The organism is Streptomyces sp. SAI-135 (genome assembly GCF_029893805.1).
Lineage (GTDB): Bacteria > Actinomycetota > Actinomycetes > Streptomycetales > Streptomycetaceae > Streptomyces.
In genome coordinates this window covers 2,174,608-2,231,713 of record NZ_JARXYP010000002.1, presented here as the reverse complement: position 1 = coordinate 2,231,713, position 57,106 = coordinate 2,174,608, and the positions used below count along the sequence as shown (strand labels likewise).

The 57,106-nt window shown below is 71.2% G+C and carries 56 protein-coding genes (1 of these 56 cut by a window edge); 39 read left to right on the top strand and 17 right to left on the bottom strand.

The features are described from left to right. A protein-coding gene (locus tag M2163_RS14545) for a glycoside hydrolase family 15 protein (protein ID WP_053851662.1) crosses the window boundary here: on the bottom strand, positions 1-462 show its start. Its footprint begins 1,341 nt before the window's first position; only the first 462 of its 1,803 coding nucleotides appear in the window; the start codon lies at positions 460-462; its stop codon lies off the left edge, out of view. Between the two features lie 470 nt (positions 463-932). On the opposite strand from M2163_RS14545, the gene M2163_RS14540 reads away from it, so the two are divergent. The 12 genes from M2163_RS14540 (at position 933) to M2163_RS14485 (ending at position 14,921) form a co-directional block, all read left to right on the top strand. After that, positions 933-2,597 (top strand): CTP synthase, encoded by a 1,665-nt coding sequence (locus M2163_RS14540; RefSeq protein WP_280852367.1) that lies wholly within the window; start codon positions 933-935, stop codon positions 2,595-2,597. Between the two features lie 85 nt (positions 2,598-2,682). After that, positions 2,683-3,309, top strand: a complete 627-nt coding sequence (locus M2163_RS14535) for an NUDIX hydrolase (RefSeq protein WP_280852368.1) — start codon at positions 2,683-2,685, stop codon at positions 3,307-3,309. A 289-nt stretch (positions 3,310-3,598) separates the two neighbouring features. Continuing rightward, the gene (locus tag M2163_RS14530) at positions 3,599-5,662 is read left to right on the top strand and encodes a tetratricopeptide repeat protein (RefSeq protein WP_280852369.1); all 2,064 of its coding nucleotides are present in this window, start codon (positions 3,599-3,601) and stop codon (positions 5,660-5,662) included. A gap of 144 nt (positions 5,663-5,806) precedes the next feature. After that, a complete protein-coding gene (gene ald / locus M2163_RS14525) occupies positions 5,807-6,922 on the top strand; it encodes an alanine dehydrogenase (protein ID WP_280852370.1) in 1,116 nt (371 codons plus the stop codon). A 412-nt stretch (positions 6,923-7,334) separates the two neighbouring features. Beyond that, positions 7,335-8,465 (top strand): ParA family protein, encoded by a 1,131-nt coding sequence (locus M2163_RS14520; protein WP_020117888.1) that lies wholly within the window; start codon positions 7,335-7,337, stop codon positions 8,463-8,465. Continuing rightward, on the top strand, positions 8,450-9,025 hold the full coding sequence (locus M2163_RS14515; protein WP_280852371.1) for a hypothetical protein: 576 nt from the start codon (positions 8,450-8,452) through the stop codon (positions 9,023-9,025). Before M2163_RS14520 ends, M2163_RS14515 begins: the two co-directional genes overlap by 16 nt. A gap of 615 nt (positions 9,026-9,640) precedes the next feature. Further along, positions 9,641-10,498 (top strand): segregation/condensation protein A, encoded by an 858-nt coding sequence (locus tag M2163_RS46620; protein ID WP_348540983.1) that lies wholly within the window; start codon positions 9,641-9,643, stop codon positions 10,496-10,498. Next, the gene (gene scpB, locus M2163_RS14505) at positions 10,495-11,148 is read left to right on the top strand and encodes an SMC-Scp complex subunit ScpB (protein WP_280852373.1); all 654 of its coding nucleotides are present in this window, start codon (positions 10,495-10,497) and stop codon (positions 11,146-11,148) included. Before M2163_RS46620 ends, scpB begins: the two co-directional genes overlap by 4 nt. After that, positions 11,148-12,290, top strand: coding sequence for a pseudouridine synthase (locus M2163_RS14500; RefSeq protein ID WP_280852374.1), 1,143 nt, complete (start codon positions 11,148-11,150; stop codon positions 12,288-12,290). The genes scpB and M2163_RS14500 overlap by 1 nt, the downstream gene beginning before the upstream one ends. Positions 12,291-12,543: 253 nt before the next feature. Beyond that, positions 12,544-13,101 carry a TIGR03086 family metal-binding protein gene (locus tag M2163_RS14495; RefSeq protein WP_280894143.1) on the top strand — a complete coding sequence of 186 codons (558 nt, stop codon included), beginning with the start codon at positions 12,544-12,546 and terminating at the stop codon, positions 13,099-13,101. Between the two features lie 78 nt (positions 13,102-13,179). Then, complete coding sequence (locus M2163_RS14490; RefSeq protein ID WP_280852376.1) at positions 13,180-13,908, top strand: NUDIX domain-containing protein; 729 nt, start codon at positions 13,180-13,182, stop codon at positions 13,906-13,908. After that, on the top strand, positions 13,905-14,921 hold the full coding sequence (locus M2163_RS14485; RefSeq protein ID WP_280852377.1) for an ADP-ribosylglycohydrolase family protein: 1,017 nt from the start codon (positions 13,905-13,907) through the stop codon (positions 14,919-14,921). Before M2163_RS14490 ends, M2163_RS14485 begins: the two co-directional genes overlap by 4 nt. Positions 14,922-14,956: 35 nt before the next feature. Here M2163_RS14485 and M2163_RS14480 read toward each other — a convergent pair whose 3' ends face one another. The 4 genes from M2163_RS14480 to M2163_RS14465 are packed head-to-tail and all read right to left on the bottom strand — an operon-like array spanning position 14,957 to position 17,174. Then, positions 14,957-15,457, bottom strand: coding sequence for a GNAT family N-acetyltransferase (locus tag M2163_RS14480; RefSeq protein WP_280852378.1), 501 nt, complete (start codon positions 15,455-15,457; stop codon positions 14,957-14,959). A gap of 29 nt (positions 15,458-15,486) precedes the next feature. Next, entirely contained in the window at positions 15,487-15,894 is a 408-nt protein-coding gene (locus M2163_RS14475; RefSeq protein ID WP_280852379.1) for a Rieske (2Fe-2S) protein, read from the bottom strand. After that, entirely contained in the window at positions 15,891-16,472 is a 582-nt protein-coding gene (locus M2163_RS14470) for a DUF6529 family protein (RefSeq protein ID WP_280852380.1), read from the bottom strand. The genes M2163_RS14475 and M2163_RS14470 overlap by 4 nt, the downstream gene beginning before the upstream one ends. A gap of 21 nt (positions 16,473-16,493) precedes the next feature. Then, positions 16,494-17,174 (bottom strand): hypothetical protein, encoded by a 681-nt coding sequence (locus tag M2163_RS14465; protein WP_280852381.1) that lies wholly within the window; start codon positions 17,172-17,174, stop codon positions 16,494-16,496. 231 nt (positions 17,175-17,405) lie between these two features. Between M2163_RS14465 and aroH the strand changes: the two genes are divergently transcribed. From aroH to der, 5 genes are all read left to right on the top strand, one after another. Then, positions 17,406-17,768 carry a chorismate mutase gene (aroH, locus tag M2163_RS14460; protein ID WP_007381029.1) on the top strand — a complete coding sequence of 121 codons (363 nt, stop codon included), beginning with the start codon at positions 17,406-17,408 and terminating at the stop codon, positions 17,766-17,768. Next, entirely contained in the window at positions 17,765-18,850 is a 1,086-nt protein-coding gene (locus M2163_RS14455) for a prephenate dehydrogenase (RefSeq protein ID WP_280852382.1), read from the top strand. Before aroH ends, M2163_RS14455 begins: the two co-directional genes overlap by 4 nt. Before the next feature lie 558 nt (positions 18,851-19,408). Next, positions 19,409-20,092, top strand: coding sequence for a (d)CMP kinase (gene cmk / locus M2163_RS14450; RefSeq protein ID WP_280894142.1), 684 nt, complete (start codon positions 19,409-19,411; stop codon positions 20,090-20,092). Positions 20,093-20,145: 53 nt separating this feature from the next. Beyond that, complete coding sequence (locus tag M2163_RS14445) at positions 20,146-20,733, top strand: lysophospholipid acyltransferase family protein (protein ID WP_280897256.1); 588 nt, start codon at positions 20,146-20,148, stop codon at positions 20,731-20,733. Between the two features lie 77 nt (positions 20,734-20,810). Continuing rightward, positions 20,811-22,292 carry a ribosome biogenesis GTPase Der gene (der, locus tag M2163_RS14440; RefSeq protein ID WP_280852384.1) on the top strand — a complete coding sequence of 494 codons (1,482 nt, stop codon included), beginning with the start codon at positions 20,811-20,813 and terminating at the stop codon, positions 22,290-22,292. A 50-nt stretch (positions 22,293-22,342) separates the two neighbouring features. Here der and M2163_RS14435 read toward each other — a convergent pair whose 3' ends face one another. Together M2163_RS14435 and M2163_RS14430 are read right to left on the bottom strand one after the other, a co-directional pair. After that, entirely contained in the window at positions 22,343-22,666 is a 324-nt protein-coding gene (locus M2163_RS14435) for a hypothetical protein (protein ID WP_280852385.1), read from the bottom strand. 61 nt (positions 22,667-22,727) lie between these two features. After that, positions 22,728-23,510 (bottom strand): hypothetical protein, encoded by a 783-nt coding sequence (locus M2163_RS14430; RefSeq protein ID WP_280852386.1) that lies wholly within the window; start codon positions 23,508-23,510, stop codon positions 22,728-22,730. A 538-nt stretch (positions 23,511-24,048) separates the two neighbouring features. On the opposite strand from M2163_RS14430, the gene M2163_RS14425 reads away from it, so the two are divergent. Beyond that, complete coding sequence (locus M2163_RS14425; protein WP_280894141.1) at positions 24,049-24,690, top strand: transglycosylase family protein; 642 nt, start codon at positions 24,049-24,051, stop codon at positions 24,688-24,690. Positions 24,691-24,765: 75 nt separating this feature from the next. Here the strand turns inward: M2163_RS14425 and M2163_RS14420 are convergent, their stop codons facing one another. Genes M2163_RS14420 through M2163_RS14410 form a run of 3 tightly spaced genes read right to left on the bottom strand, consistent with a single transcriptional unit; the run spans position 24,766 to position 28,576 of the window. Continuing rightward, entirely contained in the window at positions 24,766-25,425 is a 660-nt protein-coding gene (locus M2163_RS14420) for an ATP-binding cassette domain-containing protein (protein ID WP_280894140.1), read from the bottom strand. Next, a complete protein-coding gene (locus M2163_RS14415) occupies positions 25,422-28,100 on the bottom strand; it encodes an ATP-binding cassette domain-containing protein (RefSeq protein ID WP_280894139.1) in 2,679 nt (892 codons plus the stop codon). Before M2163_RS14415 ends, M2163_RS14420 begins: the two co-directional genes overlap by 4 nt. Beyond that, positions 28,100-28,576: a hypothetical protein gene (locus tag M2163_RS14410; protein ID WP_280852390.1), complete on the bottom strand. Its 477-nt coding sequence runs from the start codon at positions 28,574-28,576 to the stop codon at positions 28,100-28,102. Before M2163_RS14410 ends, M2163_RS14415 begins: the two co-directional genes overlap by 1 nt. A 111-nt stretch (positions 28,577-28,687) precedes the next feature. Here M2163_RS14410 and M2163_RS14405 point away from each other — a divergent pair, with 111 nt between their 5' ends. Beyond that, positions 28,688-29,248, top strand: coding sequence for a hypothetical protein (locus M2163_RS14405; RefSeq protein WP_280897255.1), 561 nt, complete (start codon positions 28,688-28,690; stop codon positions 29,246-29,248). Next, positions 29,217-30,509 carry an ABC transporter substrate-binding protein gene (locus M2163_RS14400; RefSeq protein ID WP_280852391.1) on the top strand — a complete coding sequence of 431 codons (1,293 nt, stop codon included), beginning with the start codon at positions 29,217-29,219 and terminating at the stop codon, positions 30,507-30,509. The genes M2163_RS14405 and M2163_RS14400 overlap by 32 nt, the downstream gene beginning before the upstream one ends. 11 nt (positions 30,510-30,520) lie before the next feature. Here M2163_RS14400 and M2163_RS14395 read toward each other — a convergent pair whose 3' ends face one another. Next, positions 30,521-31,675, bottom strand: coding sequence for an epoxide hydrolase family protein (locus M2163_RS14395; RefSeq protein WP_280894138.1), 1,155 nt, complete (start codon positions 31,673-31,675; stop codon positions 30,521-30,523). 62 nt (positions 31,676-31,737) lie between these two features. Between M2163_RS14395 and M2163_RS14390 the strand changes: the two genes are divergently transcribed. Further along, the gene (locus M2163_RS14390) at positions 31,738-32,790 is read left to right on the top strand and encodes a YafY family protein (protein ID WP_280894137.1); all 1,053 of its coding nucleotides are present in this window, start codon (positions 31,738-31,740) and stop codon (positions 32,788-32,790) included. On the opposite strand, the gene ctaD is transcribed toward M2163_RS14390, so the two are convergent. Continuing rightward, the gene (gene ctaD, locus M2163_RS14385) at positions 32,678-34,360 is read right to left on the bottom strand and encodes a cytochrome c oxidase subunit I (RefSeq protein ID WP_280852394.1); all 1,683 of its coding nucleotides are present in this window, start codon (positions 34,358-34,360) and stop codon (positions 32,678-32,680) included. The two genes, M2163_RS14390 and ctaD, sit on opposite strands and share 113 nt — an antisense overlap. 365 nt (positions 34,361-34,725) lie before the next feature. Between ctaD and M2163_RS14380 the strand changes: the two genes are divergently transcribed. Next, positions 34,726-34,941 carry an I78 family peptidase inhibitor gene (locus M2163_RS14380; protein WP_057614479.1) on the top strand — a complete coding sequence of 72 codons (216 nt, stop codon included), beginning with the start codon at positions 34,726-34,728 and terminating at the stop codon, positions 34,939-34,941. Positions 34,942-35,038: 97 nt separating this feature from the next. Here the strand turns inward: M2163_RS14380 and M2163_RS14375 are convergent, their stop codons facing one another. Then, entirely contained in the window at positions 35,039-36,070 is a 1,032-nt protein-coding gene (locus tag M2163_RS14375) for a phosphatase PAP2 family protein (RefSeq protein WP_280852395.1), read from the bottom strand. Between the two features lie 248 nt (positions 36,071-36,318). Further along, positions 36,319-37,461, bottom strand: coding sequence for a mannosyltransferase family protein (locus M2163_RS14370; RefSeq protein WP_280894136.1), 1,143 nt, complete (start codon positions 37,459-37,461; stop codon positions 36,319-36,321). A gap of 262 nt (positions 37,462-37,723) precedes the next feature. Between M2163_RS14370 and M2163_RS14365 the strand changes: the two genes are divergently transcribed. Both M2163_RS14365 and M2163_RS14360 read left to right on the top strand, forming a co-directional pair. Beyond that, the gene (locus M2163_RS14365; protein WP_280852397.1) at positions 37,724-39,325 is read left to right on the top strand and encodes an MFS transporter; all 1,602 of its coding nucleotides are present in this window, start codon (positions 37,724-37,726) and stop codon (positions 39,323-39,325) included. A gap of 97 nt (positions 39,326-39,422) precedes the next feature. Next, on the top strand, positions 39,423-40,595 hold the full coding sequence (locus tag M2163_RS14360) for an acyl-CoA dehydrogenase family protein (protein WP_280852398.1): 1,173 nt from the start codon (positions 39,423-39,425) through the stop codon (positions 40,593-40,595). Positions 40,596-40,631: 36 nt separating this feature from the next. On the opposite strand, the gene M2163_RS14355 is transcribed toward M2163_RS14360, so the two are convergent. Together M2163_RS14355 and M2163_RS14350 are read right to left on the bottom strand one after the other, a co-directional pair. Next, entirely contained in the window at positions 40,632-41,072 is a 441-nt protein-coding gene (locus tag M2163_RS14355) for a cell division protein SepF (RefSeq protein WP_037715589.1), read from the bottom strand. 348 nt (positions 41,073-41,420) lie between these two features. Further along, complete coding sequence (locus M2163_RS14350; RefSeq protein WP_280894135.1) at positions 41,421-42,356, bottom strand: ABC transporter substrate-binding protein; 936 nt, start codon at positions 42,354-42,356, stop codon at positions 41,421-41,423. A 433-nt stretch (positions 42,357-42,789) separates the two neighbouring features. Between M2163_RS14350 and M2163_RS14345 the strand changes: the two genes are divergently transcribed. The 5 genes from M2163_RS14345 to M2163_RS14325 all read left to right on the top strand — a co-directional run bounded on the left by M2163_RS14345 (position 42,790) and on the right by M2163_RS14325 (position 48,725). After that, positions 42,790-43,647 (top strand): amino acid ABC transporter permease, encoded by an 858-nt coding sequence (locus M2163_RS14345; protein ID WP_280894134.1) that lies wholly within the window; start codon positions 42,790-42,792, stop codon positions 43,645-43,647. After that, positions 43,644-45,398, top strand: a complete 1,755-nt coding sequence (locus M2163_RS14340; RefSeq protein WP_280894133.1) for an FAD/NAD(P)-binding protein — start codon at positions 43,644-43,646, stop codon at positions 45,396-45,398. Before M2163_RS14345 ends, M2163_RS14340 begins: the two co-directional genes overlap by 4 nt. A gap of 52 nt (positions 45,399-45,450) precedes the next feature. Further along, positions 45,451-46,212, top strand: a complete 762-nt coding sequence (locus tag M2163_RS14335; RefSeq protein WP_280852402.1) for an amino acid ABC transporter ATP-binding protein — start codon at positions 45,451-45,453, stop codon at positions 46,210-46,212. 28 nt (positions 46,213-46,240) lie between these two features. After that, on the top strand, positions 46,241-47,326 hold the full coding sequence (locus M2163_RS14330) for an LLM class flavin-dependent oxidoreductase (RefSeq protein ID WP_280894132.1): 1,086 nt from the start codon (positions 46,241-46,243) through the stop codon (positions 47,324-47,326). 490 nt (positions 47,327-47,816) lie between these two features. Continuing rightward, positions 47,817-48,725: a S1 family peptidase gene (locus M2163_RS14325; RefSeq protein WP_280852404.1), complete on the top strand. Its 909-nt coding sequence runs from the start codon at positions 47,817-47,819 to the stop codon at positions 48,723-48,725. A 76-nt stretch (positions 48,726-48,801) separates the two neighbouring features. On the opposite strand, the gene M2163_RS14320 is transcribed toward M2163_RS14325, so the two are convergent. After that, entirely contained in the window at positions 48,802-49,680 is an 879-nt protein-coding gene (locus tag M2163_RS14320) for an alpha/beta fold hydrolase (RefSeq protein WP_280894131.1), read from the bottom strand. An 88-nt stretch (positions 49,681-49,768) separates the two neighbouring features. On the opposite strand from M2163_RS14320, the gene M2163_RS14315 reads away from it, so the two are divergent. The 10 genes from M2163_RS14315 (at position 49,769) to M2163_RS14270 (ending at position 57,080) form a co-directional block, all read left to right on the top strand. Next, the gene (locus M2163_RS14315; RefSeq protein WP_280852406.1) at positions 49,769-50,638 is read left to right on the top strand and encodes a slipin family protein; all 870 of its coding nucleotides are present in this window, start codon (positions 49,769-49,771) and stop codon (positions 50,636-50,638) included. A 233-nt stretch (positions 50,639-50,871) separates the two neighbouring features. Beyond that, entirely contained in the window at positions 50,872-51,954 is a 1,083-nt protein-coding gene (locus M2163_RS14310) for a S1 family peptidase (protein WP_280852407.1), read from the top strand. 219 nt (positions 51,955-52,173) lie between these two features. Then, entirely contained in the window at positions 52,174-52,341 is a 168-nt protein-coding gene (locus tag M2163_RS14305) for a hypothetical protein (protein WP_280852408.1), read from the top strand. Then, the gene (locus M2163_RS14300) at positions 52,334-52,741 is read left to right on the top strand and encodes a hypothetical protein (RefSeq protein ID WP_280852409.1); all 408 of its coding nucleotides are present in this window, start codon (positions 52,334-52,336) and stop codon (positions 52,739-52,741) included. Before M2163_RS14305 ends, M2163_RS14300 begins: the two co-directional genes overlap by 8 nt. Positions 52,742-52,817: 76 nt before the next feature. Next, positions 52,818-53,393: a phage tail protein gene (locus M2163_RS14295; RefSeq protein WP_280852410.1), complete on the top strand. Its 576-nt coding sequence runs from the start codon at positions 52,818-52,820 to the stop codon at positions 53,391-53,393. A gap of 37 nt (positions 53,394-53,430) precedes the next feature. Next, positions 53,431-53,721 (top strand): hypothetical protein, encoded by a 291-nt coding sequence (locus M2163_RS14290; protein WP_280894130.1) that lies wholly within the window; start codon positions 53,431-53,433, stop codon positions 53,719-53,721. Positions 53,722-53,735: 14 nt separating this feature from the next. Further along, positions 53,736-54,137, top strand: a complete 402-nt coding sequence (locus tag M2163_RS14285) for a hypothetical protein (RefSeq protein ID WP_280897254.1) — start codon at positions 53,736-53,738, stop codon at positions 54,135-54,137. A gap of 13 nt (positions 54,138-54,150) precedes the next feature. After that, positions 54,151-54,972: a hypothetical protein gene (locus M2163_RS14280; RefSeq protein ID WP_280894129.1), complete on the top strand. Its 822-nt coding sequence runs from the start codon at positions 54,151-54,153 to the stop codon at positions 54,970-54,972. A 51-nt stretch (positions 54,973-55,023) separates the two neighbouring features. Continuing rightward, a complete protein-coding gene (locus M2163_RS14275) occupies positions 55,024-56,223 on the top strand; it encodes a hypothetical protein (RefSeq protein WP_280894128.1) in 1,200 nt (399 codons plus the stop codon). Next, the gene (locus tag M2163_RS14270) at positions 56,220-57,080 is read left to right on the top strand and encodes a phage tail domain-containing protein (protein ID WP_280852414.1); all 861 of its coding nucleotides are present in this window, start codon (positions 56,220-56,222) and stop codon (positions 57,078-57,080) included. The genes M2163_RS14275 and M2163_RS14270 overlap by 4 nt, the downstream gene beginning before the upstream one ends. Positions 57,081-57,106 lie beyond the last annotated feature (26 nt).

Genomic DNA, 57,106 nt, shown 5'->3' with positions numbered 1-57,106 from the left:
GTCGAACCACACCGAGTCCGGGCCCGCGACGGCGACCGTGCGCCCCTCGTGCTTGTGGACCCACGGGACGACACGGCCGTACGAGAAACGCATCCGCAGGGCCGAGCGCATGGGCACGCGGCCCGAGACGCCCTCCACGATCCGGATCAGCTGGGGGGCGCCGTCACGCGGGGGCATGAAATCGGTCACCCGGACGGTGCCGCGTGAGGTGTCCCACTCCGATTCCAGGATCAGGGAGTCGCCGCGGTAGGTGCGCCGGGCGGCGGTGGGGGGCTCGGCGTCGGCCGCGTGCGCGGGGCCGAGCCTCCAGAAGCCGTGCTCCTCGGTGCCCAGCAGGCCGGCGAAGATGGCATGCGAGTCGAAGCGGGGCAGGCACAGCCAGTCCACCGTGCCGTCCCGGCAGACCAGGGCTGCGGTCTGCATGTCTCCGATGAGTGCGTAGTCTTCGATGCGCCCGGCCACGTGCAACTCCAGTCGAACGGCCACGTCACCCCCTCAAGGAAAAGGGGGCTGTCGCTTGGTGCGGTCAAGGGGGTCGTTGTAATGCGTCGTTGAGCGGTGAAGCAAAACAGTCCTGCCGCTGTGAGGCAAAACGACAACTGCTGCTCAACGAACTGACGAGCTCTCGTTGTTCCGGGGCCTACGGGTGGGGGTGGTCCCGTGTTTCCGGCCGGGCTCGGCAGTGAGTGTCCGAGCAGGATACGACGCACGTAGATGATCTGTGTGCCGCTCCGGGCAACGCGGCTGGGCCGAACGGGTGAGCAACGGGTGAGAAACGGGTGTCTTCGTGCTGGTCCGTGTCGGCGTGTGTGCGGAGCGTGGCCGGAAGCCATCTCCCCGAGGCGCTGATACCCTGGTAGCCCGTGGACCGGTGGGCGCCTGACCCCCGAACCGCACCTCAAGATCGCGACCACGGGAGCCCCCTCTTGGCCATGACCGCTGCTTTTCGAAACAGCACAGCCACGACGACCAAGCACATCTTCGTCACTGGGGGTGTCGCCTCCTCGCTCGGCAAGGGGCTGACCGCCTCCAGCCTCGGCATGCTGCTCAAGGCGCGGGGCCTGCGCGTCGTGATGCAGAAGCTCGACCCGTACCTCAACGTCGACCCGGGCACGATGAACCCCTTCCAGCACGGCGAGGTGTTCGTCACCAACGACGGCGCCGAGACCGACCTGGACATCGGCCACTACGAGCGCTTCCTCGACCGTGACCTCGACGGCTCCGCCAACGTCACCACCGGCCAGGTGTACAACACGGTGATCGCCAAGGAGCGGCGCGGCGAGTACCTGGGCGACACCGTCCAGGTCATCCCGCACATCACCAACGAGATCAAGCACCGCATCCGGCGCATGGCGACCGACGAGGTCGACGTCGTCATCACCGAGGTCGGCGGGACCGTCGGCGACATCGAGTCGCTGCCGTTCCTGGAGACGGTCCGCCAGGTCCGGCACGAGGTCGGCCGTGACAACGTCTTTGTCGTCCACATTTCCCTCCTGCCGTACATCGGCCCGTCGGGAGAGCTGAAGACGAAGCCGACCCAGCACTCGGTTGCGGCCCTGCGCAACATCGGTATTCAGCCGGACGCGATCGTGCTGCGCTGCGACCGCGAGGTGCCGACCGCGATCAAGCGCAAGATCTCGCTGATGTGCGACGTCGACGAGGCCGCCGTGGTCGCCTGCCCCGACGCCCGCTCGATCTACGACATCCCGAAGACCGTGCACGGCGAGGGCCTGGACGCCTATGTCGTCCGCAAGCTGGACCTGCCGTTCCGGGACGTGGACTGGACGACCTGGGACGACCTGCTCGACCGCGTCCACAACCCCGACCACGAGATCACCCTCGCCCTGGTCGGCAAGTACATCGACCTGCCCGACGCCTACCTCTCGGTCACCGAGGCGCTGCGTGCGGGCGGCTTCGCCAACAAGGCCCGCGTGAAGATCAAGTGGGTCACCTCCGACGACTGCAAGACCCCGGCCGGCGCCGCCGCGCAGCTCGGTGACGTCGACGGCATCTGCATCCCCGGCGGTTTCGGCGACCGCGGTGTGCTCGGCAAGGTCGGCGCGATCCAGTACGCCCGCGAGAACAAGGTCCCGCTGCTGGGCCTCTGCCTCGGTCTCCAGTGCATCGTGATCGAGGCCGCGCGCAACCTCGCCGACATCCCGGACGCCAACTCCACCGAGTTCGACGCGGCCACCGGCCACCCGGTCATCTCCACCATGGCGGAGCAGCTCGACATCGTCGCCGGCGAGGGCGACATGGGCGGCACCATGCGGCTCGGCATGTATCCCGCCAAGCTCGCCGAGGGCTCCATCGTCCGTGAGGTCTACGACGGCAAGGAGTACGTCGAGGAGCGCCACCGTCACCGGTACGAGGTGAACAACGCCTACCGCGCGGAGCTCGAAAAGAAGGCGGGCATCCTGTTTTCCGGGACCTCGCCGGACGGCAAGCTCGTCGAGTACGTCGAGTACCCGCGCGACGTCCACCCGTATCTGGTCGCCACTCAGGCCCACCCCGAGCTGCGCTCGCGTCCGACCAGGCCGCACCCGCTGTTCGCCGGCCTGGTGAAGGCCGCGGTCGAGCGGCAGAGTTCCAAGTAGCACGACAGTTGTACGGTGGCCGGGGCGCACGCATTCAAAGGGCGGGCGTCCCGGCCTCTTTTGCGCAGGTGGGGAAGGACAGGGCATGACGATCAAGGACGCTCCGGAGGAGTGGGAGATCCGGGCCACGAAGACCCCCTTCGTGGGCAACAAGACCTCCGTCCGCACGGACGAGGTGGTCATGCCCGACGGGACGGTGGTCGGCCGCGACTACCAGGTCCACCCGGGTTCGGTGGCCGTCCTCGCCCTCGACGACGAGGACCGGGTCCTGCTCATCCGCCAGTACCGGCATCCCGTACGGCAGAAGCTGTGGGAGATCCCGGCGGGACTGCTGGACGTGCCGGGTGAGAACCCGCTGCACGCGGCCCAGCGGGAGCTGTACGAGGAGGCGCACGTCAAGGCGGAGGACTGGCGGGTGCTGACGGACGTCTACACCTCGCCGGGCGGCTGCGACGAGGCGATCCGGATCTTCCTGGCGCGGGGGCTGTCCGAGGCGGAGGGCGAGCGCTTCGAGGTCGAGCACGAGGAGATCGACCTGGAGTACGCGCGCGTGCCGGTCGGCGAGCTGGTGCGGGGGGTTCTGGCCGGGGAGTTGCACAACAACTGCCTCGTCGTGGGTGTGTTGTCGTTGGTCGCGGCGCGGGCCTCCGGCGCCTTGGACGGGTTGCGGGCGGCTGAGGCGGAGTGGCCTGCGCGGCCGTTTGAGGCGTGACGGTTCTTTCGGACGCGCCGTTGTCGTAGCTGCTTCGTTGCGGGGTGCCGGTGCGTCGTGGCTTGTCGCGCCCACGCGGCGGTAGCCGCAAATCGATACAGCCCCGCGCCCCTGACCACCGGTACTGCCGAGACCGGTGATCCTATGAACCGTTGATCCGATCAGGGGACTCTCCGGCCCCCACCGCCGCGCTCCGCCAGGAACGTTGCAGAGCGTGAACTAGGCTTTTGGTGCCCGAACCGGGGTCACCGGCGGGCTTTGCGCGTGCGGTGGGACGGGAGTGTGGCCCGTGACGGATCAGGCGGTGGACGCAGACGGCACACGGTTGTCCGGCGAGGGCCGATTCCTGGGTCGGACGCGGGAGTTGAAGGAGCTGTGCGCCGACATCGAGCGCGCGGGACTCGACACGCTCGCCGGCCGCAAGGCGCCCCGCGCGCGCGTGCTGCTCATCGCGGGACGCCCCGGGTCGGGCCGTACCGCGCTCGCCGAGGAACTCGTGCGGGTGGTCGCTGACCGTTACGACGACGGGGTGCTGCGCGTCCGGCTGAGCGAGCCCGACGGCACCCCCGTACCCGTCGGGACCGCGGCCCGGGAACTGCTCGCCGCGCTCGACGTACAGGCACCCGCCGGAGCCGCAGAGGACGATCTCACCGCGGTGCTGCGCGAGGCCCTCGCGGGCCGGCGCGCGCTGGTCCTGCTCGATGACGCGGTGTCCGCGGAACAGGTGGACGCCCTGCTTCCGGATGCCCCGGAGTGCCTGGTCGTGGCCGTGTCGGGAGGGCCGCTGACCGGGATCGCGGACGTCCGTCCGTGCACCCTCGGCGGTCTCGACACCAAGTCCGCGCTGGAGCTGCTGTCCCGGCACACCGGGTCGGTCCGCGTCACCGTGGACCCCCGTGCCGCCGAGGGGCTCGTCGAGGAGTGCCAGGGCCACCCCGCCGCGCTGACGCTGGCCGGGGGCTGGCTCGCCGCCCGGCCCAAGGCGGCCGTGGCCGATCTGGCCAAGCAACTGCATGCGGAGAGTGACGAGAGGAGTCCGCTCAGCCGCGTCTTCACACTCGTCCACGCGTCCCTGCCCGCCGCAGCCGCCCGGACCCTGCGCCTTCTCTCCCTCGCCCCGGCCGGCCTCCTCGACCCGCACACCGCCTCCGCGCTCGCCGGCTGCTCTGTGGCCGACGCCCGGTCCGCCCTGGACGACTTCGTGGCGCTCGGGCTGCTGCACGCCGTGGACTCACCGCTGCCGCAGTACGAGGTCCCCGGCTGCCTGTACCCCCTGCTCAAGTCCCTCGCCGACACCCAGGACCGCCCCGCCGAGCTCCGGCTGGCCCGCGCCCGCATGCTGGAGCGGACCGTACGACTGCTCCAGTCGTCCCGCGCGATCACCGAGACCGACAGCCCCGACGCCCGCGAGAAGCTCCAGGGCATGCCCCCATCGGTGCGCTTCCCCAGCCCCCGGGCCGCCGAGGACTGGCTGCGCATCCGCAGGCCGGCCCTGCTCGCCGCGGCCCGCCTCGCCGTCGCCGACGGGGAGCTGGACACCCTGGCCCGGCGTCTGATGTCGCAGCTCGTGCGTGCCATGGTGGCCCACTTCGGCATGCAGGCCGCCGCCCCCGACCTCTACGTCCTGCACGGACTCGTCCTGGACGTGGCCGAGCGGCGCGCCCTGCCCCGCGAGAAGGCCGCCGCCCTGCTGAACCTCGCCGACCTGGACGCCCGGACCGGCCGCACCAGGGAGGCGCTGGCCCGCTACCGGGCGGCCCTGGACGCCGGACGGGAGGCGAACGACCCGTACGCGACCGGGCGCGCGATGGAATCCGTAGGCGGCGCGCATCTGGAGCTCGGGGACTACGACCGGGCCGCCGACTGGTTCGGCCGGGCCCTCGCGCAGCGGCTGGCCCGGGGCGAGCGCGCCGAGGCCGCCCGGCTGTACGGCCGTATCGCCGCCGCGCACACCTGCGCGGGCCACTACGGCGAGGCCGTCAGGAACTGGCGGGCCGCGCTCGCCGGACACCGCAGGGACGGCGATGTGGCAGCCCACGCACGGGCGTTGAGTGAACTCGCCCGGGTCCAGGAGTACGCCGGACACCCCGAGGAGTCGCTGCGCACCTGCCAGGAGGCCGTGGAATGGGCGCGCCGCGCCGAGGACGTCCGGCTGCTGGCCGCGCTCCAGCTGCGGCTCGCGGACACGCTGGACCACCTCGGCGATCCGGCCGCCGCCCAGCTGCACCGGGGCGCCGCCGAACGGCTGCTGGGGGAGGAGCTTTCCCGGGAGGAACCGGGGCCTCAGCAGGTCGAGGATCCGAAACACGCCGCTGATGCCTGCGAAATCCGCAGTACATCCGCTGAAGATTGATGCAATGAAAGGCTAGACAGCGGGAACACCTTCATTAGACTGGCTCTGCCGCACCTTCTCCTGCGGTGTCTCCTGGTGTGCTCACGCATGCCCGGGTATGTGTTGTATTGCCCCACACACTCTGAGCCAAGGACCGTGATCCACGTGAAGGTCGGCATCCCCCGCGAGGTCAAGAACAACGAGTTCCGGGTGGCCATCACCCCCGCCGGTGTGCACGAGCTCGTGCGCCACGGCCACCAGGTCGTCATCGAGCGCGGCGCCGGCATCGGCTCCTCGATCCCGGACGAGGAGTACGTCGCCGAGGGCGCGCAGATCCTGGACACCGCCGACGAGGTGTGGGCCACGGCCGACCTGCTGCTGAAGGTCAAGGAGCCGGTGGCCGAGGAGTACCACCGCCTGCGCAAGGACCAGACGCTCTTCACCTACCTGCACCTGGCCGCCTCCAAGGAGTGCACCGACGCGCTCATCGAGTCGGGCACCACCGCGATCGCCTACGAGACCGTCGAGCTGCCCTCCCGGGCGCTCCCGCTGCTCGCCCCGATGTCCGAGGTCGCGGGCCGGCTCGCCCCGCAGGTCGGCGCCTACCACCTGATGCGCTCGGTCGGCGGCCGCGGAGTGCTGCCCGGCGGCGTCCCCGGCACCCAGCCCGCGCGTGCCGTCGTCATCGGCGGCGGTGTCTCCGGCTGGAACGCCACCCAGATCGCCGTCGGCATGGGCTTCCACGTCACGCTGCTCGACCGCGACATCAACAAGCTGCGCGAGGCCGACAAGGTCTTCGGCACCAAGGTCCGGGCGATCATGTCCAACGCCTTCGAGCTGGAGAAGGCCGTCCTGGACGCCGACCTCGTGATCGGCGCGGTGCTCATCCCGGGCGCCAAGGCCCCGAAGCTGGTCACCAACGAGCTGGTCTCCCGGATGAAGCCCGGAAGTGTCCTTGTCGACATCGCGATCGACCAGGGCGGCTGCTTCGAGGACTCCCGCCCGACCACGCACGCCGAGCCGACCTTCCAGGTCCACGACTCGGTCTTCTACTGCGTCGCCAACATGCCGGGCGCGGTGCCCAACACCTCCACCTACGCGCTCACCAACGCCACGCTGCCCTACATCGTCGAACTGGCGAACCGCGGCTGGGTGGAGGCGCTGCGCCGCGACCCCGCGCTCGCCAAGGGCCTCAACACCCATGACGGCAAGGTCGTTTACCGGGAGGTCGCCGAAGCCCACGGACTGGAGCACGCCGAGCTCGAGACGCTGCTCGGCTGAGCCCCTGACCTCGGCAGAGAGCTAAGTCACCTTTTCGTAAAGGCGATACGTCAACAAGGCGCGTCAACGAGGCACATGCGGCCGGACCTTGCCCACAAGGTCCGGCCGCATGTGTGTATGGTCACTTTGCGACTCTCGGTCAACTCGCGTCGAACGTAACCCTTGAACCGATTCGTACACCGGCGAAACCTGCCGTGCGACTGCCGTACGCCCTTGACAGCGGGATGTTTCATTGCCGACACATCCTGCCGGGTCCGGCGGATTGTGTTGCTGTGAACACCCGACACGCCATAGAGTCGCCAACCGTCGGCATGGTGCCACGCTGACCTTGTCTAGAAGTTTCCTGGTCACCAAGGAGGTAAGACGACTTGTGAATGAGTCGACATTTTCTCCCGGGGGTGGTCAACCAGGAATGCCTGCCGGGGCCCAGAGCCCCGCAGGGTTCGAGGCTGTCGGCTCCGTCGCGGTGCGCACCTTCGCAGCCCACCAGAGTCGTCCGCAGACCGTGCGGACAGCACACCAGAGCATGGATGGCCATCACGTGAACGCCATGGCCGGCGACGGAAGTGGCGCGCCCCACAACCACTTCGCCGACTACGACGAACTGCCCGAGGGGCACTTCTACGACCCCGACGCCGAGTACGAGCCCGATCCGGAGTACGCGGCCACGCTCGCGCCCGACGCCGCCCGTCAGCGCCGTGAGCGCGTGGGCCCGACCGGACGCCCGCTGCCGTACTTCCCGATCCCGGGCCCACTGACCGACCACGGCCCCGCGAAGATCATCGCGATGTGCAACCAGAAGGGCGGCGTGGGCAAGACGACGTCGACCATCAACCTGGGTGCCGCGCTCGCGGAGTACGGCCGGCGGGTGCTGCTCGTGGACTTCGACCCGCAGGGCGCGCTGTCGGTGGGTCTCGGTGTCAACCCGATGGAGCTCGACCTCACCGTCTACAACCTGCTCATGGAGCGGGGCATGGCGGCCGACGAGGTCCTGCTGAAGACCGCGGTCCCCAACATGGACCTGCTGCCGAGCAATATCGACTTGTCGGCGGCGGAGGTCCAGCTGGTCTCCGAGGTCGCCCGCGAGTCGACATTGCAGCGCGCCCTGAAGCCGCTCATGGCCGACTACGACTACATCGTGATCGACTGTCAGCCCTCGCTCGGCCTGCTCACGGTCAACGCCCTGACGGCCGCGCACAAGGTGATAGTGCCTCTGGAGTGCGAGTTCTTCGCGCTGCGTGGTGTCGCACTGCTGACGGAGACCATCGAGAAGGTCCAGGAGCGGCTCAACCCGGAGCTGGAGCTCGACGGGATCCTCGCCACGATGTACGACTCGCGCACGGTCCACAGCCGTGAGGTCCTGGCCCGGGTGGTCGAGGCGTTCGACGACCACGTCTACCACACGGTCATCGGGCGCACGGTGCGCTTCCCGGAGACCACGGTCGCCGGTGAGCCGATCACCACGTACGCCTCCAACTCCGTCGGTGCCGCCGCCTATCGCCAGCTCGCCAGGGAGGTGCTCGCCCGGTGTCACGCCGAGTGAGTCTGCCGGGGGCCGACGAACTGTTCCGTACGACAGGGGGAATGGCGCTCCAGGCGTCCACTCCCCGGCGGGGGGCCAACGGCGAGGCCCGGGTACCGGCTCCCGCGGGGGAGTCCGACGGGGCCGCAGCCGAGGACGCGCCGCAGTCCGTGCCCGCGCAGGGCGGGGACGGTGACGGGGCCGAGCACGTGGCGGCCGACGCCGAGTCCGCCGAGGCGGGCGAGTCCCGTCTCCGGGCGGCCGCGGCGGAGCGCTCCGCGCGACGTCAGGAGGCGCAGGAAGGTTCTGCCCAGGCCTCCGGCGCGCAGCCGCGCGGCAAGCGCGGCCGGTCGCCCGCCAGGCGGCCCAGCGGGCGCGAGCGGCACGACGAGAAGATCACCGTGTACGTGTCGGCCGAGGAGCTCATGGATCTGGAGCACGCCCGCCTGGTGCTCCGGGGTGAGCACGGGCTGGCGGTGGACCGCGGACGGATCGTCCGTGAGGCGGTCGCCGTGGTGCTGGCGGATCTGGAGTCCCGCGGGGACGCGAGCATCCTCGTCCGTCGGCTGCGTGGGCGGTAGCGGTAGCCTGCGGAGGCCATGACCTCGAACGACGCTTCCGTCCCCGTCCCCGGCCCCGGCGGCTCCGCCGGACGTCGGCGTGCGCTGGGCCGGGGTCCGGGCGCTCCGCGGGGTGTACCGGGGGCAGGGGCGATGCCGGTCCCGGATGAGCCGGAGATCGCGGGGGCGGGGTCTGAGACTGCGCCGGAATCGGAAGCTGTTCCGGAACCCGAGGCTGTCCCGGAGCCGGAAACTGTCCCCGAGCCGGGGGCCGGGCCGGTGGTGGAAGCTGAACCCCGGACCGGGTCCGAGCCGGTGGTGGAGGCCGAACCCGGGACCGGGTCCGAGCCGGTGGTGGAAGCTGAACCCCGGACCGAGCCCGACCCGGTGGTGGAGGCCGAACCCGAGCCCGAGCCCGAGCCGGTGGTGGAGGCTGAACCCGAGCTGGAGCCTGAGGCGGTTACGCCTTCCGAGGCCGGCCCGGTGCCTGGGATCGGCTCGGCGCCGGAGATCCGTCCAGAGCCCGGGACCGGTCCAGTGTCCGAGATCGGCTCGGCGGCCGAGATCGGCTCGGCGCCCGAGATCGGTCCAGTGCCAGAGATCGGCTCGGCGCCCGGGATCGGTCCAGCGCCGGAGATCGGTCCGGCGCCCGAGGCCGCCCCCACGGATTTGCGCGAGGGTGAGGCCGACGGGGGCTTCAAGGTTCGGCTCGCCAACTTCGAGGGCCCCTTCGACCTCCTCCTCCAGCTCATCTCCAAGCACAAGCTGGACGTCACCGAGGTCGCGCTCTCCAAGGTCACCGACGAGTTCATGGCGTACATCCGGGCCATGGGTCCGGACTGGGACCTGGACGAGACGACCGAGTTCCTCGTCGTCGCCGCCACCCTGCTCGACCTGAAGGCGGCCCGGCTGCTGCCTGCCGCCCAGGTGGAGGACGAGGCCGACCTGGCGCTCCTGGAGGCCCGGGACCTGCTCTTCGCGCGGCTGCTCCAGTACCGCGCCTACAAGCAGATCGCCGACATCTTCAACCGGCGGCTCGACGAGGAGGCCCGGCGCTACCCCCGTACCGTCGGGCTCGAACCGCACCACGCCGACCTGCTGCCCGAGGTCGTCATCAGCATCGGGCCGGAGGGATTCGCCAAGCTCGCCGTGAAGGCGATGCAGCCCAAGCCCAAGCCGCAGGTGTACGTCGACCACATCCACGCGCCCCTGGTGAGCGTCCAGGAGCAGGCCGGAATCGTGGTCGCCCGGCTCAGGGAGCTCGGTGAGGCCAGCTTCCGCCTGCTGGTGGAGGACGCCGACGGCACCCTGACCGTCGTGGCCCGCTTCCTCGCGCTGCTGGAGCTGTACCGGGAGAAGGCCGTGGCGCTGGACCAGGAGACCGCGCTCGGGGAGCTGCTCGTGCGGTGGACCGGCGGCGCGGGGGAGGCCGAGCCGATGGTGACCGACGAGTTCGACCGACCGCCCGAGCCGCCCAAGGAGGACAAGGCGTGAGCGAGGACACCACCGAGGTCCCGGCGGGACCGCCGGGCGTGGCCGACCTGGAGCTGAAGCCGGCCCTGGAGGCCGTCCTGATGGTCGTGGACGAGCCCGCGACCGAGGAGCACCTGTCGAGGATCCTGGAGCGGCCGAAGCGGCAGATCACCAGGGCGCTCAGGGAGCTGGCGGGCGAGTACGCCGCCCAGGGGCGCGGATTCGAGCTGCGGCACGTCGCGAACGGATGGCGGTTCTACACCCGGGCCGCGTACGCCCCGGCCGTGGAGCGCTTCGTCCTGGACGGCCAGCAGGCCCGGCTCACCCAGGCCGCCCTGGAGACGCTGGCGGTGGTCGCCTACCGTCAGCCGGTCAGCCGCAGCCGGGTCTCCGCGGTGCGCGGAGTGAACTGCGACGGTGTGATGCGCACCCTGCTCCAGCGGGGTCTGGTCGCGGAGGCGGGCACGGAACCCGAAACAGGTGCGATCCTGTACGTGACGACGAACTACTTCCTGGAGCGGATGGGCCTGCGCGGTCTGGACGAGCTCCCGGAGCTCGCGCCCTTCCTCCCGGAGGCGGAGGCGATCGAGGCCGAGACCCAGGAGGCCGTACCGTCGTTCGATCCGGACGCCCCGGATTCCGAGGACGCAGACGACAAGACGGAACTTTGATGCGAAGCAGCAGCGGCAGGAACAGCAGCGGAAACAACGGCGGGAGCCGTGGTGGCAACAGCGGCGGCCGCGGTGGGAACAGCGGTGGTCGCGGCGGGAGCACCGGGGGGCGCGGCAACTACCGCGGTGCCGGGAACGACCGCGACGACAAGCAGGGCGGGCGGCCGAAGAAGCCCCGTCCCGAGGAGCGGCGCTACGACGTGGGTCCTGGCGCCTCCCCGGACGGCCCGAAGTCGGGGCGCGGTGCCTCGGCGCGCGGCGGTGCCAAGGGCGGACCGAAGCAGGGCCAGGGCACCGGGCGCGGCCGCTGGGTGCCGGCGACCTCCCGCGAGTACGAGGCGCGGGCCGAGGAGCGCAACCGGGAGCGGTACGCCGGCAAGAAGGACGTGAAGCTCCCCAAGACCTTCCCGGGCGCCGAGCAGGAGGGCGAGCGGCTCCAGAAGGTCCTCGCGCGCGCGGGCTACGGCTCGCGGCGGGCCTGCGAGGAGCTCATCGAGCAGGCGCGGGTCGAGGTCAACGGCGAGATCGTGCTGGAGCAGGGCAAGCGGGTCGACCCGGAGAAGGACGAGGTCAAGGTCGACGGCCTGACGGTGGCGACCCAGTCGTACCAGTTCTTCTCGCTGAACAAGCCCGCCGGTGTGGTCTCGACGATGGAGGACAACGAGGGCCGGCAGTGCCTCGGCGACTACGTCACCAACCGTGAGACGCGCCTCTTCCACGTGGGACGGCTCGACACCGAGACCGAGGGCGTCATCCTGCTCACCAACCACGGCGAGCTGGCCCACCGGCTGACCCACCCGAAGTACGGCGTGAAGAAGGTCTACCTCGCGCACATCGTGGGTCCGATCCCGCGGGACCTCGGCAAGCAGCTCAAGGACGGCATCCAGCTGGAGGACGGGTACGCGAAGGCGGACCACTTCCGGGTCGTCGAGCAGACCGGCAAGAACTACCTCGTCGAGGTGACCCTCCACGAGGGGCGCAAGCACATCGTCCGCCGGATGCTCGCCGAGGCGGGCTTCCCGGTCGACAAGCTGGTGCGGGTCGCCTTCGGGCCCATCACCCTGGGAGACCAGAAGTCGGGCTGGCTGCGGCGCCTCTCCAACACCGAGGTCGGCATGCTGATGAAGGAAGTCGACCTGTAGGCCCTCCCCACGCGCGTGTGCGGCCGGTTCCGGAACCTCCGGGGCCGGCCGATGCGTTTTCGTCCTCCCGTCGGTCTGTATCCGTGACGGAGGGAGTGGGGATGGACGCGGGGAGCGGTAGTCGTGGCGGGACGTGTCAGGCAGGGCTGGAGGGCCGTGTGCGGCCTTCGCGGCCCGTCGGGCTCCCCGGAGCTCGGGGGACGGCTGTGAGGCCGCTGAGGGGCTGCTGGGGCGGGCCGGCGCAGGTGCTGTGGTGAGCGCCGGAGAGCTGTTGGAGCGCTCGCTCGCCTACGCGCTGGGCAGTGTGGCGCAGGCGCGGTGCGTGGGCCTCGACAGGGGGACGCCGTGCGCCGAGTGGGACCTCGGCGAGCTGCTGGACCACCTCGACGACTCGCTGGACGCGCTCTACGAGGGGATGAGCGGTGGGCGGATCGGGGTGCTCCCGCACGCCGACCGGGTCTGCGGCTTCCGCACCCGCGCGTGTGCCGTGCTCGGTGCCTGGGCCGCGGGGCCGCCCGAGGAGGTGCTCGTGGGCGAACGCCCGCTGGACGTGCGGGTGATGGCCGCCGTCGGTGCCGTGGAGATCGCCGTGCACGGATGGGACGTGGGCCGGTCCTGCGGTCGGCCGCGGCCCATTCCGGAGGGCCTCGCCGGCGAACTCCTATCCGTAGCCCGGTGCGTGGTGGGGGAGGAGGACCGGGGCGTGCGCTTCGCCGAGCCGGTCGCCGTACCGTCCGGCGCGCGGCCGGACGTGCGGCTCCTGGGGTTCCTGGGGCGGGACCCCCAACGCGCCTGCCGCGCACGGCCGTAGGGGCTTGCCCAACCGGCGCACCCTCTTTATAGTCGTAGTGACTATTAGTCGAACTGACCATAAAGGGGGTGAGCGAGCGTGTCCGTGCCGCCCGGCTACGACAAGTACGCCCACGAACCCTTCGCCGTCACCGTCGACCTCGCCGTGCTCACGGTCGCCGAAGGCGCCCTGCAGGTGCTGCTCGTGGAGCGGGGCCAGGAGCCGTACGCCGGTCACTGGGCGCTGCCCGGCGGGTTCCTGCACCCGGACGAGTCCGCGGAGACCGCCGCCCGGCGTGAACTCGCCGAGGAGACCGGGCTGTCGGATCTCTCCGGGCTGCATCTGGAGCAGCTGCGGACCTACAGCGAGCCCGACCGCGACCCCCGGATGCGGGTCGTCTCCGTCGCGTTCGCCGCACTGCTGCCCGACCCTCCCGAGCCGCACGGCGGCAGTGACGCGGCCGAGGCCCGCTGGGTGCCGTACGACAAGGCGGGACCGCTCGCCTTCGACCACGACCGCATCCTGGCCGACGCCCACGAACGCGTCGGGGCCAAGCTGGAGTACACCTGCCTCGCCACCGCCTTCTGCCCGCCCGAGTTCACCCTCGGCGAGCTCCAGCAGGTGTACGAGACCGTGTGGGGCACTGTCCTGGACCGGCCCAACTTCCGCCGCAAGGTGCTCGCCACGCCCGGCTTCGTCGAGGCCGTGCCCGGGGCCGCGCGACTGACCGGCGGCCGCGGCAAACCGGCCGCGCTCTACCGCGCGGGACCGGCGACCACCCTGCACCCCCCTCTCCTCCGACCGTCCCCGGAAGGACGCCCCGCATGACCATGACCCTCACCAAACGCGCCGCCACCGGAACCCTCGTCGGCCTCGCCCTCGGGGACGCCCTCGGCTTCCCCACCGAGTTCAACGACGTGCCGTCGATCCTCGCCAAGTGCGGGCCCTGGCGGGAGATGGAGCTGATCACGCCCGCGCTGGTCAGCGACGACACGCAGATGACACTGGCGGTGGGCAGAGGGCTGCGGGCGGCGATGGACCGGGGAGTGCTCGGGCCCGAGATGGCGGAGCCGGTCCGGCGGGAGTTCATCGCGTGGAACCGCTCCCCGGAGAACAACCGCGCCCCGGGCAACACCTGTCTGCGGGCGTGCGACCTGCTGGAGCGCACGGATCTGCCCTGGCAGGAGGCCAGCCAGATCGGCTCCAAGGGCTGCGGCGCCAACATGCGCGTCGCCCCCGTCGGGCTCGTGCCCGGTCTCAGTGACGAACAGCGCGCGGGCGCCGCCCAGTTGCAGGCCGCGCTCACCCACGGGCACCCGACGGGGCTCGCCGCGTCCGACCTCACCGCGCGTGCCGTACGGCTGCTCGCGCAGGGCACCGCCCCGGGTGAACTGGTGGGGCTGCTGCGGTCGTACGCCCTGGTGAACCGGGGGCAGTACCACGAGCGTTGGCTCGGCGACCTGTGGACGAGGAGCCAGGACCCGACGCCCGGACAGTTCATCGCGCGCGGCTGGGACGAGTGCCTGGCGGTCCTCGACCGGCTCGACGACGCCGTGCGGGGCGCCTCTCCCGAGGACGACCCGTGCCTGGCCACCGGGGCGGGCTGGATCGCCGAAGAGGCCCTGGCGACCGGGTTGTTGTGCTTCCTGCAGTTCCCGGACGAGCCGCTGACGGCCCTGCGGCGGGCCGCGTGCAGCTCCGGCGACTCCGACTCGATCGCCTGTCTGACGGGTGCCTTCGCGGGTGCCCATCTGGGAGCGGAGGCGTGGCCGGTGGAGTGGGCCGACCGGATCGAGTACGGCAGTGAACTGGTGACGCTCGGGGCCCTCTGGGACTCCTGACACCTCAGCCGGCGGACCGGGCCGGTGGCTGCGGGCTACCGCAAGGGTGTGAGAGCGCGCTGGTACCAGGTGCCCGGCTTGCCGCCGAGTTCGGCGGGATCGGCCGGACCGACCGGGACGAACCCGGCCTTGACCAGCACCCTTCGGGAGGCGGCATTCGCGTGGGCGGTGGCCGCCCGCAGGGTGCGCAGGCCGTACCGCGTCGCCGCCAGACCGCACAGCTCCAGCACGGTCGCGGTCGCCGTGCCGCGGCCGGCCACGTGCTGCGCGACCCGGTAGCCGAGCACGGCACCGCCGTCCTCGAGGTCGTAGAGGTTGAACCGGCCCAGGACCGAGCCGTCCTCGGCGACGAGCACATGGAAGGCGCAGATGCCGGCCTCCTGCTCGGCCAGCAGGGCGTCGAACCGGTCGGCGAACCGCTCGAAGTAGTCGTCACCCCGGTCGAAGACCGCGGCGGCGAAGTAGGCGCGGTTCGCCAGCTCGAAGGCCAGGACCGCCGGGGCATGACCGGCACTCAGCCGCTTCAGCTCGGGCACCGCACGACTGTAACGCCGCGGCCGGCACCCTAGGCGAGTTCGATCGAGTCCCCGTCGACCCTGATCTGCTTCTCGGGCAGCGGTTCGGTGGCCGGCGGGTTGGCCACCGAACCGTCCGTGATGTTGAACTTGCTTCCGTGGCAAGGGCAGTTGATGGTGCCGCCGGACACGTTGGTCACCTGGCAGCCCTGATGGGTGCAGATGTCGGAGAAGGCCTTGAACTCGCCCTTCTTCGGCTGGGTGACGACGACCTTCTCGTCCTTGAAGATCTTCCCGCCGCCGACCGGGATCTCGCTCGTCCTCGCCAGTGCGGTGCCGGCCTGCGCCGAACCGGACCCGGAGTCGCTGTTCTCGCCGCCGTACTCGCCGCAGCCGGCGGCCAGCGCGGCCGCGCCCGTCGCGAGAAGGACCGTGCGCCGCGCCGGGCTGTGCGTCATGTCGTCACTCCGAAGGTGCGGAAGAACCAGAGGGCGGAGGTCAGCCAGAGGATCGTGAGCGCGGTGAAGACGAGCCCGCCGACGATCGGCAGCAGCCACCCGGGAAGTCGCTCCGAACGGAGCAGCAGCATCTTGGCACTGAAGACACCGAAGAAGAAACAGCCGAGGAGCGAGTGCCACAGAACGCGTGATTCGTACGACTGGAAGCCCAGCGCGTACAGACAGTGCACCGCGACCGGCACCGCCACCAGGAAGGCCACCCGGCCGGACCAGCGGTGCAGGGCCGAGGACCAGCTCGGACCGGGCAGCTTGCCGTACACCATCAGGGCCGAGACGAGCTGGACGAGGGCGAAGAAGAACGCGACCGTCGCGAGCCAGGACTTCACCGCGCCGGTGCTGCTGAAGCCGGCGAGGTTGAAGGCCGTCCCCGCCGGGTCGTGGACCTTGCCGTAGACGCCCAGGGCGACCGCCACCGCGGCGGCGACCAGGGCCGGGATCAGATAGCGGGCCGCGCCGGGGCCGCGCTCGGGTTCGGGCGAGGGCCAGCTCTGGGTGGCCGCGTTCGGGTCGACGGTCATGATCGGCTCCCTCGGTCGAGGTCAGGGGGTTGCCGGGCGGGCCGTGAGCTGCTGTCCGTCGACCGTCACCGCACCGGTCTCCGGGTCGATCTCGGGTGCCGGGGAGGGCTTGCCGTCGCGCTTGAGGATGCCGACCTGCTCACCGTCCGGCAGGACGATCCATCCGCCCTCGATCTTCGCGCCCGCCACCGTGCTGTTCGCCCGGTAGAGGCCGGAGGACTTCTTCGACCTGCCGAGGGTGAAGGCGTAGCTCCCGCTGCCGACGTGCGCCGTGCCGCGGATCTCCCTGGTGCCCTTCACCCTGCCGTCGAGACTCGCGCCGCCCTTGCCGGTGAGCCGCAGGCTGCCGTCCTCGCGCACGTCGCCCTGGAGCCACGACTCGATGTTGTGGCCGTCGCAGACGTACGCGATCGCCTTGTCGTCGCGCACCGTGATCGCGACCGCCGAGGAGTCGTCGTCGGTACGGCCCGTGTACACGCCCTCCGGCACGGCGGTCCGGGCCGGGGACGGGCTGGGCGGCGCGGACGTCTGCGCCGGTGCGGTGCCCGGTGACGCCTTGGTGCCGGGCGACGGCTGCGCGGACGCGGACGGCTGCACGGACGCCGAGGTCGGCTTCTCTCCCGTGGTGGCGTTGAGCGAGAGCATGAACAGGCCGAGCAGCAATCCCGCGAGCAGTGTCAGCAACGGTCCGGAACGCTTCATGAAAGGGGCCTCCCCCGAGGCGAGTTTCCTGCCATGAGAGCGGACCCGGGGTCCCGAGTCCAGAGGCGCACGGGGGTGTTTTCGCCCCAAGTAGCGGAACTGCGACGTTCGGGTGACATTGACACGGTCCGGAACGCCATCTCAGGGGGCGGGCGGCGCGTACCCGACCGGTACGGGCTGACTAGGCTGGTCGTGCGAAGAGCCGGTTTGTACATAGCGAGGAGCAATGCCGTGGCGGTACGAGCGGTCCGGGGCGCCGTCCAACTCGAACAGGACGAGGCCGGCCACATGGACGAGCAGGTCGGAGCGCTGCTCACCGCCATCATGGAGCGGAACGAGCTGACCGCGGACGACCTGATCAGCATCTGGTTCACGGCCACGCCCGACCTGCACAGCGACTTTCCGGCGGCCGCGGCCCGCAAGCTCGGCATCGTCGACGTACCGCTGATCTGCGCGCAGGAGCTGGACATCGAGGGCGCCATGCCCCGGGTGGTCCGCGTCCTCGCGCACATCGAGTCCGACCGGCCCCGCGCCGACATCGCGCACGTCTACCTCGGCGCCGCGGCCGCCCTGCGCAAGGACATCGCCCAGTGAGGACCGCACTCGTCATCGGCACCGGGCTCATCGGGACCTCCGCCGCGCTGGCGCTGGCGGGCCGGGGAGTCACCGTCCACCTCGCCGACCACGACCCCGAGCAGGCCCGCATGGCCGCCGCGCTCGGCGCGGGCACGGACGAGGCGCCCGGAGGGCCCGTGGACCTCGCGATCGTCGCCGCGCCGCCCGCCCACGTGGCCGGGGTGCTCGCCGACGCCATGCGGCGGGGCGTTGCCCGCGGGTACATCGACGTGGCCAGCGTGAAGGGCGGGCCCCGGCGGGAACTGGAGGCGCTGGGACTCGACCTGTCCTCGTACATCGGTACGCATCCGATGTCCGGGCGGGAGAAGTCCGGGCCGCTGGCCGCCTCCGGGGACCTCTTCGAGGGGCGGCCCTGGGTGCTGACCCCCACCCGGGACACCGACACCGAGGTGCTGAACCTCGCGCTGGAGCTGGTCTCGCACTGCCGCGCGGTGCCGGTGGTCATGGACGCCGACGCCCACGACCGTGCCGTGGCGCTCGTCTCGCACATGCCCCACCTGGTCTCCAGCATGGTCGCCGCGCGCCTGGAGCACGCCGAGGAGGCCGCCGTACGGCTGTGCGGTCAGGGGATCCGGGACGTGACCCGGATCGCCGCGTCCGACCCCGGGATGTGGATCGACATCCTCTCCGCGAACCCGGGCCCCGTGGCCGATCTCCTCACCGATGTCGCCGGCGACCTGGAGGAGACCGTACGGGCGCTGCGGGCGCTGCAGTCCGCCGACGAGTCCAAGCGGGGCGAGGGCGTGTCCGGTATCGAGGACATGCTGCGGCGGGGGAACGCCGGGCAGGTGCGGGTTCCCGGCAAGCACGGGTCCGCTCCTCGGCTGTACGAGATCGTGGCCGTGCTCATCGACGACCAGCCGGGTCAGCTCGCCCGGATCTTCGCGGACGCGGGCCGGGCCGGGGTCAACATCGAGGACGTCCGGATCGAGCACGCGACGGGGCAGCAGGCCGGCCTGGTCCAGCTGATGGTGGAGCCGCAGGCCGCGCCGGTTCTGTCGGCCGCGCTGCGGGAGCGGGGCTGGTCGATTCGGCAGTGAGGGGTTTCGGCGGGTGGGGTGCGGGTCGTCGGTGACGTGGGGTGTCGGTGACGTGGGGTGTCGGCGGTACGGATGGCTGCCGGTACGGATCGCCGGTGGCGCGGGTCGTGCGTGGTGCGGATCGCCGGTGCTGTGGGCGGGCGGTGTGTTGCCTCGCACGGCCTCGCGACCGCTGGGCTCCCGCCGCCGTACGGTGCGGGCGTCCAGAGCCGTCCTTCGCCCCCGGACGAGCTTGCCGCCGCCCGGTGCCGGTGTCCCGGCCTCCGTCCTCTCCTCCTGGCGGAAGTGCCCCGCCGACCGGCGCCGGTGTCCCGGGACTCCGTCTCCGCCCGGGGCGGTCCTGCCGCTCCGGACTCCCTCGCCGCCCCCCCGTACGGCCCCGGCGTCCGTGGACGTCCTCGCCGGGCCCCCGTAGGACCCCGGCGCCCCCGGACGCCGCCCCCGTCGGCGTGGGTCGGCCACGCGTCCGGACGAGTGACGCGCACCCAGTAACCTTGTGCGGGGCACAGTCGCGCCCCCACCACCACTCGCCAGACCGCACCCGAAAGGTGTCCCCCCGTGGAAAACGGCGCCCAGCCCGTGATTGTCGCCATTGACGGCCCCTCCGGCACGGGCAAGTCGAGCACCTCGAAGGTCGTCGCCGCGCAGCTGGGACTGAGCTACCTGGACACCGGGGCCCAGTACCGGGCGATCACCTGGTGGATGGTGACCAACGGGATCGACATCGACGACCCGACCGCGATCGCCGCCGTGGCCGGGAAGGCGGAGATCGTCTCCGGCACCGACCCCGAGAACCCGACGATCACGGTCGACGGCACCGACGTGGCCGGTCCCATCCGGGGCCAGGAGGTCACGTCCAAGGTCAGCGCCGTGAGCGCGGTGCCCGAGGTGCGGGCCCGGATCACCGAGCTCCAGCGGTCGATCGCGACCTCCGCCGAGAAGGGCATCGTCGTCGAGGGCCGGGACATCGGCACGACCGTGCTGCCCGACGCCGACCTCAAGATCTTCCTCACCGCCTCGCCGGAGGCCCGCGCCGCCCGCCGCAGCGGGGAGCTCAAGAGCGCCGACGTCCAGGCCACCCGGGAGGCGCTGATCAAGCGGGACGCGGCCGACTCCAGCCGGAAGACCTCGCCGCTCGCCAAGGCGGACGACGCGGTCGAGGTGGACACCACCGAGCTCACCCTCGCGCAGGTCATCGAGTGCGTCGTCACCCTCGTCGAGGAGAAGCGGGCCGGGAAGTGACCGTTCCTTCAGAGAAGGGCGCCGACGTCGGCCGGCGCATCGGCGTCGGGCTGATGTACGGGCTGTGGAAGCCGCGCGTGCTCGGCGCCTGGCGGATGCCCCCGACCGGGCCCGCGATCCTCGCCGTCAACCACTCCCACAACATCGACGGCCCCATGGTCATGGGTGTCTCGCCCCGGCCGACGCACTTCCTGATCAAGAAGGAGGCGTTCGTCGGGCCGCTGGACCCCTTCCTGACCGCCATCGGGCAGGTCAAGGTGGACCGCTCGGTCGCCGACCGCGGGGCGATCACGCAGGCCCTCGACGTCCTCAAGGCCGGCGGGGTCCTCGGGATCTTCCCGGAGGGCACCCGGGGCGAGGGCGACTTCGCCTCGCTGCGCGCCGGGCTCGCGTACTTCGCGGTGCGCAGCGGGGCGCCGGTCGTGCCGGTCGCGGTGCTGGGAAGCTCCGACAGGCCGGGACGGTTGATAAGGGGGCTGCCTCCGCTGCGCAGCCGGGTCGACGTCGTCTTCGGTGACCCCTTCGAGGCGGGCGACGGCAGCGGCCGGCGCACGCGCAAGGCGCTCGACGAGGCGACCGAGCGCATTCAGAAGCAGCTGAGCAGTCACCTGGAAAACGCCAGGCGCCTCACCGGGCGCTAGGCGACACTGAGTAGTGGATCAGCCGGCCGAACAGCCGGGGGTCCACCGATCACCACGATGAACGAGGTACGGACTTCATGAACGACCACATCCACTCCGAGGGCTCGGGCGAGGAGCACGACCACGGGGCGCTTGGCGACGCCGAGTACGCGGAGTTCATGGAGCTCGCCGCGGAAGAGGGCTTCGACGTCGAGGACGTCGAGGGCGCCATCGAGGCGGCCGGACACGGTCCGCTGCCGGTGCTCGCCGTCGTGGGGCGTCCGAACGTCGGCAAGTCGACGCTGGTGAACCGCATCATCGGGCGCCGCGAGGCCGTCGTGGAGGACAAGCCCGGCGTCACCCGCGACCGGGTCACCTACGAGGCCGAGTGGGCCGGGCGCCGCTTCAAGGTCGTCGACACCGGCGGCTGGGAGCAGGACGTCCTCGGCATCGACGCCTCCGTGGCCGCGCAGGCCGAGTACGCGATCGAGGCCGCCGACGCCGTCGTGTTCGTCGTGGACGCCAAGGTGGGTGCCACCGACACCGACGAGGCGGTCGTACGGCTGCTGCGCAAGGCCGGCAAGCCCGTGGTGCTGTGCGCCAACAAGGTCGACGGACCCAGCGGGGAGGCCGACGCCTCCTATCTCTGGTCCCTCGGGCTCGGCGAGCCGCACCCCGTCTCCGCGCTGCACGGCCGGGGCACCGGCGACATGCTGGACGCCGTCCTGGAGGCCCTGCCGGAGGCGCCCGAGCAGACCTTCGGCGGCGCCGGGATCGGCGGTCCCCGCCGGATCGCCCTGATCGGCCGCCCGAACGTCGGCAAGTCCTCGCTGCTGAACAAGGTGGCGGGCGAGGAGCGGGTCGTCGTCAACGAGATGGCCGGCACCACCCGTGACCCCGTCGACGAGCTGATCGAACTCGGCGGTGTCACCTGGAAGTTCGTCGACACCGCCGGTATCCGCAAGCGGGTCCACCTCCAGCAGGGCGCCGACTACTACGCCTCGCTGCGCACCGCCGCCGCCGTCGAGAAGGCCGAGGTGGCGGTCATCCTGATCGACGGCTCCGAGTCCATCTCGGTCCAGGACCAGCGGATCGTCACCATGGCCGTCGACGCGGGCCGCGCGATCGTCGTCGCGTACAACAAGTGGGACACCCTCGACGAGGAGCGCCGCTACTACCTGGAGCGGGAGATCGAGACCGAGCTCGGCCAGGTCGCCTGGGCGCCGCGCGTCAACGTCTCCGCGCGCACCGGCCGGCACATGGAGAAGCTGGTCCCGGCGATCGAGACGGCTCTGGCGGGCTGGGAGACCCGGGTCCCGACGGGCCGCCTCAACGCCTTCCTCGGCGAGCTGGTGGCCGCCCACCCGCACCCGATCCGGGGCGGCAAGCAGCCGCGCATCCTCTTCGGCACGCAGGCCGGCACCAAGCCGCCGCGGTTCGTGCTCTTCGCCTCCGGGTTCATCGAGGCGGGCTACCGGCGCTTCATCGAGCGCCGGCTGCGCGAGGAGTTCGGCTTCGAGGGCACTCCGATCCACATCTCGGTGCGGGTGCGCGAGAAGCGCGGCGCGAAGAAGAAGTGACGTACGCATGAGGAAGGGCGGCCCCCGCGGGGGCCGCCCTTCCTCATGTCTCACATCCCCCTGCGGGGACCGGGTGGCAGCGCCGCCGGGACGTGGTGCATCCCGGTGTGCTGCTGCCCGATGTGTCCCACCCGCTGCCACTGCGACTGCTGGCGGGCGCTGAACGCCCCCGCGCTGTAGGCGCTGTACGAGCTGCTGAACGAGCCCGAGGCGTGCGGGGTGTTCCCGAACGCGGTGAAGCCCAGCTCCTCCTCGCCGCTGCGGTCACCCGGCAGCGAGCGGAAGGTCTTGACGTACTCGGAGTAGAGCGCGTCGTAGATCGGCGTGGCCGATGGTCCGCCGGAGAGCCGGCGTGGAGCGTCGTATGGGTGCACGTATGTGCAAACGACACCGGGACCTCGGGGATGCGGTCGGGAGTGATCCTTCAGCCGGTGCTCACGTCCCCGCGAGAGGCATCGCGGCGGCGACCAACTTGCCGTTCGCCGCGGCTTTGTCGAGTGCGTCCCGCAGCAGGTCCTCACGCGGCTGCCGTCCGATGGACCCCACCGGCGCGGCGAACACCAGCACCTGCTGGTGCTTGTTGGCGGCGGCCCGCCAGCTCTCGGTGACCTGGAGCGGCTGGTGCGCCTGCCACCAGGCCACCGGCTGGCCGCCGCCCGCCGACGGCTGGAGCACCGCGTGCAGCTGTCCCACCGCCAGCAGCACCGACCACCCGTGCAGCACCGGCGGCACCGACTCGATCGCCGTCAGCGGCATGAACCCCTGCTCGATCAGCAGCGGGAGGAAGTCGTCGCCGCGTCCCGTGGCGCCCGGGCGCGCGATCGGCCCGGTCGGCTCCACGACCAGCGCCGGGTGCAACTCCCCGGCGATCAGGATGAGTCCACTGGTCACCCCGAGCACGGCCTGCTCGGGTACGACCTTGTCCGGGTCCAGGTCGACGGTGTCGCCGGTGATGGACTTCACCGCGCCCTGGAGCTGCTCCTCGGTGACCTGCACGACCTGGGAGGGCAGACAGGTGGCGTGGGCGAAGGCCAGGACGGCGGTCTCGTCGCCGATGAACAGGACGGTGCTGGTGCGCTCCTGTTCGGAGTCGCCCTGGGTGCGGCAGGAGGTGCAGTCGTAGCTGCCGGGGGCGTTCTCTCCGGCGAGCAGCCGGTCGGCTTCTTCGTCGCCGATCTCAGCGCGTACCTCGTCGCTGACGTCGAGCATGCGCGGCACGGGTGGCTCCCTCGGGAAGTGGTGCGTGGCGGGGCCGGGTGGCTCCCGGCCCGTGAACCGGGCGGGTCCCGGGCTCATGAAGGAGACAACGGGCGATCTGTGGCGGGAGTCACGCTCTACGGCGAACGGAATCGAACCATTGACAGCGCAGGGTCACAGGTCGTGCGGAATCCGGCACTCACCGTCAATTCCTGGGAAATGCAAGGAAGTTGGTTGCGTGAACTGGGTCACAGATCGCCATGGTGCTTGGTCGACAAATCAGGAAATCAGGGAATGAAGTGGGTGGCCGGAAATCGACGATACCCTCGGTAACGGCGAACTGGCCTCGAACGACGGGGAGTTGGTTGATACCGGCCGGCCGGCCTCTCTACATTCCTCCGCCGTGTGCAGCGAGCACCGCTCGGGAACGTCCGCCGACGCATGAGCCAGCACCTCGCACCACCCTCCGGCGGACGGGGGCGGAGCGCGACCGCCCGGCCCGTGCGCCGGAGGGTGCGCTCCACCTTGGGGGACCCCGAGTCCTTCGAGAGGGGATCACATGTCCGAATGTGCCGATACCACGCGCGACAGCGCTCGTAGGACCCGGACCACCGCGGCCCTCGCCGGGGCCGCCCTGCTCGCCCCCCTCGGGCTGCTGGCCGCGGCCGGCAACTCGGTGGCCGCGGACGGCGGGGTGTGGGACCGCATCGCCCAGTGCGAGAGCGGCGGGAACTGGCACATCAGCACCGGAAACGGCTACTACGGAGGGCTCCAGTTCTCCGCCGGCACCTGGCGCGCGTACGGCGGTACGGCCTACGCGCCCACCGCCGACCGGGCCACCAAGTCCCAGCAGATCGCGGTCGCCACCAAGGTCCAGCGCGCCCAGGGCTGGGGCGCCTGGCCCACCTGCTCGGCACGCGCCGGGGCGTACGGCAGCGCCCCCGCGGCCGCCTCCGGCCCGGCGGACACCTCGTCCGCGACCGAGGCCGCCCCCGCCAAGCCGGAGAAGTCACCGTCCCGTTCGGAGAACCGGACCGACCGCAGCGCCTCCCGCGGCGACTACACCGTCCGCCCGGGCGACACACTGAGCGAGGTCGCCACCCGGCACGGGACCACCTGGCAGCAGCTCTACGCCGCCAACAAGGCCGTCATAGGCGCCGATCCCGACATGATCGTGCCCGGGCAACGCCTCGACATCTGAGCACCCGCTGTCACGGACACGGGGTCCCGCACGGTCCTGCGACCGGGCGGGGCCCCTCGGCACACCCGGGGCACGTCAGACCCGTCGCCGCCCCAGCTCCGCCGCCTCCCCGCCGAACACGACCGCACCGCGCCGCAGTTCGTACACGATCGCCGTCCGGCCGTGCAGCGCGGCCGGGAGCCGTTGCTCGGCCACGACCACGCACGCGTCCAGCGCGGCGAGGAGTTCGTACGTGCGGGCCGCGACCGCGGGGGACATGCCCTGCACGGGTTCGTCGACGAGGACCACGCGCGCGCGTGCCAGGAGGGCGCGGGAGAGGGCGAGCATGCGCTGCTCACCTCCGGAGAGGGTGCCGGCGCGGCGGGGGAGCAGGGGGGCCAGTTGCGGGTAGGCGTCCAGGGCCGGGTCGGTGACGGGCGCGGCGAGTTCGAGGTTCTCGCGGACCGTGAGGGAGCCGAACACCGCCCGGCGCTCGGGGACCAGGCACAGACCGCGCCGGGCCCGCTCGTACGCCGGCACGCGGGTCACGTCGACCCCGTCCCACACCACGCTGCCGCCGGTGAGGGGCACGGACCCGGCCAGCGCGCGCAACGCCGTCGTACGGCCGGAGCCGTTGCGCCCCAGCAGCACGGTCAGGCCGGGGCCGGCGGCGGTGAGAGTGACGCCGTGCAGGGCCTCCAGGGGGCCGTAGCGCACCCGCGCGTGCCGCAGGGAGATGACGGTCCTCGCTGTCATACGGCGCTCTCCCGGGCGTCCAGCGTGTCCAGCACGTGGGCCGGGGGACCGGAGGCGACGACGCGGCCCGCGGTCATGACGTGCACGACGTCCGCGAGGTCAGCGACCAGGTCGAGGTCGTGCTCGACCACGAGGAGGGCGGTGCCGTCCGCCGCGAGGGCCCTGAGGACACGGGCCAGGGCGGTCACCTCGGCGCTGTCCAGACCGGCCGCGGGTTCGTCGAGGAGGAGGACGTGCGGGGAGCCGGCGAGGGCTCGCGCGAGTTCCACTCGGCGCAGGGTGCCGGTGGGGAGACCGGCGGCACGGGTGTCGCGCAGGGGGCCGTCCAGATCGAACAGCCGCAGTGCGCGGTCCGTCGCGGCCGGGTCGGGGACCCGGCCCTGTTCCGCGCCCACCTGGATGTTCTCGGCCACCGTCAAGGTCGGGAAGACGGCGAGTTGCTGGAAGGTGCGGGCGATGCCGAGGCGGGTGCGGGCGTGGGGGGAGAGGTGGGTGATGTCGCGGTCGCCGTAGCGGACTTGGCCCTGGGAGGGGCGGACGGTTCCTGCGAGGCAGTGGAAGAGGGTGGACTTTCCGGCTCCGTTGGGGCCGACGATCGCGGTGATTGTTCCGGGCGGGACGGTGAGGTCGACTCCGGCGAGGGCGGTGAAGCCGTCGTAGCGGGCGTGCAGGTCGTGGGCGGTGAGGACTGCCCGGCCTGCGGCCGGGTTCGGGTTCCCACCCGCACCGCCCGTGCCGCTTTCACGGTCGGGTGCGGGTGGCCCCGGTGGGGGCGGAGCGCCGTCGGAGGGTGCGGGCTTGGGCGTGAACACAGGTCTGAGGGGTGCGTGCAGGCGTTGTCTCACCTCGGCCCCCAGCGGGGTGAGCGCGGCCGGCCTGCTCGGCCTCAGCCGTCCCGTCACCGCCCGCACCGCCTCGTACGGCCCCCCGGGGAAGCGGCCCACCAGCACGGCCAGCACCCCGATCAGGGCCGCCGCCACCCCTCCCCGTGCCCCCGCGTCCAGCCCGACCAGCAGGGCCGCCGCTCCCAGGGCGCCCAGCGTGCTGTCGGCGCCGAGGACGACCACCGCGGCGAACCAGAGGAGGCCGCGGACGGGGTCGTAGGCCGTGGGGTCGAAGGCGCGCAGGCCCATGCCGAGCATGCCGCCGCCCAGGGCGGCCAGCGCCGCGCCCGCCACGAAGGCGAGGAGCTTCAGGGCGGGGACCCGGACGCCCGCCGCCGAGGCCCCGGACTCGTGGTCGCGCAGGGCGGCCAGGGCCCGGCCCGTGCGGCCTCGGCGCAGCGCGTGGGTCGCCAGCAGGGCGAGCCCGAGCAGCGCCAGCTCCAGGACGTAGTAGGCGCGGTCGCCGTCGAAGCCCTCGGGGCGGCCCAGGGACAGGCCGGAGACGGCGTACGGCTGGGCGAACACGAAGCGGCTCACGCCGACGCCGACCGCGAAGGTCGCGAGGGCCAGCGCGAGACCCCGCCGGGTGATCGCCGGCCAGCCCGTCAGCAGGCCCAGGGGAGCCACCAGGACGACCGCCGTTGCCAGCGCGGCCAGTTCCGGGACGCGGGGCAGGCCGGGGAAGCGGCCCGCCGCCAGCAGAGCCGTGAACAGGGCGCCCAGGCCCGCGTAGGCCGCCTGGCCGAGGGAGAGCTGGCCGCCCCTGCCCGTCACGACCACCAGGGAGAGCAGGACCACGCCCAGAGCCGGGACCTGGACCGAGGTGTGCAGGTCCGAGCCCGCGAAGCCCAGCGGGAGCAGGAACAGCACCACCGCGACGATCCACGCCCCCTGAGGGGTCGGCACGCGCGCGGTGGCCGTGCGCGGGAGCGCGTCCCGGGTGCCGATGCGGGGAAGCGCCAGGGCCGCGAGGAGCAGGGCCACGACGAACAGGTTCGCGCCCACCGCCTGGAGCAGCGGCTCGGCCCGGCCCGAGGGGTGCAGTCGGGTCAGCTGGCTCTGCGCGACCCCGACGGCCAGCGCCACCAGCACCGCCACCGGCAGGCTGCGCATCCGCGCGGCCACCGCGACCGCCACCACCTCCATGACGAGCAGGGGCAGCCCGTACGGGTCCAGGCGGACGTACGGGGCCAGCAGCACGCCCGTCAGGCCCGCCGTGAACGACCCGAAGGCCCAGCCCGCCGCCGCCACCCGGTCGGCGTCGATCCCGCCGAGCACGGCCAGCCCCCGGTCGTCCACGACGGCCCGCAGCTCCCGCCCGAAGCGGGTCCAGCGGATCACCGCGCCGACGCCGGCCGCCAGGACCAGGACGACCGCCAGCTGCCCCCACGGGTCCGCCGAGACCAGTTCCGGGGCGTCGTCCCGGGCGCCCTGGCCCCACAGCAGCGCGGCCCCGCCCACCAGCAGTACGAAGACGCCGAGGGAGGCCACCAGGGTCTGGGCCGGATCGCCGCCCAGGACGGCCAGGGGCCGGAAGACGAAACGCTCCAGCAGCACGCCCAGGGCGGGCGCCAGGACCAGCAGGGTCACCGCCGCCCCGGCCCACAGCGGCCAGCCCCACTCCACCACGCACTGCCGCAGGACGTACGCGCACACCATGGCGATCGCCCCGTGCGCGAAGTTCAGCACGCCGGTCGCGCGGTACGTCACGATCAGGCCGATCCCGGTGAGCGCGGCCGCGCTGCCGACCGACAACCCGGCGAGGGTCAGGTCGTAGGTCAGCGACGACATCAGTCGGTCTCCTCGACCGGCTCGCAGATCGGGCAGGGGCCCAGCTCACCGCTCGCCAGCAGCTTGGCGTCCACGGGGATCGCCTCCGCCTTGCCGGCGACCAGCGGGCAGTCCGCGCGGTGCCACAGGGTGCCGCCGGGCACCATCAGCAGGTCCCCGCTGACCGCCAGGGGAGCGTGGGCCGCCGTCCCGGACTCCTCGGCCCCGGCGGGCTCCGCGGCGACCAGGAGGCCGTACAGCTCCTCCACGCGCGCGGCGGCGAGCGCGCCCCGGCCGTGGGTGAGGAGCACCGCCCCGGCGACGATCAGCGCGGCGCCGGGCACCGTGCAGGAGGCGAGGTAGGGCAGCTGCCGCTCGGCGTAACGCTCGCCCGAGACGCCGTACCAGCCGAGGACGCACAGCACCGCGCCCGCGGCGAGCGCGGCCCAGCCGGCCCACAGGACGGGGTGCACGGTCCGCAGTCGGGCTGTCCGCATCTCTGGCTCCCACATGTCGCATGCCTGTCCATGTAAGCCAATCGCTTGCACTATGCCTTCTTGAAGCTGACCCTGAAAGCACCGGGCGCACGTGGCCCGGACCGACACCCGGTGGTGAGCCAGATGGTTCTCGGGAGCGACCGCACGTGGGGGAACGGCAGCCGGGGGCTGGTGGCGCTGGGCTTCGCCCTCGCCGTGGCCCTCACGGCGTGCAGCGACGACAGCGGCGGCGGCAGCGAGAGCCCGCCGCCGACGCCCTCCGTGGCGCGGAGCACGCCCTCCGCGGCGCCGTCGCCGAGCGGACCCGCCGACGCGGCGGCCGCCCGGCGGGAGATCAAGGCGAACTGGGAGAAGTTCTTCGACCCGAGGACCGCCACCAGGGACAAGCAGGCCGTCCTGGAGAACGGCGACCGGATGGGTCCGGTGCTCCAGGCCTTCAGCGGCGACCAGCGCGGCGGACAGGTGCGGGCCCAGGTCACCGAGGTCGTGTTCACCGAGCCGACCGCGGCCGACGTGAAGTACACCCTGATGCTGAACGGCGCCACCGCCCTGCCGGACGCCTCGGGTACGGCAGTCGAGGAGGACGGCACCTGGAAGGTGTCGGTCAACACGCTGTGCGCGCTGGTCCAGTTGAGCGGCAATGCCACGGCGTCGGCGCTTCCGGGCTGCTGAGGCCGCCCTCGCGGTCCTGCTGCTCACGACGGGCACGGCGTGCGGCAGCAGGCTGCCGGAGAGCGACTTCGAGCACCGGGAGCGGACGACCCCCGCCCAGGAGAGCACCCCGATCCGCGTAGGCATCGTCACCAGTGCCACCAGCCCGGTCGGCGGCAGCGCCTTCACCGGCCCCCGCGACGGCGCCAGGGCCTACTTCGAACGGCTCAACGCCCGCGGAGGGCTCGGCGGCCGCCGTGTCGAGGTGCGCGAGTGCGACGACGGCGGCAGCGGGGTCGGCAACAACACCTGCGTGCACCGGCTGATCGACGAGGACAAGGTGGTCGCCCTGGTCGCCACCACCGCCCTCGACTACGCGGGCGCCTCCCGTGTCTCCCGCGCGCGCGTGCCCGACATCGGCGGCCAGCCCATCGGCGCCGCCTACGACACCTGGCCGCACCTCTACGGCATCTACGGCAGCCTCGCACCCCGCGACGGCACGACCGGCTGGGACGGCAAGCAGTACGGCGGCACCGAGGTCTACCGCTACTTCAAGCGCGAGCACGGGGCCCGTACGGCGGCCGTCGTCTCCTACAACCAGGCCGCGTCCGCCGCCTACGCCCGGCTGGTCGAGCAGGGGCTGAGGGCCGAGGGCTACCAGGTCGTCACCGAGCAGGTCGACTTCGCGCTGCCCAACTTCCGCGCCGTGGCGGCCGACCTGAAGGAGCAGGGCGCCGACCTGGTCTTCGACGCCGTCGACAGCCATGGCAACGCCCAACTGTGCGAGGCGATGGACGCGGCCGGCGTCGAGGTCACCGCCAAGGTCACCAACGTGCAGAACTGGACGTCCACCGTCCCCGACGACTACCGGGACGCCCCGCGCTGCCGCAACGCCCTGTGGGCCACCGGATCCAGCCGGAACTTCGAGGACGTCGGCAACGCGGCCGTGCGCGAGTTCAGGGACGCCACCAAGGGTCTCAAGACGCATTCCCAGTGGCAGCTGGAGGGCTGGGCGGCCGCGATGTGGTTCACGGACGCGGCGAAGTCCTGTGCCCCGCAGGGCGTCACGCGCGCGTGCGTCGACGCCTTCATGAACCGCAGCCAGGACTACACCGCTCACGGTCTGCTCGTCCCCGTCCGTTTCGAGCACCTGGCCGACCCGCCGGGATCCCGCAGGACCTGCCTCTCGGTGGCCCGCTGGCAGGACGGCCGCGGCTGGGTCTCCCAGGGCGACATGAACCGCACCTGCTTCGACGTCCCGCAACTGCCCTACCGGCAGTGAGTTCCCGCCCGTCACCGCAGGGGGCCGAAGAACTCCCTGACGTCGCCGGCCAGCAGCTCGGGTGCCTCCAGGGCCGCGAAGTGGCCGCCGCGGTCGAACTCCGTCCAGCGGACGACGGTGTTGGCCTGCTCGGCCCAGCGGCGGATCGCCACGTCCTCGCCGAAGTTGGCCACCGCGGTCGGCACGCCGGAGCTCGACGTCGGGAACCAGTCCGGCACATGGCTGTTCTCGTAGTACATGCGGGCCGCGGAACCGGCCGTGCCGGTCAGCCAGTACAGCATCACGTTCGTCAGGAGGGTGTCCCGGTCGATCGCGTCCTCCGGCAGTGCGGCCGAGGAGTGCGTCCACGCCTGGAACTTCTCCATGATCCAGGCCAGTTGGCCGACCGGGGAGTCGGTGAGGCCGTAGGAGAGGGTCTGCGGGCGGGTCGACTGGAGGGCGTTGTAGCCGAAGCCGTCCGTGGTGAAGTCGGCGATGCTCGCGAGGCTCCTGAGCTCGCGGTCGGTCAGTCCCTCGCGGGCCTCCTCGTCGACCGGGCCGAGCGGGATGAACCCGACCGAGGCGGCGTTCACATGGACGCCGACGACGGACTCGGGGGCGATCCGGGCGAGCGCGGGGGAGATCAGCGCGCCCATGTCGCCGCCCTGGGCGCCGTAGCGCTCGTAGCCGAGCCTGCGCATCAGCTCCGCCCAGGCGCGGGCCACCCGGTTGACGTTCCAGCCCTTCTCTCGGGTGGGGCCGGAGAACCCGAAGCCCGGGATGGACGGGATCACCAGATGGAAGTCCTCGCTCAGCGAGCCGATCACGCCGAGGAACTCCACGACCGACCCCGGCCAGCCGTGCGTCAGGATCAGCGGCAGGGCGTCCGGCCGGGCGGAGCGGATGTGCAGGAAGTGCACCTGGGCGCCGTCGATCCCGGTGACGAACTGCGGGAGTTCGTTCAGGGCGGCCTCGTGCTTGCGCCAGTCGTAGGCGCCCCGCCAGTACGCGGCGAGATCGCGGAGGTACGGCAGGGAGGCGCCGTACTCCCAGCCGGCGTCCGGGAGTTCGTCGGGCCAGCGGGCGAGGTCGAGGCGGGTGTGCAGGTCGTCGAGCTGCGCCTGCGGGATCTCGATCCGGAAGGGACGGATCTCACGGTTCTCTGCGGTCGCGCTGTTGTCTGCCATGAGCCCAAGGTAGGAAGGCTTGCGGACAGCTGCTGTCCGCAAGGGCTGGCAGACTCGGCGTCATGTTGGAGACCTCGGCACGACTCCTGCGCCTGCTCTCGCTCCTGCAGGCCCACCGTGAATGGTCCGGCGCCGCCCTCGCCGACCGCCTCGGCGTCACCCCGCGCACCGTGCGCCGGGACGTGGACCGGCTGCGCGAGCTGGGCTACCCCGTCAACGCCAGCCCCGGCACCGGCGGCGGATACCAGCTGGGCGCGGGCGCCGAACTGCCCCCGCTGCTCCTGGACGACGACGAGGCCGTGGCGGTCGCCGTCGGGCTGCGCACGGCCGCGGGGCAGGGCATCGAGGGCATCGGCGAGACCTCGGTGCGGGCCCTCGCCAAGCTGGAGCAGGTCCTGCCGGGCCGGCTGCGCCGCCGGGTGGGCGCCCTGAACGCCTTCACCGTGCCGATGCTGCGCGACCCCCAGCCCTCCGCGGTCGACCCGGGCGTCCTCACCGAGCTCGCCAACCTCTGCCGGGACGCCGAGCGGCTCCGCTTCGAGTACAACGACCACGGCGGCACCGCCAGCCGCCGTACCGTCGAACCGCACCGCCTGGTGTGCAGCGAGCGGCGCTGGTACCTGGTCGCCTGGGACCTCGACCGGGACGACTGGCGGACCTTCCGCGTCGACCGGATCACCCCGAAGCCGCCGCACGGCCCCCGGTTCGCGCCGCGCACCCCGCCCGCCGAGGACCTCGCCGCCTACGTCTCGCGAGGCGTCTCCACGCGCGCGTACGCCTCGCACGCGGTCGTGCGGCTGCTGGTGCCCAAGGAGCGGGCCGCCGAGCGGATCTCACCGAGCGCCGGGGTGCTGGAGGCGGAGGGTCCCGACAGCTGCATCCTGCGCACCGGGGCGTCGAGCCTGGAGGTGATGGTGATCCACGTGATGATGACGGGCTTCGACTTCGAGGTGCTGGAGCCGGCCGATCTGACCGAGGCCATCAGGACGGCTCACGACCGGCTCACTCGTTCGCTTGCTCGCTCTGCGGCTCGGGCTGCGACGTCAGCGCCGCGTACTCGGGATGGTGGAGGTCGAACGCCGGGGACTCGGAGCGGATCCGGGGCAGGGTCGTGAAGTTGTGCCGCGGCGGCGGACAGGAGGTCGCCCACTCCAGGGAGCGGCCGAAGCCCCAGGGGTCGTCGGTCTCCACCCGCACGCCGTACTTGGCGGTCTTCCAGACGTTGTAGAGGAACGGCAGCGTCGAGGCGCCGAGCAGGAACGCGCCGATCGTCGAGAGGGTGTTCAGGGCCGTGAAGCCGTCCGCCGCCAGGTAGTCGGCGTACCGGCGGGGCATGCCCTCGGCGCCCAGCCAGTGCTGGACCAGGAACGTGGTGTGGAAGCCGACGAACAGCGTCCAGAACTGGATCTTGCCGAGCCGTTCGTCGAGCATCTTCCCGGTGAACTTCGGCCACCAGAAGTACAGCCCGCCGAAGATCGCGAAGACGACCGTGCCGAACACGACGTAGTGGAAGTGCGCCACGACGAAGTAGGTGTCCGACACATGGAAGTCCAGTGGTGGCGAGGCCAGGATCACCCCGGTCAGACCGCCGAACAGGAAGGTCACCAGGAAGCCGCACGCCCACAGCATCGGCGTCTCGAAGGACAGCGAGCCCTTCATCATGGTGCCGATCCAGTTGAAGAACTTCACGCCCGTGGGCACGGCGATCAGGAACGTCATGAAGGCGAAGAACGGCAGCAGCACCGCGCCGGTCACGAACATGTGGTGCGCCCACACCACCACGGACAGACCGGTGATCGCCATCGTCGCGCCGACCAGCGTCAGGTAGCCGAAGAGCGGCTTGCGGCTGAAGACCGGAAGGATCTCCGTGATGATCCCGAAGAACGGCAGCGCGATGATGTAGACCTCGGGGTGCCCGAAGAACCAGAACAGGTGCTGCCACAGCAGCGCCCCGCCGTTGTCCGCCTCGAAGACCTGGGAGCCGAAGCGCCGGTCGGCCTCCAGGACCAGCAGCGCGGCCGCCAGCACCGGGAACGCCAGCAGGATCAGGATCGACGTGAACAGCGTGTTCCAGGTGAAGATCGGCATCCGGAACATGGTCATGCCGGGCGCGCGCATCCCGATGATCGTGGTGATGAAGTTGACCGCGCCGAGGATCGTGCCGAAGCCGGCCAGCGCGAGCCCCATGATCCACAGGTCGGGGCCGACGCCGGGGGAGTGCGCGGAGTTGTTCAGCGGCGCGTAGGCGAACCAGCCGAAGGCGGCCGGACCGGACGGCACGAGCAGCGAACCCATCACGATCAGGCCGCCGAACAGGAAGAACCAGTACGACAGCATGTTCAGCCGGGGGAACGCCACGTCCGGGGCGCCGATCTGCAGCGGCATCAGCTCGTTGGCGAAGCCCGCGAAGCTCGGGGTGGCGAACAGCAGCAGCATGATCGTGCCGTGCATCGTGAACAACTGGTTGAACTGCTGGTTGTCCAGGATCTGCAGCCCCGGCCGGGCCAGTTCCGCGCGCATCAGCAGGGCCATGACCCCGCCGATCAGGAAGAACGCGAACGACGTGATCAGATAGAGGTGACCGATCTTCTTGTGGTCGGTGGTGGTCAGCCAGTCCACGACCAGCCGCCCGTGCCGCCTGGCCCGCACGGGTCGTGCCGTCGCCTGCACGGTCTGCGTCCCCATCGCTCGCCCCTTCGCTCGGCTCACGCCATGATGCTCGCGCCCTCGTGCGCGGCGACAGGGGGCGTAAGGGGGTTCTGTGCCGGAACCGTGTATTTCTTATGCGGTGTCAGCTGCTCGGCCCTGTCCCGAATCGGTGGGCAAAGGGGCTCGGACCACTTCTCGGACAAGCCTTCTCACGCGGCTTTCGGAGAAGTCGCACGACACGCGGAAATTCAGTTCGAATACCCGCGGAAGGGCTAGGGAAACGCCCATCCGTGTGACGGAGCGCGAGGGAAACGGGTGGCGGAACCCTGTGACAGAAGCGTGACAGGGGGTGGGCGGGATCCGGACTTCCCGCGGTCGGCGGCAGGGCCTAGCGTGGCCGTATGGCACCCATTCCGACACCGCCCGCCGAACCCCAGGACAGCCCGGACACCTACGTCGGCCTCGACTCCGCCTCCGCCGAGCGGATCGCGCGCGAGCGCGGCTGGTCGACGGTCCGGTCGCTGCCGCCGGGGGCGATCATCACGATGGAGTACCGCGCGGGCCGGCTGAACTTCGAGGTGAAGGACGGCCGCGTGGCGCGGGCCTGGAAGGGCTGAAGCGCAAGACGTGGGCCCCGGATCCCTGTCGGGATCCGGGGCCCACGTCTTGTCCGGGGGGTGTGCGTACCGGCCCGGCCGCTGTCGTGCCGGTGGCTCAGCCGCCGGTCACCGGGCGGGTGGCAGGGGAGGCCGTACCGCGCACGATCCGGTCCGGGTGGGGCGGGCGGCGGCTGCCGGCCGGGGTGACCGGGGTGCGCTCCGAGCGTGACAGGTGCGGGCCCGGCGCCAGGTGGACGGGCGACCTGGGGCCGCGCGCCGGAGCGGTCGCCTCGCGGGCCGCCGTCTCGTTCTGCGGGGCCGTGAGCGGCTTGAGGCGGGCGGGCGCGGGCGCCGTGACGGGAGTGACCGGGGCCGGGACCTTGACGCCGCCGCGGGCCCGCCAGCGGTCGCGCAGGTCGAAGGCGTAGTCCTCGGTACGGGCGATCAGCGGCTCGAACCAGGGCAGCGCGAGCAGGATCAGCAGACCCGCGACCCAGCCCAGCAGGACGTCGCTCAGCCAGTGCGTACCGAGGTAGACGGTCGCCATGCCGACGCCCAGCGAGGTCACCGCGGAGACCGCGGACAGCCAGCGGCGGGCTCTCGGGGTGGAGGCCAGATACGCCAGGATTCCCCAGGTCACGACGGCGTTGGCGGTGTGGCCGCTGGGAAATATATCGCCGCCCAGGCCCATCTCGTTGGAGCCGATGACGGTCGCGTAGTGCGGTCCGAGCCGTCCCATGCCGTACTTGGCGGCGCCGACCGTGATGTTCAGCAGGAGCAGTGAGGTGCCCAGCGTCAGCAGCGGGCGCAGGGTGTGCTGGCGCCAGCAACGCCAGCCCAGCCAGGCCGCGACCATCACCGCGGTCGGGCCGCGCTGGCCCAGAACCACGTAGTAGTCGACGAACCAGTGGATGGACGCCCACTGCTGGTACGGCCGGAAGAACATGACCTGCCAGTCGAGGCGGACCAGCCACGAGGTGGTCACCACCAGCCAGACGATCGCCACGTAGAAGGCCAGGGCGGCGAACACGAGGACGGTCCGGTGGCGGCTCGCCCGGGGCACGCTGAGGTGGGCCGGCCGTTCCGGCTCACGGTCCAGCCTCGCGAACACCCGGTCCAGACGGGTGGGGTTTCGTTCGGTACGCACCCAATCGACGTTACAGCGAGTGAGCTCTGTTCCCTGGCGAATCAGCGGCTTTGTGATGACGATGTGATGTGGGATTCCTCTCAGACGGGGGTTTATTTCCAGCGATTCCGCAAAGGCGGACGGCTGCGTCCTTCAATTCCTTTGATCATTCCGGGTTCCGGTTTTATGGCCCTTATGAATTCGTTCACCGAAGCATGGGGCGGAATTCTCCCGGCGCTCATCGGCGCTCATCGACGCTCCGGAGTCGATCATGGCGGACCGGAGCCGTTCAGCCAGAAGGCGCCGTACAGGGCGGACCCGCCGGCGATCAGCGCCACGAGCACGGCCGACCTGCGGGTCCTCGTACGGGCGAGGGCCAGGGCGAGGGGGAAGAGCAGGGGGAAGGCGGGCATCAGCAGGCGCGGTTTCGAGCCGAAGTAGCTCGACGCGCACAGGGCGAGCGCCGTGACGACCCCGCTGTACACCAGCAGGGGCAGCGGCTGGCCCTGCCGCACGCAGACGACGTACAGCCACACCACCAGCCCGACGCCGACGATCAGCCCCGCCCCGGCCAGGGCCGCCGGGAACGACGTGAACTTGTCGGCGACGAAACGGGCGAAGGCGTACCCGCCGTCGAAGCCGTTGCGCCATCCCGCCTGCACGTCGAGATAGCCCAGCGGGCCCCTGCCGGTGCGGTGACCCACCCACAGGACGTAGGCGGCGGCGCCGAGGGGGGCGAGGGCCATGCCCAGGGCGCGAGGGGCGCTCGGAGCGCGCTCCCGTCGCTCCCGCAGGAAGGCGGCGATGCCCGCCGCCCACACCGCCGCGACCACCGCCAGGCCGACCGGGCGGGTCAGGCCCGCCAGACAGGCCAGCAGGCCCGCCGTCACCCAGCGGCCGGTCAGCACCGCGTACAGCGACCAGGCCGCCAGGGCGGTGAACAGCGACTCGCTGTACGCCATCGACTGGACGATCCCGACGGGCAGGACGGCCCACAGCAGGACCGCGCAGGCACCCGCCACACGGCCGTACACATGGTCCGCCACCGCGAAGACGCCCCAGGCCGCGGCCAGGGACGCGAACAGGGAGACCAGGAAGCCGGCGTCGGCGTACGACAGCGGGGTGGTCGCGGACAGCAGCCGCTCCAGCCACGGCAGGAGGGGGAAGAAGGCCAGGTTGGAGTGCACGTCGCCGTTCGGCAGCCGCACCTCGTAGCCGTACCCGAGTTCGGCGACCCGCGTGTACCAGAGGGCGTCCCAGCGGGCGGTCAGCAGGGTGTACGCGCTCTTGTCGCGCGCCGCGCTCCACAGGGCCAGCGCGAGGAGGCCCAGGGCGCGTACGGCCGCGTAGCCGAGCAGCGCCGGGGCAGCTCGGCGCAGGGCCGGTTCGGTGCGCGTTCCAAGATCGGTCACGGGTCCGATTATCGACCGCCGACCGGAGCGGCCCGCCCGCAGGGGCGTGACGACAGACGGCGAAAGTGGCGTACGCCACACGTGTTCCGTCCGAAGTGTGAGAGGTCCGCCACTGGGCCCGCGCGTGAACTCGCGTACGCTGACGTGTCACCCGCCGTTCGCTGCGCGGGCCGGAGACCACCGCTCCTCTCCGGCCGAGAGCATGGGGAGTCCCCACCCCGTGCGCCCGCCGAACGCGAGGGAACATCTGGGAGGTACGTACATGTCCGGGACGACCACGGCCGCCGATGTGCTGCGCCGTCGGGCGGCCGGGGCCGGTGCAAACCGCTGGGTCGTCCTCGTCGTCCTCTGCGTGAGCCTGCTCCTGGTCGCCCTCGACGCGACCGTGCTGCACGTGGCGGTGCCCGCCGTCACCGAGGACCTCAAGCCCGGCGCGATAGAACTGCTCTGGATCGTCGACGTCTATCCGCTCGTCTGCGCCTCGCTGCTCATCCTCTTCGGCACGCTCGGCGACCGCGTGGGCCGCAGACGGGTCCTCCTTCTCGGCTACGGCCTGTTCGGCGTCGCCTCCGGTGTCGCCGCCGTCGCGGACACCGCACAGGTACTGATCCTCGCGCGGGCGCTGCTCGGCGTCGGCGGCGCGATGATCATGCCCGCGACGCTGTCGATCCTGCGCCAGGTCTTCCCCGACCGGCGTGAGCGGGCGCTCGCGATCGGCATCTGGAGCGCCGTCGCCGCGGTCGGCGCGGCCGTCGGACCGCTGCTCGGCGGCTTCCTGCTCGAACACTTCTGGTGGGGCTCGGTCTTTCTCGTCAACATCCCGTTGATGCTGGTCAGCCTGCCCGTGGGCCGGCTGCTGCTGCCCGAGTCGAAGGGCAGCGGCGACGGCCCGTGGGACGTGGTCGGCGCGCTGACGGCCGCCGCGGGCCTGTTCGCGCTCGTGCTCGGCGTCAAGCGGCTCGGCGGCGGGAACCTCGACGCGTTCACCGCGGTGCCCCTGCTCGTGGGCGCGGCCCTGCTCGTCCTCTTCGTGCGGCGACAGCGGCGGCTCACGCATCCGCTGGTGGACCTGCGGATGTTCGCGCGCCCCGCCTTCAGCACCTCGGTCGGCTGCATCGTCCTGGCGATGCTCGCGCTGGTGGGCCTCGAACTGATCGCGGCGCAGTACCTGCAACTGGTGCTCGACCTGTCCCCCCTGGAGACCGGTCTGCGGCTGCTGCCGCTGACGATCGCCGCGATGGCGGCGGGGCTGGCCGGGGCGCGGCTGCTGCGCAGGTTCGGGCCGCGCCGGATGGTCAGTGCCGGGTTCTGCCTCACGGCCTTTTCCGTGCTGCTGCTCACCGCGATGGGCGACGCGGACAACACCGGCCTGCTGGTGTCCGGGTTCGTCCTGCTCGGGTTCGGTCTGGAGACGACGCTCTTCGGGGCGTACGAGTCGATGCTCAGTGAGGCCCCGCCGGAGCAGGCGGGCGGGGCCGCGGCGATCGGCGAGACCTCGTACCAGCTCGGGGCGGGCATCGGGATCGCCCTGCTCGGAAGCGTGATGAACGCGGCGTACACCCCGGGCCTCTCGGGCGTGCCCGGTGTCCCGGACTCGGCGTCCCGGTCGGCCGGGCACTCCCTGGGCGAGGCGTACGAGGTGGCCGGACGTCTCGGCGGACCCGCGGGGGTCGCCCTGCGCCGGGCCGCCCGGGACTCCTTCGTGCACGGACTGCACGTGACCTTGCTGGTGAGCGCGGGGTTGTTGCTGCTGGGCGCGGTGATGGCGCTGCGGCTGCCGCGCACGATGCAGTGCGGTGAGTCCCCTGCGGCGCTCGAGGTTCCGGCGCCCAGGGAAGTCGCGGAGTCGCGCGTCTCGGCCTGACGGTGTCTGGCTGTGCGGGGAGCCGCGCTGTAACGTCGGCCTCGCAGTTTAATTAGCGCTGCTAGTTTCGAGTCGCCCGTCTGCCGGAGGATGTGCCATGCCCCCGTTCGACCCCGCCGACCCCCTCGGCATCGACGACCTCCTGGAGCCGGAGGACCTGGCGATCCGCGCGACCGTGCGGACCTGGGCCGCTGACCGCGTGCTGCCCCATGTCGCCGACTGGTACGAGAAGGGCGAGCTGCCGGGGATCAGGGAACTCGCCCGGGAACTCGGGGAGATCGGCGCCCTCGGGATGTCGCTCAGCGGATACGGCTGCGCCGGCGCCTCCGCCGTGCAGTACGGGCTCGCCTGTCTGGAGCTGGAGGCCGCCGACTCCGGGATCCGCTCGCTCGTCTCGGTGCAGGGCTCACTCGCCATGTACGCGATCCACCGGTTCGGCAGCGAGGAGCAGAAGCAGACCTGGCTGCCCCGCATGGCCGCCGGTGAGGTCATCGGCTGCTTCGGGCTCACCGAACCGGACCACGGTTCCGACCCCGCCTCCATGCGCACGTACGCCAAGAAGGACGGCACGGACTGGGTCCTGAACGGGCGCAAGATGTGGATCACCAACGGGTCGGTCGCCGGGGTCGCCGTGGTGTGGGCACAGACCGACGACGGGATCCGCGGGTTCGTGGTGCCGACCGGCACGGCCGGTTTCTCGGCGCCGGAGATCAAGCACAAGTGGTCGCTGCGGGCCAGCGTCACCAGTGAGCTGGTCATGGACGACGTACGGCTGCCCGCCGACGCGGTGCTGCCCGAGGTCGCCGGGCTCAAGGGACCGCTGAGCTGTCTCTCGCACGCCCGGTACGGGATCGTGTGGGGCGCGATGGGGGCGGCGCGGTCGTGTTTCGAGAGCGCCGTCGAGTACGCGAAGACTCGGGAGCAGTTCGGGCGGCCGATCGGGGGCTTCCAGCTCACCCAGGCCAAACTCGCCGACATGGCGGTCGAACTGCACAAGGGGATTCTGCTCGCCCACCATCTGGGGCGGCGCATGGACGCCGGCCGCCTGCGTCCCGAGCAGGTCAGCTTCGGCAAGCTCAACAACGTCCGCGAGGCCATCGAGATCTGCCGTACGGCGCGGACGATCCTCGGCGCCAACGGGATCTCACTCGAATACCCGGTGATGCGGCACGCGACGAACCTCGAGTCGGTGCTCACCTACGAGGGCACCGTCGAGATGCACCAGCTCGTGCTGGGCAAGGCGCTCACCGGGCTGGATGCCTTCCGGTGAACCCTGCTGGGGGCAGGGCCGGTGAGCGGCCCTGCCTCAGCTCTGGTTGAAGAAGCCGTCCGTGCGGTGCGCGGCCGGATCGCCGTTCACGATCTCCGTGTTGGCGGGGGTCAGCAGGAACACCCGGGTGGACACGCGCTCGATGGAACCGCGCAGTCCGAAGATCAGCCCGGCCGCGAAGTCGACGACGCGCTTGGCGTCACCGGCCTCCATTGCGGTGAGGTTCATGATGACGGGGACGCCGTCGCGGAACAGTTCGCCGATGGCGCGGGCGTCCCGGAAGCTGTCCGGGGTCACCGTGCCGATGCGACGGCCCTTCTCCTCGGCGACGTCCGAGGCCACCTTGACCCGGGGGTCGGTGACCCAGGCATCCCCGGGCTCGGTCCCTTCGGAGTATCCGTCGTCGTCGTAGTAACGCTCGTCATCGTTGTCGTCAACGAGGCCCAGCCAGGCACTCGCCTTGCGCACCGATCCCATGGACGCCTCCTCTCACAGCGGTTTCTCTTGCTTCTGTATCCCTATGGTCATCCATGATGCGGATCGCGCGCCAAGTGAATAGCCGCCGCGCGGGGGGTTTGTGACGGTACTGGTGCACAGCGAATACGTCGAGAGCCCAGGTACCCCAAGGGTCGCGTCCCATACGGCTGCTGACTGTGAGTGAAATATGATTCTTCACGGCGTTCGGGTGAGGCGCGGAGCGTACGGGTGAACGGCGCGGCCGGGGCGAACCCGCTGCTCAACGCGATGCCGGCCACGGTGGATCACCGTGGCCGGCATCGTCGCACCGCGCCATCACCGGCCCGGGGAAAGCCTTCTAAGGGTGTGTCACTTCTGTGTCACTTCCGGCGGAGAGATCTCGGACTTCGTTATCGCCGACCCCGTCGTGCCCCACTTGGCGAGGATCCTGGCGTAGGTGCCGTCCTTGATCAGGTCGTTCACCGCCGCCTGGAACGCCTTGGCCAGGGGGGTGCCCTTCTTGAAGGCGAAACCGACGTCGAGGCGGTGGTATTCGTTGAGGAACCGCACGCCCTGCTGGTGTGCCACGGCATAGCGCAGGCCGTTGATCGTGGACATCACGATGTCGCTGCGCCCCTGCTGGAGCGAGGACCAGATGGCGCCCTGCTCGTTGTAGGTCTGCACCGTGTACGGCTTCTTCCCGCACAGGTGCTTGTTGTCCTCCAGGGTGGCCTCGAACGTCGTGCCGGCCCCGGTCGCCACGTTCAGACCGCACAGCCGGGTCAGCTCGGTGACCTTGGTGAGCTTGCTGTCGGCACGGGTGGCGAAGCCCTGACCGTCGTTGATGTAGGTGACGAAGTCGATGGTCCTGCGGCGTTCGTCGGTCACGCCGAAGTTGCCCACACCGAGGTCGTACTTGCCGCTGTCGAGGGCCGGCAGGATCGCCTCGAAGCTCGCCTGCTGAGTCTTCAGTCTGATGCCGAGGACCTTGGCGACCGCGTTCGCGAAGTCGACGTCCTGGCCGGCCAGCGTCGTGCCGTCGTCGAGGATCGAGGTGCCCGGCGGCTGGCCCGAGACGCTGACGGCGAGGGTCAGGCTGGTGGTGCCGGACGGCAGCAGCGCGGCAGCGGCCTCGTCCTTGCCGACCGAGGAGACGACGTCGGCGGTGGGGATCGCGTCGGAGCGGGTGGCGGCGGTGGCGGTGTCGTCCGTGCCGGAACCGCACGCGGTCAGGAACAGGGTGCCCGCCGTGATGAGGGCGAAGGGGACGATCAGTCTGTTTCGGGCATGGGTGAAGGGGCGCACGGTGAAGCGGTCTCCTGGAAACGAGAAACGCCGGGTGAGGGGAGGGCGCGTGTGAAGGCGAAAAGCGAAGGCGGAGAAGGAGAACGCGAAGGCGCCCCGAGCAATCAGGGGCGCGCAGGGGGTCGGCTCAACAGGAAGAGGACCACACGCGACCGAAGTCGATGTGGGAGCGCTTGACCAGCCACTGCTGTGGATGCATGGAGTAAGTGGAACAGGCATCCGGATGGGCGTCAACCGAGTTGAGACGTACGGCTCACAGTGTGGACAGCCTTGACAGCGTAGGGAAAGGGACCCGTACTGTCGACCGGTACGGCCCTGCTGAGGGGCTCGGCCGTACGGGTCACATCGTGTGAGGGCATCCAGCCGAGTTCGACCGTCCCCACTCTCGACTTCGCTCGAGCGGGAGGGGCCCCCACCGCCCCGGAGCCTTCGCATGTCCTCCGACACCCTCGCCAAAGCCTCCGCCGCACCGGACGTACCGGAGCACGCGGACGCCCTTCGCATCGTCCCGCAGCGCCGCGCCGGCCAGTGGACGGCCGCCGTCGCCGTGCTCGTGCTGCTGGGCCTCGCCGTCAACTCCGTCCTGCGCAACCGGGCGTTCCAGTGGGACGTCGTCGCCGACTACTTCACCTCCACCGCGGTCCTGCGCAGCCTGTGGCTCACGCTCTGGCTGACCGCCGTCGTCATGGTGCTCGGCTTCGTGCTCGGCGCACTGCTCGCGGCGGCCCGGCTGTCCGCCAACCCCGTGCTCAGAAGCGTGAGTTGGGGGTACGTCTGGCTGTTCCGGTCGATTCCGATCCTGGTGCAGCTGCTGCTCTGGTTCAACATCGGGGCGCTGTACCCGCAGATCCTCGGAGTGCGCACGGTCGACCTGCTCGGCCCGGTCACCGTCGCCGTCATCGGCCTGACCCTGCACGAGGCCGCCTACGCCGCCGAGGTCGTACGCGGAGGCATCCTCTCCGTCGACCGCGGCCAGGTCGAGGCCGCTCAGGCGCTCGGGCTGAGCCGGTGGCGGCGCTGGTGGCGGATCGTGCTGCCGCAGGCGATGCGCTCCATCGTGCCCCCGGCCGGGAACATGCTGATCGGCACCCTCAAGGGCACCTCCATCGTCAGCGTGATCGCCGTGCAGGACCTGCTCTACTCCGTGCAGCTCGTCTACCACCGCACCTACCAGGTGATCCCGCTGCTGATGGTCGCGACCGTCTGGTACACCGTCGTCACCTCGGTGCTCGGCGTCGGCCAGCACTACGTCGAGAAGCACTACGCCCGCGGTGCGGAGCGCACCCGATGAGACGCTCACTGGTGATCGTCGGAGCCGGGCCGCGGGGAACCGGACTGATCGAGCGGATCGCCGCCAACGCACCCGAGCTGTACGACGGTTCGGGCCTCGACCTGCATCTCGTGGACCCGCATCCGCCCGGCGCCGGACGCATCTGGCGGGCCGCGCAGTCACCGCTGCTGTGGATGAACTCGCACGCCGAGGACGTCACCATGTTCACCGACGAGACCGTGGACATGGCCGGGCCCGTGCGCCCCGGCCCCACCCTGCACGAGTGGGCCGGCATCGACGGCCGCACCTTCGCGGACCGGCAGCTCCAGGGCGCGTACCTGCGCTGGGTGCACGAACAGGCGGTGGCCGCCCTTCCCGAGAGTGTCACGGTCCATCACCACCCGCGGCGCGCCCTGCGGGTGAGCGGACCGCGCGAGGGCCGCCAGCAGGTCTGGCTGGAGGGCCGGTCCCGCCCGCTCCTCGCCGACCTGGTCGTCCTCACCCTGGGCCACCTCGACGCCGAACCCGACGACGAACAGCGCGCCCTGGCCGAGTACGCCCGCACCCACGGCCTCGTGCACCTCCCGCCCGACTTCACCGCCGACAGCGACCTGTCCGCGCTCGCGCCCGGCGAACCCGTCCTGGTGCGCGGGTTCGGGCTCGCCTTCGTCGACCTGATGGCCCTGCTGACCGAGGGCCGGGGCGGGCGGTACGAGGGCGACACCTACCTGCCGTCCGGGCGCGAGCCGGTCCTCCACGTCGGGTCGCGGCGCGGAGTGCCGTACCACTCGAAGATCGGCTACGACTGGACCGGCGAACGGCCGCCGCTGCCCCGCTTCCTGGGACCGGACCGGATCGACGAACTGCTCGGCAGGCCGGACGGCTTCGACTTCCGGCGGGACGTGTGGCCGCTGGTGGAGAAGGAGCTCGGATTCGCCCACTACCACCGGCTGTTCACCGTGCATCCCGAGCGGACCGCGATGCGGTGGAGCGACTTCGAGGAGAAGTACGCGGCGGGCGACGGCGCGGACATCCGGGCGCTCGTCGCCTCCGCCGTGCCCGATCCGCGCGACCGGCTCGACCTCGCCCGCCTCGACCGGCCGCTGCGGGGCGTGCGGTTCGCCTCGCACGAGGAGTTCCAGGAAGGGCTGCGGGAGTACGTCGAGGCGGGCCTGGGACGCCGGCACGATCCGTCGCACAGCGCCGACCTGGCCGTGTTCCTCGGCCTGCTGTCCGTCTACGGGCAGTTGGTGCGGCTCGGGGACATCGGCGGGTGGTGGCACGGGTTCTTCAGCTACCTGGCCTCCGGGCCGCCCGGCCCCCGGCTGCGGCAACTGCTCGCGCTGTCCCGCGCGGGGGTGGTCAGGTTCGTCGGAGCGGACATGGAAGTGCGGGCCGAGGGCGGCGAGTTCCGGGCGTCCAGTCCCACCGTGCCGGGGCATGTCGTGGCGGCGCGGGCCCTGGTCGAGGCCCGGCTGCCCGAGCCGACCGTCCGGCGGGCCCTCGATCCGCTGCTGCGCGGGCTGCACGCCGAGGGAGCCGCCGAGAGTCCGGACGGGCTGTTGCGGGTGGACCGGACCGACGGGCGGCTCCTGGACCGGCAGGGGCGGCCGCACCCACGGCGCTTCGCACTCGGACCGCACACCGACGGGCGCACCCCCGGCGCGTTCACCCGGCCGCGCACCGGCGGGCCCGCGTTCCGGCAGAACGACGCGACCGCGCGGGCGGCGCTGGAGTTCCTGGCCACGCTCGCCGGTCGTGCGGCGGCGTGAGCCACCCGGCACGTCATGTGGACAGTCATACGGAAGGCAGGGAAGTCCAGCGATGAGCGTCATGGTCGACATCAGGTCCGTCCGCAAGAGCTTCGGCGCACTGGAGGTGCTCAAGGGCATCGACCTCGCGGTGCGCACCGGCGAGGTCGCCGTGATCCTCGGTCCGTCCGGCTCCGGCAAGTCGACGCTGCTGCGCACCGTCAACCATCTGGAGAAGGTGGACCGGGGCGTGATCAGCGTGGACGGCACCCTCATCGGATACCGGCGTGCCGGCGACAAGCTGTACGAGCTGCCCGAGCGCGAGGTGCTCCGCCAGCGCACGCGGATCGGCTTCGTCTTCCAGAACTTCAACCTGTTCCCGCATCTGACCGTGCTGGACAACGTCGTCGAGGCGCCGGTGTCCGCGCTGAAACGGCCGCGCAAGGAGGCCGTCGAGGCGGCCCGGCGGCTCCTGGACCGGGTCGGGCTCGCCGACAAGGAGACCGCCTACCCGAGAGAGCTGTCCGGCGGACAGCAGCAACGGGTGGCGATCGCACGGGCGTTGGCGCTGGAACCCCGGTTGCTGCTGTTCGACGAACCGACCTCCGCGCTCGATCCCGAGCTGGTGGGCGAGGTCCTCGACGTCATCAAGGACCTGGCCGGCCAGGGCACCACGATGATCGTCGTCACGCACGAGATCGGTTTCGCCCGGGAGGTCGCCGACACGGTGGTGTTCATGGACGACGGACGCATCGTCGAACAGGGACCGCCGTCCGCTGTCCTCGACGCTCCACGCAGCGAGCGGACCAGGGCGTTTCTTTCCAAGGTGCTGTGACGGACGTTTCGCCGAAAGGAATCCCCGGATGACCTCCTCGCGCGGCAGAGGGCTGCTGCACCTCGCCGCAGCCATCGATCAGCCGTCGGTGCACGAGGCGGCTCCCTACGTGGAGGCGGCACGGCTCGCCGAGCGGGGCGGGCTCGACTTCGTGACGTTGGACGACAGCTTCGGCAGGGCCGGGCCCGTGGCGCTCGCCGTCATGTCCCGCGTCGCGCCCGTCACGGGGCGGATCGGACTGGTGCCCACCGTCACGACCACCCACACCGAGCCCTTCCACGTCCAGGCCGCCGTCGCGACGCTCGACTGGGTCAGCCGGGGCCGGGCGGGCTGGCGCATCGACGTCTCGGCCACCGAGGGCGAGGCGCGCCTCTTCGGCCGCCGGCGCGCGGCACCAGCCGAGGAGCTGTGGCAGGAGGCCGGTGAAGTCGCCGACGTGGCCGCGAGGTTGTGGGACAGCTGGGAGGACGATGCGGAGATACGCGATGTGCGCACCGGCCGCTTCATCGACCGGGACAAGCTGCACCACGTCGACTTCCAGGGCACGTACTTCTCCGTCAGGGGCCCCTCGATCGTGCCGCGGCCCCCGCAGGGTCACCCGGTCCGGGTCGTCGACGTCACCGACCCGGCCGCTCGCGGGACCGCCGCCCGGTACGCCGACGTGGCCCTGGTCCGCGCGTCGAGTGCCGCGCAGGCCGCCGCCGTACGCCGGCAACTGCGCGCGGAGGCACAGGGGTTCGGCCGGGACCCCGACGCGCTGCGGGTGCTCGCCGGTCTTGTCGTCGACCTGGGTGACGGCGAGCACGCGGCCGAGCCGGGGCACGGCGGAGGCGGCCCCCGGCACAGTGCGCGCGGCCCGCTGTACCGGGGCGGCCCCGTCGACCTCGCGGAACTGATCGCCGGCTGGCACGGCGACGGCGTCGTCGACGGCTTCCACCTCATCCCCGCCGAATCGCCGCGCGACCTGGAACGCCTGGTCAACGGCACGGTGGCGCTGCTCCAGCACCGCGGACTGTTCCGCACCTTCTACCCGGGCAGCACGCTCCGGGAGCACCTGGGCCTGACCAGACCCGCCAACCGGTACGCCGCGGCCGGTGAACGCCCTGAATCGTGAGCAGACGCATCTCGGCAGGGGCACCCGGACCGACGGCGGCAGACCTCCGGCGCCATGGCTCAAGGGGTCGGTTTTCGGCGATACGGCGAAGCGGAACGGCGACCCTCCGTTCCGCTTCCCGCACCGGTGCGCGCCGGACGGCGAGGGCCGGACGGCGGTCGGCGGGGGGCGGACGCCGCCGGCCTGGCTCCCAGGCCTTGACCACGTCGTATGTCTCTCCCCGTCGTTGAGAAGGTTCCTCGACACGGCTGTCGGAGCGGGGGAGCGGGACGGAAATCCAGGGCGGTTCGTTCCACCTGAACCGCAAAGGTGTTCCCAAGGTTGACGGCCGAAAGGCGCCCTTGCGCCGACCGTCCGTTCGGCCGAATACTCCCCCTCAGCGCTTGTCAGGAGCACGGCGTGTTCGAAAACCGGACAACCGTGCCGCTGACTGCGCCTCACGGGCCCCGACCCCACGCGGGCCCCCGACTTCCCTTGGAGGGAACGAAACGTGAGGATCAAGCGCACCAACCCCCGCAGCGGCATTGCGAGACGGACCCGGCTGATCGCCGGTACCACCGGCCTCGTGGCCGCGGCCGCGATCGCGGTCCCCAGCGCGAACGCGACTGCTGCGACCCCGTTCAGCACGGCCGAACTCAAGAGCGCCAGCAGTTCGGTGCTCAAGGCCGACATCCCGGGTACCGCCTGGGCCGTCGACAGCAAGACCAACCGTGTCGTCGTCACCGTCGACAGCACGGTCTCGCAGGCCGAGATCGCCAAGATCAAGGAGCAGGCGGGCAGCAACGCCGACGCGCTCACGATCAAGCGGACCCCGGGCAAGTTCAACAAGCTGATCTCCGGCGGCGACGCCATCTATGCGAGTAGCTGGCGCTGCTCCCTCGGCTTCAACGTCCGCAGCGGCAGCACCTACTACTTCCTGACCGCCGGTCACTGCACCGACGGCGCGGGCACCTGGTGGTCGAACTCGGGCCACACGACCACCCTCGGTTCGACGGCCGGGTCCAGCTTCCCGACCAACGACTACGGCCTCGTCCGGTACTCGTCCAGCTACCCGACCTCGTCGATCTCCGGCACCGTCGGCAGCGTCGACATCACCAGCGCCGCCACCCCGAGCGTGGGCACCACGGTCTACCGCCGCGGCTCCACCACCGGCACCCACAGCGGCCGGGTCACCGCGCTGAACGCGACCGTCAACTACGGCGGCGGTGACGTCGTCTACGGCATGATCCAGACCACGGTCTGCGCCGAGCCCGGCGACTCCGGCGGCCCGCTCTACTCCAACAGCGGTGTCGCCTACGGTCTGACCTCCGGCGGCAGCGGCAACTGCTCCTCCGGCGGCACGACCTTCTTCCAGCCGGTCACGGAGGCCCTGAGCGCCTACGGCGTCAGCGTCTTCTAGCCCCGGCGACGGTCTGCAGCGCAGCCGGCACCCGGTGAACCCCCGTACGCATCCGCCGTACGGGGGTTCGTCGTGATCACGACGAGGCCGGTGGTACGCAGAGCCAGTCCAGTACGTCCGGCAGGGCCGCCACAGCGCCGAAGTGACCGGCGTCCTGCCGGAGGACGGGCCGGGCACGGGGGATCCGGTCCGCCAGCCAGGTGAAGTGGCCGACCGGGGAGAAGGTGTCCTGCCCGCCGTGCCACAGCAGGACGGGCCGGGTGACGGCCGCCGGGTCGAAGCCCCAGGAGCTGAGCAGGGCGAGGCCGTCGTCGAGCCAGCCGTACGACGATCCGCGCAGCGCCTCCCGGTAGGTGCGCAGCAGCATCTCCGCGACCGCCGGGACCGCGAGGATCCGTCGGTCGGACTCCGTGAGCCCGTCGCGGAGGGCGACGAGCAGCTGCGCGGGGTCGCGGCGGATGCCGGCGGCGCGGGCGGCCAGGCGTTCGGCGAAGTCGAGCGGGTCAGTGAGGGCCCGGGTGCACTCCTCGACCCGGGAGGCGGCCATGCCGTCGAACCAGCGCAGGTCCCTCGCGTCCGGGGGCGCGGGTGACGCCAGCACCGCCGCCCGCCGCACCCGGGAGGGCAGCAGCGCGGCGCAGGCCAGGGCGTGCGGGGCTCCGCCGGAGAGACCGAGCACCGAGAAGCGGCCCAGTCCGAGGGCGCCGGCCAGCTCCGCCACGTCCCGGGCCGCGTCGGCCACGCGGCGGCCCGGGAGCCGGTCCGAGTCGCCGTAGCCGGGGCGGTCGTAGGCGATGAACCGGATGTGCGGGTGCGCGGTCACGACGTGCGGGGGGACGACGCCGAAGCGGCAGCCGGGGGCGTCGTGCAGCAGGACGACCGGGCTGCCGTCCGGGTCGCCGTACTCCTCGACCGTCAGCCGGCGGCCGTCCCGTGTCCTGATGCCGTGGACCACCCGTGTCCTCCGTCTCCCTTTGTGTACACAGCGGAGTTACCGTCGAAGTACACACCTTGAGCGCCTGGTTCGGACCCTGGGGGTCGCGATGGTCGAGGAGCTGGTGGCGGCGGGCGTGACGCTCGTGTCCGCCGGAGCGGTGTACGTGATGGCGGCCGCACGCGTCGTCAAGCAGTACGAACGGGGCGTGGTCTTCCGTCTCGGAAAGCTCCTGCCGGACGTGCGGGGGCCCGGGTTCACGATGATCGTTCCGGGCGTGGACAAGCTCCGGAAGGTCAACATGCAGATCGTGACCATGCCGGTGCCCGGGCAGGAGGGCATCACCCGGGACAACGTCACGGTACGGGTGGACGCCGTCGTCTACTTCAAGGTGACCTCCCCGGCCGAGGCGGTCGTGCGGGTCGAGGACTACCGGTTCGCCGTCGCGCAGATGGCGCAGACCTCGCTGCGGTCGATCATCGGAAAGAGCGAGCTGGACGATCTGCTGTCCAACCGCGAAAAGCTCAACCAGGGGCTGGAGTTGATGATCGACAGTCCCGCGGTGGAGTGGGGGGTCACCATCGACCGGGTCGAGATCAAGGACGTCTCCCTGCCCGAGACGATGAAGCGGTCCATGGCCCGGCAGGCCGAGGCGGACCGGGAGCGGCGGGCGCGGGTCATCAACGCGGACGCGGAGCTCCAGGCGTCGAAGAAGCTCGCCGAGGCGGCCAGGGAGATGTCCGAGCAACCCGCCGCGCTGCAACTGCGGCTGTTGCAGACGGTGGTGGCGGTGGCGGCGGAGAAGAACTCGACGCTGGTGCTGCCGTTCCCCGTCGAGCTGCTGCGGTTCCTGGAGAAGGCCCAGCAGGGGGTCGGAGCCGTGCCGCCCGCTGTTCCGCAACCGGTGCAGGAGCAACGTCCGCCTCTTGAGGCCCTCCCGGATCCGGACCCGGAAGGGTCGAATTCAGGACAGGACTAGACCTCACAGGCTGATCGGTGTTACTCGCTCGTAGTGTTTGCAGCGTGAACGGCCAGCGGTGACCGTGGTCTGTCAAAACCGCCCGGGGGCGCGCAACCGCGTTCTACGCGCGTCCGGAAGTCACCCTTGTGCGCTCCCTGTGGGGGCCGGAAGAGTAATGGCTCGTCAACCAGCCTTCCGGCCCTGGAGATCCCCACACCCTCCCGGGTCGACCCCCCACAGGAGGACGCGAGTTGAAGCACCGACGCATACCCAGGCGGCGGATCGTCGTGGCAGGTGCGGGCATCACCGCACTGGTCGCCGCGGGAGTCACCTTGCAGACTGCGAACGCCAGCGAGACGCCGGCCTCGCCCGACGTCAAGGCCCTCTCGGCCGCCGCGGCCGGAAAGCTCGCCTCGACGCTCGGGGCGGAACTGGGCGCGGACGCGGCAGGGACGTTCTACGACGCGAAGACCAGGAGTCTCGTGGTGAACGTGCTCGACGAGGAAGCGGCACGGACCGTCTCCGCGGCCGGGGCCACGGCCAGAGTCGTCCCGAACTCCCTCGCCGAGCTGAAGAGCGCGCGTACGACGCTCGCCGATGACGCGACCGTCCCGGGGACGTCCTGGGTGACCGACCCCACCACCAACAAGGTCGTCGTCACCGCCGACCGCACGGTCTCCGCCGCCGAGTGGGCCAAGCTCACCAAGGTGGTCGACGGGCTCGGCCCGGTGGCCGAACTCCAGCGCACAAAGGGGGAGTTCAAGCCCTTCATCGCCGGCGGTGACGCGATCAGCGGCTCCGGCGGGCGGTGCTCCCTCGGCTTCAACGTGGTCAAGGGCGGCCAGCCGTACTTCCTCACCGCCGGGCACTGCACCGAGGCGATCTCGACGTGGTCGGACGCCGGCGGCAAGCAGATCGGCACCAACGAGGTGTCGAGCTTCCCGGACAACGACTACGGCCTGGTGAAGTACACGGCCGAGGTCGACCATCCCAGCGAGGTGGACCTCTACAACGGGTCCGCGCAGGCGATCACGGGGGCGGCGTCGGCGACCGTCGGCCAGTCGGTGACGCGCAGCGGGTCCACGACCCAGGTGCACTCCGGGAAGGTCACCGGCCTGGACGCGACGGTGAACTACGGCAACGGCGACATCGTGAACGGGCTGATCCAGACCGATGTGTGCGCGGAGCCGGGGGACAGCGGCGGCTCGCTGTTCTCGGGGAGCAACGCGATCGGGCTGACGTCCGGCGGCAGCGGTGACTGCACCTCCGGTGGCCAGACGTTCTTCCAGCCGGTGACGGAGGCGCTGTCGGCGACGGGCGCGTCGATCGGCTGACGTTCCGCCCTGGTGTTGCGGGAAGCCCCGTCCCCTCGCGTGGGGGACGGGGCTTGTGCGTCTCCTGTCATCGTTATCCGTTCGAGACCTCAAGTTGCTCACGCTGTGCTTGGGACGGCCGTTACATTTGCGGTTCCTGGGACGTCAACTTCCCTTTGACCAACGGAATTTGATCTTCCATCAGGCAACTTCACAGCCAATCGTTTCGGGGGAAACGCTGTGCAGAAGATCCAGTTGACCTATTGGTGGAACGGCCACGAGCCCGGTGACGTCGTGGACGTGGACGACCTGGCCGCGCGAGAACTGCTCGGTGTCATCGCACGGCCCGCGGAGGGCCCGGCGGACTCCGAAGACTCCGCAGACTCCTCCGCCGACTCCGATGAGTGAGCCGTACGTCACCTTCCCGGACGTGGAGCAGCTGGTAGTCGACCTGCTCAAGGACCGGAGCGAGCTGGCGGGTGTCGTCGTCGACGTCGCGCCGCCCTCGGGGTTCGACGGCTCGCAGCGCGCCGTCCTGGTCTCCCGGATGGGCGGCGCCTGGGCGGAGGACCCGCGGCTCGACAACCCGCTGGTCGACCTCGAGGTGTACGGCCCCTCGAAGGCCGCCGCCCACACCGTCTCCCTCGTGGCCCGTTCCCTGATGCTCCAGCTCAGAGGCGTGCGCCACGGCGGGGCGACCGTCGTGGACGTCGTCGAGGAGGACGGGCCGCGCTGGCTGCCCGACTACCGGCACGCCAGTGCCAACCGCTATGTCTCGACCACCCGCCTGGTGGTCCGCCCGGCCTGAACGGCCGTGTCCGCGGCGTGACTTCGCCGCACTCCCACAGCAGCACGTCATGTCCGTCTTCCAGCAAGGAGCAGTGATGGCCGGAACGAACGCCAAGGAGATCCGGGTCGCGGGCAGCGGCCGTGTGCTCATCGCCCCGCTCGCCACCGCACCGCCCGCCGACACCGCCGCGGCGTGGGGCGCCGGGTGGAAGGACCTGGGCTACACCACCACCGACGGGGTCAAGATCTCCAAGAAGGACAAGCTGGACCCCGTGGACACCTGGCAGAGCGTCAGCTCGGCGAGGTTCGTCTACTCCGACCGCGACCTGAGCTTCAAGTTCCAGCTCCTCCAGCTGAACGAGGACACCCTGCCGTTCTTCTTCGGCGGCGGGCAGGTGAAGGAGACGGCGACCGGGTCCGGCCTCTACAAGTACGAGCTGGCGGCCGAGCCGAAGTTCGACGAGCGGATGCTCGGGCTGGAGTTCGTGGACGGCGACGAGGTCAAGTACCGCATGATCGTCGCCCGCGGCCAGGTGACCGAGACGGAGGAGCTGGCCCTCGTCCGTACCGCTCCCGTGAAGCTCGGCGTCACCTTCACCGCGCTGGCCACGGTGGACGGTGCGCCGCTGGCGACCTTCCTGATGAAGGACCCGAGCTTCAGCGCGGCCTGACCCTTTCGTACATCTCGCAGCAAGGAGCTCCACCGACATGGCACCCTTCAACGTCAACGCCGCCCGTGCCCAGCGTCTCGAAGCGGTCGGGAAGAACTGGGAGTTCGAGGTGGACGGGGATGTGTTCCGACTGCCCACCGAGTTCCCGCGCAGTATCGCCAAGCAGATCGCGGCGCTGGACGACAACGACATCGACGGGTTGCTTGCGCTGCTGCTCGGAGAGGAGCAGTTCGAGCGCTTCTGCAAGTACGACACGAGTGTCCAGGACGTCTCCGCGATCCTGGAGGCGTACGGCAACGACACCGGTATGTCGTTGGGGGAAGGCTGAGCCTCGGTGCGCTGATCGAGGAGCACGCCGAGGCTCTGGAGGCGGATCTGCTCCGCCACTACGGGGTCGACCTCCTCGACTGGCACCGAGGGCGCCTCTCCTCCCGCCGACTGCGGGTCCTCGTCGAACACCTCCCCGCGGACTCGTCCTTCGCCCGGGCGGTCCACGGCGAACAGGCGGACTGGACGGTCACGGACCATCTGCTGGCGGCGGTCGTCGACCATCTGGCGGTCGCCAACTGGATGTTCGCGACGGTCAACCGGGACGAGGACACGGAGCCGGCGGAGTATCCGGAGGCGGTGCCGCGGCCGGGGGGCGGTCCGCGCGGGGCGGGCGCGGCGGACGTCCTGGTCGTCGGGGACGAGAGTGCGGCGACTCCGGCCGAGATCGTGGCATTTCTGAGTTCACCGAGTTGAGGGGAGCCGGTGCATGGGTGAGGACATCAGGGTCCTGGTCGACAGGCTGACCGATCGGGTCACGACTCTGGAGGGCCGGGAGAACTTCACTGCTCGGTTCAAGGAACAGTTCGCGCAGGCATTGAGCGCTGGTGGTGAGTTCAAGAAGGCCGTGCAGGGAGAGATTTCCTCCTGGAAGGCGCAGCAGGACGCCGAACAGAAGAAGCTCCTCGACCCCAAATGGCTTCCCGACAACATTCCCGCCACCGGCGCCAAGGCGGAAGCCACCGGCGCCAAGTTGGAAGCCACCGGCCTCAAGTCCGACTTCTACGTAGGGCAGTCGGAGTACGGCCTGTTCAAGCACGAATACAGTCTGACCAAGCTCTGGGAGGACCGGGCCCAGCACAAGCGGGAGCAGGATGTGGACAGGCGGTTGGCCGCCCTGACCTCAGCCGACCGGCAACTGCGCGAACAGCTCTCCTCTCTCAAGACCAAGATCGGCAAGGTCAGTCAGGTCGCCAACGACGGGAATCAGCGCAGCATCTCCGGGCGGACCAAGGTCCAGAATCTGACCGTCGATGTCGCCACGCTCGTCCGGACCAGACGAGCCGACGACCAACGTGTACGCAGCCAGATCTCGTCCCTCAAGAGCAAGATCAGCAGGATCAGCCAGATCGCCAACGACGCGAACCAGCGCAGCAAATCCCTGCGGATCAAGGCCCACAACCTGGACCAGCAGGTCAGGGCAGGTCTGCGACGGGTCGAGGCGTTGGAGGACGGTGCCCGGCGGGCGGGCCGGTCCGTCGAGAGCCTGCGCGGCGCCATCAACTCCCTGGAACGGGCCCTGCGGGACTAGGAACCCGCACCCCAAAGACCCCATCGGCGACAGCGACGGAGCCAATCCACCATGCAGACGTCACTCGTATCGGTCACCCGGGCGCTGAACCAGATGCGCTCCGCGGCCACCAGCACCGGCGGTGCCGTCACTCGCATGCGGACCGCCGTCACCGGCGCCAGCAGTTCCGTCGACCGGCTCAGGAACTCCGCCACCCAGGCGAGCACCGCCACCGGTCGGCTGCGGGCCTCCGCCACTCAGGCGAGCGCCGGGCTCAATCAGGTGCGGACCGCCGCCGGACGGGCCGCCGCCGATGTGCAGCGGGCCGGGCGGAGCGCGGCGTCGGGCGGGGGGCTGTTCTCCCGGTTCAGTCAGGGGCTGCGTACCGCCACCACCGCCCAGCGGGGCCTGAACACCGCGATGAAGGCCAACATCCTCGGCGCCATCCTCGCCCTCATCATGCCGCTCATCACCAAGCTCATCGACATGGCGATGCAGTCCAAGATTGTGCAGGCCGTCATGCAGGCGGCGTTCAAGATCATCGGGCAGGTGGTGGGGACCGTCATGAAGGGGGCGTCGGTCGCCATCAACTGGCTGATCGACGCGGGCAAGAACGTCGTCAACTGGCTCAAGGCCAACTGGCCGCTGCTCGTCGCCATCCTCACCGGCCCCGTCGGGATCGCCGTGCTCGCGATCGTCAAGCACTGGGACCGGATCAAGGACGCCGTCGGTTCGGTCCGGGACTGGATCGTCGACAAGTGGAATGCCGTTGTCGACTTCCTGCGGGGCGTGCCCGGGAAGATCTGGGGGTTCTTCGCCGAACTGCCCAACAAACTCATGGGCTTGGGCGGCGACCTCATCCAAGGGCTCATCAACGGCATCAAGAACTCGGCATCCGCTCTCCTCAACACCGTGAAGAACTTCATCGTCAACACCATCCCCGGACCCATCCGCAGCATCCTCGGTATCGCGTCCCCGTCCAAGGTGATGATGGGCTTCGGCGGGGATGTCGGTGAAGGGCTCGCCCTCGGCATGGAGGGCGCCGGGAACAGGGTGGCCGGCGCCGCCGGGCGGCTCGCCACCGCCACCGCGCGGAGCGTCATCGGGCCCGGTTACAGCCTCGCCGGAGTCGCCGCCGGGGCGGCACCCCGCGCCGGAGCCGCCGCGGCCACCGCCCCCGTCACCGTCAACGTGCACCCCCGCCCCGGCCAGTCCGAGTACGAGATCGGCCGGATCACCGCCCGCGAACTCGCCTGGGCGGCCAAGCGATGAGCGGCCGCCAGCTCCAGCAGCCGGTGTTCGAGGTGGACGGCTGGGCCGGCAACACCGTCGACGACGACGGCGTCGAGTGGTGGGTCACCAGCGAACAGGGCTGGGCCGCCACCCCGCCCGTCCGGCTCACCCTGACCGACCGCCCCGAGCGGCACGGCGCGTTCGACGCCCCCTCCTACCGGGGCCCTCGCGTGATCACCCTGGAGGGCATGGCCATCGCCCCCGAACGCGCCGTACGCGAAGAGGCGAAGGACCGGCTGGCCGCCGTACTCGCCGACGGCAGAACCCTGTTGCCGCTCGTCGTCACCGAACCGCACCGCGTACGGCGGGCGTTGGTCCGCCTCACCGCCGAGACGAAGATCGTGGACCGCAAGTCCGGTGCCTTCGAGTTCTCCCTGACCATGACCGCGCCGGACCCCCTGCGGTACTCCTACGGGCTGAACACCAGCACCTGTCCGCTGCCCTCCTCCAGCGGCGGCGTCTCCTTCCCGCTCTCCTTCCCCCTTGACTTCGGGTCCGGTTCCTCCGGTGGCCGGCTGCTCCTGGAGAACAAGGGCACCGTCCCCACCTGGCCGGTCTGGCGGATCAACGGGCCCTGCGTCCAGCCGGTGATCAGCAACACCGCGACCGGTGAGGAACTCGCCTTCGAACTCACCCTCCAGAACGGCGAGTTCCTGGTCGTCGACACCGACGCGCGCTCGGTCCTGCTCCAGGGCACGGCGTCCCGACGGGCCACGCTGCTGCCCGACTCGGACTGGTTCCCGCTCCGGCCGGGCGCGACGCCCGTGCTCTTCCGCGCCCGCGACTACGAACCGGCCGCCCGGCTGACCGCGGAATGGCGCGACGCCTGGCTCTGACCCCGCCCGCCCTCAGCTACCAGAAG

Coding starts and splice junctions, on each gene's coding strand:
- M2163_RS14365 (WP_280852397.1), top strand. CDS start 37,724: ATGTCCGGGACGACCACGGCCGCCGATGTGCTGCGCCGTCGGGCGGCC.
- M2163_RS14345 (WP_280894134.1), top strand. CDS start 42,790: ATGTCCTCCGACACCCTCGCCAAAGCCTCCGCCGCACCGGACGTACCG.
- M2163_RS14355 (WP_037715589.1), bottom strand. CDS start 41,072: ATGGGATCGGTGCGCAAGGCGAGTGCCTGGCTGGGCCTCGTTGACGAC.
- M2163_RS14395 (WP_280894138.1), bottom strand. CDS start 31,675: ATGGCAGACAACAGCGCGACCGCAGAGAACCGTGAGATCCGTCCCTTC.
- M2163_RS14295 (WP_280852410.1), top strand. CDS start 52,818: ATGGCCGGAACGAACGCCAAGGAGATCCGGGTCGCGGGCAGCGGCCGT.
- M2163_RS14300 (WP_280852409.1), top strand. CDS start 52,334: ATGAGTGAGCCGTACGTCACCTTCCCGGACGTGGAGCAGCTGGTAGTC.
- M2163_RS14380 (WP_057614479.1), top strand. CDS start 34,726: ATGGCACCCATTCCGACACCGCCCGCCGAACCCCAGGACAGCCCGGAC.
- M2163_RS14465 (WP_280852381.1), bottom strand. CDS start 17,174: ATGAAGCGTTCCGGACCGTTGCTGACACTGCTCGCGGGATTGCTGCTC.
- M2163_RS14445 (WP_280897256.1), top strand. CDS start 20,146: ATGTACGGGCTGTGGAAGCCGCGCGTGCTCGGCGCCTGGCGGATGCCC.
- M2163_RS14520 (WP_020117888.1), top strand. CDS start 7,335: ATGCCTGCCGGGGCCCAGAGCCCCGCAGGGTTCGAGGCTGTCGGCTCC.
- M2163_RS14390 (WP_280894137.1), top strand. CDS start 31,738: ATGTTGGAGACCTCGGCACGACTCCTGCGCCTGCTCTCGCTCCTGCAG.
- M2163_RS14280 (WP_280894129.1), top strand. CDS start 54,151: ATGGGTGAGGACATCAGGGTCCTGGTCGACAGGCTGACCGATCGGGTC.
- M2163_RS14470 (WP_280852380.1), bottom strand. CDS start 16,472: ATGACCGTCGACCCGAACGCGGCCACCCAGAGCTGGCCCTCGCCCGAA.
- M2163_RS14315 (WP_280852406.1), top strand. CDS start 49,769: ATGGTCGAGGAGCTGGTGGCGGCGGGCGTGACGCTCGTGTCCGCCGGA.
- M2163_RS14475 (WP_280852379.1), bottom strand. CDS start 15,894: ATGACGCACAGCCCGGCGCGGCGCACGGTCCTTCTCGCGACGGGCGCG.
- M2163_RS14500 (WP_280852374.1), top strand. CDS start 11,148: ATGCGAAGCAGCAGCGGCAGGAACAGCAGCGGAAACAACGGCGGGAGC.
- M2163_RS14535 (WP_280852368.1), top strand. CDS start 2,683: ATGACGATCAAGGACGCTCCGGAGGAGTGGGAGATCCGGGCCACGAAG.
- M2163_RS14485 (WP_280852377.1), top strand. CDS start 13,905: ATGACCATGACCCTCACCAAACGCGCCGCCACCGGAACCCTCGTCGGC.
- M2163_RS14400 (WP_280852391.1), top strand. CDS start 29,217: ATGCCACGGCGTCGGCGCTTCCGGGCTGCTGAGGCCGCCCTCGCGGTC.
- M2163_RS14420 (WP_280894140.1), bottom strand. CDS start 25,425: ATGACAGCGAGGACCGTCATCTCCCTGCGGCACGCGCGGGTGCGCTAC.
- M2163_RS14290 (WP_280894130.1), top strand. CDS start 53,431: ATGGCACCCTTCAACGTCAACGCCGCCCGTGCCCAGCGTCTCGAAGCG.
- M2163_RS14330 (WP_280894132.1), top strand. CDS start 46,241: ATGACCTCCTCGCGCGGCAGAGGGCTGCTGCACCTCGCCGCAGCCATC.
- M2163_RS14425 (WP_280894141.1), top strand. CDS start 24,049: ATGTCCGAATGTGCCGATACCACGCGCGACAGCGCTCGTAGGACCCGG.
- M2163_RS14415 (WP_280894139.1), bottom strand. CDS start 28,100: ATGTCGTCGCTGACCTACGACCTGACCCTCGCCGGGTTGTCGGTCGGC.
- M2163_RS14410 (WP_280852390.1), bottom strand. CDS start 28,576: ATGCGGACAGCCCGACTGCGGACCGTGCACCCCGTCCTGTGGGCCGGC.
- M2163_RS14275 (WP_280894128.1), top strand. CDS start 55,024: ATGCAGACGTCACTCGTATCGGTCACCCGGGCGCTGAACCAGATGCGC.
- M2163_RS14360 (WP_280852398.1), top strand. CDS start 39,423: ATGCCCCCGTTCGACCCCGCCGACCCCCTCGGCATCGACGACCTCCTG.
- M2163_RS14270 (WP_280852414.1), top strand. CDS start 56,220: ATGAGCGGCCGCCAGCTCCAGCAGCCGGTGTTCGAGGTGGACGGCTGG.
- ctaD (WP_280852394.1), bottom strand. CDS start 34,360: ATGGGGACGCAGACCGTGCAGGCGACGGCACGACCCGTGCGGGCCAGG.
- M2163_RS14540 (WP_280852367.1), top strand. CDS start 933: ATGACCGCTGCTTTTCGAAACAGCACAGCCACGACGACCAAGCACATC.
- der (WP_280852384.1), top strand. CDS start 20,811: ATGAACGACCACATCCACTCCGAGGGCTCGGGCGAGGAGCACGACCAC.
- M2163_RS14340 (WP_280894133.1), top strand. CDS start 43,644: ATGAGACGCTCACTGGTGATCGTCGGAGCCGGGCCGCGGGGAACCGGA.
- M2163_RS14335 (WP_280852402.1), top strand. CDS start 45,451: ATGAGCGTCATGGTCGACATCAGGTCCGTCCGCAAGAGCTTCGGCGCA.